The 57671-nt window shown below is 68.5% G+C and carries 50 protein-coding genes (1 of these 50 running past the window's edge); 35 read left to right on the top strand and 15 right to left on the bottom strand.

What is annotated here, in order from left to right; genetic code table 11:
• Window positions 1–1920: the 5' portion of a CaiB/BaiF CoA transferase family protein gene (locus AC2A1K_RS22080; RefSeq protein ID WP_483898481.1), read on the bottom strand. The gene continues 636 nt to the left of window position 1, outside the view; only the first 1920 of its 2556 coding nucleotides appear in the window; its start codon is at window positions 1918–1920; its stop codon lies beyond the left edge, outside the window.
• Window positions 1921–2243: 323 nt separating this feature from the next.
• Here AC2A1K_RS22080 and AC2A1K_RS22075 point away from each other — a divergent pair, with 323 nt between their 5' ends.
• The 12 genes from AC2A1K_RS22075 (at window position 2244) to AC2A1K_RS22020 (ending at window position 17556) form a co-directional block, all read left to right on the top strand.
• Complete coding sequence (locus AC2A1K_RS22075) at window positions 2244–2861, top strand: TetR/AcrR family transcriptional regulator (protein WP_483898480.1); 618 nt, start codon at window positions 2244–2246, stop codon at window positions 2859–2861.
• 387 nt (window positions 2862–3248) lie between these two features.
• Window positions 3249–4664, top strand: a complete 1416-nt coding sequence (locus AC2A1K_RS22070; RefSeq protein WP_483898479.1) for a CoA transferase — start codon at window positions 3249–3251, stop codon at window positions 4662–4664.
• A complete protein-coding gene (locus AC2A1K_RS22065; protein WP_483898528.1) occupies window positions 4610–5848 on the top strand; it encodes a CaiB/BaiF CoA transferase family protein in 1239 nt (412 codons plus the stop codon). Before AC2A1K_RS22070 ends, AC2A1K_RS22065 begins: the two co-directional genes overlap by 55 nt.
• Window positions 5849–6121: 273 nt before the next feature.
• Window positions 6122–7399: an MFS transporter gene (locus AC2A1K_RS22060; protein ID WP_483898478.1), complete on the top strand. Its 1278-nt coding sequence runs from the start codon at window positions 6122–6124 to the stop codon at window positions 7397–7399.
• Window positions 7400–7557: 158 nt separating this feature from the next.
• Window positions 7558–8796, top strand: coding sequence for an MFS transporter (locus AC2A1K_RS22055; RefSeq protein WP_483898477.1), 1239 nt, complete (start codon window positions 7558–7560; stop codon window positions 8794–8796).
• Window positions 8793–9983, top strand: a complete 1191-nt coding sequence (locus AC2A1K_RS22050; protein WP_483898476.1) for a thiolase family protein — start codon at window positions 8793–8795, stop codon at window positions 9981–9983. Before AC2A1K_RS22055 ends, AC2A1K_RS22050 begins: the two co-directional genes overlap by 4 nt.
• Window positions 9984–10065: 82 nt before the next feature.
• Entirely contained in the window at window positions 10066–10476 is a 411-nt protein-coding gene (locus tag AC2A1K_RS22045) for a Zn-ribbon domain-containing OB-fold protein (protein WP_483898475.1), read from the top strand.
• A gap of 172 nt (window positions 10477–10648) precedes the next feature.
• The gene (locus AC2A1K_RS22040) at window positions 10649–13528 is read left to right on the top strand and encodes an FAD-binding and (Fe-S)-binding domain-containing protein (protein WP_483898474.1); all 2880 of its coding nucleotides are present in this window, start codon (window positions 10649–10651) and stop codon (window positions 13526–13528) included.
• A 164-nt stretch (window positions 13529–13692) separates the two neighbouring features.
• A complete protein-coding gene (locus AC2A1K_RS22035; RefSeq protein ID WP_483898473.1) occupies window positions 13693–14826 on the top strand; it encodes an amidohydrolase family protein in 1134 nt (377 codons plus the stop codon).
• A 1-nt stretch (window position 14827) separates the two neighbouring features.
• Window positions 14828–15943: an amidohydrolase family protein gene (locus AC2A1K_RS22030; protein WP_483898472.1), complete on the top strand. Its 1116-nt coding sequence runs from the start codon at window positions 14828–14830 to the stop codon at window positions 15941–15943.
• Entirely contained in the window at window positions 15943–16434 is a 492-nt protein-coding gene (locus AC2A1K_RS22025; RefSeq protein WP_483898471.1) for a Rieske (2Fe-2S) protein, read from the top strand. Before AC2A1K_RS22030 ends, AC2A1K_RS22025 begins: the two co-directional genes overlap by 1 nt.
• A 138-nt stretch (window positions 16435–16572) precedes the next feature.
• Window positions 16573–17556, top strand: coding sequence for a PDR/VanB family oxidoreductase (locus AC2A1K_RS22020; RefSeq protein WP_483898470.1), 984 nt, complete (start codon window positions 16573–16575; stop codon window positions 17554–17556).
• A 44-nt stretch (window positions 17557–17600) separates the two neighbouring features.
• Here AC2A1K_RS22020 and AC2A1K_RS22015 read toward each other — a convergent pair whose 3' ends face one another.
• The gene (locus AC2A1K_RS22015) at window positions 17601–18299 is read right to left on the bottom strand and encodes a GntR family transcriptional regulator (RefSeq protein ID WP_483898469.1); all 699 of its coding nucleotides are present in this window, start codon (window positions 18297–18299) and stop codon (window positions 17601–17603) included.
• A gap of 583 nt (window positions 18300–18882) precedes the next feature.
• On the opposite strand from AC2A1K_RS22015, the gene AC2A1K_RS22010 reads away from it, so the two are divergent.
• From AC2A1K_RS22010 to AC2A1K_RS21950, 13 genes are all read left to right on the top strand, one after another.
• Complete coding sequence (locus AC2A1K_RS22010; protein WP_483898468.1) at window positions 18883–20364, top strand: aldehyde dehydrogenase family protein; 1482 nt, start codon at window positions 18883–18885, stop codon at window positions 20362–20364.
• Window positions 20365–20529: 165 nt separating this feature from the next.
• Window positions 20530–20763: a ferredoxin gene (locus AC2A1K_RS22005; protein WP_483898467.1), complete on the top strand. Its 234-nt coding sequence runs from the start codon at window positions 20530–20532 to the stop codon at window positions 20761–20763.
• Window positions 20760–22028 (top strand): cytochrome P450, encoded by a 1269-nt coding sequence (locus tag AC2A1K_RS22000; RefSeq protein WP_483898466.1) that lies wholly within the window; start codon window positions 20760–20762, stop codon window positions 22026–22028. Before AC2A1K_RS22005 ends, AC2A1K_RS22000 begins: the two co-directional genes overlap by 4 nt.
• Window positions 22025–23140, top strand: coding sequence for an NDMA-dependent alcohol dehydrogenase (locus AC2A1K_RS21995; protein WP_483898465.1), 1116 nt, complete (start codon window positions 22025–22027; stop codon window positions 23138–23140). The genes AC2A1K_RS22000 and AC2A1K_RS21995 overlap by 4 nt, the downstream gene beginning before the upstream one ends.
• A 197-nt stretch (window positions 23141–23337) precedes the next feature.
• Window positions 23338–23685, top strand: a complete 348-nt coding sequence (locus AC2A1K_RS21990) for a hypothetical protein (RefSeq protein WP_483898464.1) — start codon at window positions 23338–23340, stop codon at window positions 23683–23685.
• Between the two features lie 112 nt (window positions 23686–23797).
• Window positions 23798–26407, top strand: a complete 2610-nt coding sequence (locus AC2A1K_RS21985; protein ID WP_483898463.1) for a CaiB/BaiF CoA transferase family protein — start codon at window positions 23798–23800, stop codon at window positions 26405–26407.
• Between the two features lie 88 nt (window positions 26408–26495).
• Entirely contained in the window at window positions 26496–27638 is a 1143-nt protein-coding gene (locus tag AC2A1K_RS21980; RefSeq protein WP_483898462.1) for an amidohydrolase family protein, read from the top strand.
• 70 nt (window positions 27639–27708) lie between these two features.
• Complete coding sequence (locus AC2A1K_RS21975; protein ID WP_483898461.1) at window positions 27709–28767, top strand: amidohydrolase family protein; 1059 nt, start codon at window positions 27709–27711, stop codon at window positions 28765–28767.
• A gap of 5 nt (window positions 28768–28772) precedes the next feature.
• Window positions 28773–29285, top strand: coding sequence for a Rieske (2Fe-2S) protein (locus tag AC2A1K_RS21970; RefSeq protein ID WP_483898460.1), 513 nt, complete (start codon window positions 28773–28775; stop codon window positions 29283–29285).
• An 82-nt stretch (window positions 29286–29367) separates the two neighbouring features.
• Window positions 29368–29886 (top strand): Zn-ribbon domain-containing OB-fold protein, encoded by a 519-nt coding sequence (locus AC2A1K_RS21965; protein ID WP_483898459.1) that lies wholly within the window; start codon window positions 29368–29370, stop codon window positions 29884–29886.
• A 47-nt stretch (window positions 29887–29933) separates the two neighbouring features.
• Window positions 29934–31055, top strand: a complete 1122-nt coding sequence (locus AC2A1K_RS21960) for a thiolase family protein (RefSeq protein ID WP_483898458.1) — start codon at window positions 29934–29936, stop codon at window positions 31053–31055.
• Between the two features lie 165 nt (window positions 31056–31220).
• On the top strand, window positions 31221–32519 hold the full coding sequence (locus tag AC2A1K_RS21955; protein WP_483898457.1) for an MFS transporter: 1299 nt from the start codon (window positions 31221–31223) through the stop codon (window positions 32517–32519).
• A gap of 211 nt (window positions 32520–32730) precedes the next feature.
• Window positions 32731–34050, top strand: coding sequence for an MFS transporter (locus AC2A1K_RS21950; RefSeq protein WP_483898456.1), 1320 nt, complete (start codon window positions 32731–32733; stop codon window positions 34048–34050).
• A 107-nt stretch (window positions 34051–34157) separates the two neighbouring features.
• Here AC2A1K_RS21950 and AC2A1K_RS21945 read toward each other — a convergent pair whose 3' ends face one another.
• The 12 genes from AC2A1K_RS21945 to AC2A1K_RS21890 all read right to left on the bottom strand — a co-directional run bounded on the left by AC2A1K_RS21945 (window position 34158) and on the right by AC2A1K_RS21890 (window position 47002).
• Entirely contained in the window at window positions 34158–34436 is a 279-nt protein-coding gene (locus AC2A1K_RS21945; protein WP_483898455.1) for a hypothetical protein, read from the bottom strand.
• A 240-nt stretch (window positions 34437–34676) separates the two neighbouring features.
• Window positions 34677–35093, bottom strand: a complete 417-nt coding sequence (locus tag AC2A1K_RS21940; RefSeq protein WP_483898454.1) for an MsnO8 family LLM class oxidoreductase — start codon at window positions 35091–35093, stop codon at window positions 34677–34679.
• Between the two features lie 3 nt (window positions 35094–35096).
• Window positions 35097–36167 (bottom strand): IS630 family transposase, encoded by a 1071-nt coding sequence (locus tag AC2A1K_RS21935; RefSeq protein WP_483898527.1) that lies wholly within the window; start codon window positions 36165–36167, stop codon window positions 35097–35099.
• A 440-nt stretch (window positions 36168–36607) separates the two neighbouring features.
• Window positions 36608–38026 carry an FAD-dependent oxidoreductase gene (locus AC2A1K_RS21930; RefSeq protein ID WP_483898453.1) on the bottom strand — a complete coding sequence of 473 codons (1419 nt, stop codon included), beginning with the start codon at window positions 38024–38026 and terminating at the stop codon, window positions 36608–36610.
• A gap of 30 nt (window positions 38027–38056) precedes the next feature.
• Window positions 38057–38455, bottom strand: a complete 399-nt coding sequence (locus AC2A1K_RS21925; RefSeq protein ID WP_483898452.1) for a nuclear transport factor 2 family protein — start codon at window positions 38453–38455, stop codon at window positions 38057–38059.
• Between the two features lie 146 nt (window positions 38456–38601).
• Window positions 38602–39654, bottom strand: a complete 1053-nt coding sequence (locus AC2A1K_RS21920) for a Gfo/Idh/MocA family protein (RefSeq protein WP_483898451.1) — start codon at window positions 39652–39654, stop codon at window positions 38602–38604.
• Window positions 39651–40529 (bottom strand): alpha/beta fold hydrolase, encoded by an 879-nt coding sequence (locus AC2A1K_RS21915; RefSeq protein WP_483898450.1) that lies wholly within the window; start codon window positions 40527–40529, stop codon window positions 39651–39653. The genes AC2A1K_RS21920 and AC2A1K_RS21915 overlap by 4 nt, the downstream gene beginning before the upstream one ends.
• The gene (locus tag AC2A1K_RS21910) at window positions 40526–41479 is read right to left on the bottom strand and encodes a 3-carboxyethylcatechol 2,3-dioxygenase (protein WP_483898449.1); all 954 of its coding nucleotides are present in this window, start codon (window positions 41477–41479) and stop codon (window positions 40526–40528) included. Before AC2A1K_RS21910 ends, AC2A1K_RS21915 begins: the two co-directional genes overlap by 4 nt.
• Before the next feature lie 2 nt (window positions 41480–41481).
• On the bottom strand, window positions 41482–42255 hold the full coding sequence (locus AC2A1K_RS21905; protein ID WP_483898448.1) for an IclR family transcriptional regulator: 774 nt from the start codon (window positions 42253–42255) through the stop codon (window positions 41482–41484).
• Window positions 42256–42259: 4 nt separating this feature from the next.
• Window positions 42260–43942, bottom strand: coding sequence for a bifunctional 3-(3-hydroxy-phenyl)propionate/3-hydroxycinnamic acid hydroxylase (locus AC2A1K_RS21900; protein ID WP_483898447.1), 1683 nt, complete (start codon window positions 43940–43942; stop codon window positions 42260–42262).
• Window positions 43932–45653, bottom strand: coding sequence for a thiamine pyrophosphate-binding protein (locus AC2A1K_RS21895; protein ID WP_483898446.1), 1722 nt, complete (start codon window positions 45651–45653; stop codon window positions 43932–43934). The genes AC2A1K_RS21900 and AC2A1K_RS21895 overlap by 11 nt, the downstream gene beginning before the upstream one ends.
• A complete protein-coding gene (locus AC2A1K_RS21890) occupies window positions 45650–47002 on the bottom strand; it encodes an MFS transporter (RefSeq protein WP_483898445.1) in 1353 nt (450 codons plus the stop codon). Before AC2A1K_RS21890 ends, AC2A1K_RS21895 begins: the two co-directional genes overlap by 4 nt.
• 71 nt (window positions 47003–47073) lie before the next feature.
• On the opposite strand from AC2A1K_RS21890, the gene AC2A1K_RS21885 reads away from it, so the two are divergent.
• The 10 genes from AC2A1K_RS21885 to AC2A1K_RS21840 all read left to right on the top strand — a co-directional run bounded on the left by AC2A1K_RS21885 (window position 47074) and on the right by AC2A1K_RS21840 (window position 57000).
• A complete protein-coding gene (locus AC2A1K_RS21885) occupies window positions 47074–47868 on the top strand; it encodes an IclR family transcriptional regulator (RefSeq protein ID WP_483898444.1) in 795 nt (264 codons plus the stop codon).
• Between the two features lie 184 nt (window positions 47869–48052).
• Window positions 48053–49699: a GMC family oxidoreductase gene (locus AC2A1K_RS21880; RefSeq protein WP_483898443.1), complete on the top strand. Its 1647-nt coding sequence runs from the start codon at window positions 48053–48055 to the stop codon at window positions 49697–49699.
• A 26-nt stretch (window positions 49700–49725) separates the two neighbouring features.
• Window positions 49726–50184, top strand: a complete 459-nt coding sequence (locus AC2A1K_RS21875) for a GlcG/HbpS family heme-binding protein (protein WP_483898442.1) — start codon at window positions 49726–49728, stop codon at window positions 50182–50184.
• Window positions 50181–51827 (top strand): FAD-dependent oxidoreductase, encoded by a 1647-nt coding sequence (locus AC2A1K_RS21870; RefSeq protein WP_483898441.1) that lies wholly within the window; start codon window positions 50181–50183, stop codon window positions 51825–51827. The genes AC2A1K_RS21875 and AC2A1K_RS21870 overlap by 4 nt, the downstream gene beginning before the upstream one ends.
• Window positions 51824–52315: a VOC family protein gene (locus tag AC2A1K_RS21865; RefSeq protein WP_483898440.1), complete on the top strand. Its 492-nt coding sequence runs from the start codon at window positions 51824–51826 to the stop codon at window positions 52313–52315. Before AC2A1K_RS21870 ends, AC2A1K_RS21865 begins: the two co-directional genes overlap by 4 nt.
• A gap of 82 nt (window positions 52316–52397) precedes the next feature.
• The gene (locus AC2A1K_RS21860) at window positions 52398–52787 is read left to right on the top strand and encodes an EthD domain-containing protein (protein WP_483898439.1); all 390 of its coding nucleotides are present in this window, start codon (window positions 52398–52400) and stop codon (window positions 52785–52787) included.
• Between the two features lie 40 nt (window positions 52788–52827).
• Complete coding sequence (locus AC2A1K_RS21855) at window positions 52828–53094, top strand: alcohol dehydrogenase catalytic domain-containing protein (RefSeq protein ID WP_483898438.1); 267 nt, start codon at window positions 52828–52830, stop codon at window positions 53092–53094.
• Window positions 53095–53520: 426 nt separating this feature from the next.
• Window positions 53521–54708 (top strand): LLM class flavin-dependent oxidoreductase, encoded by a 1188-nt coding sequence (locus AC2A1K_RS21850; RefSeq protein WP_483898437.1) that lies wholly within the window; start codon window positions 53521–53523, stop codon window positions 54706–54708.
• Between the two features lie 40 nt (window positions 54709–54748).
• On the top strand, window positions 54749–56503 hold the full coding sequence (locus AC2A1K_RS21845) for an FAD-dependent oxidoreductase (RefSeq protein WP_483898436.1): 1755 nt from the start codon (window positions 54749–54751) through the stop codon (window positions 56501–56503).
• On the top strand, window positions 56500–57000 hold the full coding sequence (locus AC2A1K_RS21840) for a nuclear transport factor 2 family protein (RefSeq protein ID WP_483898435.1): 501 nt from the start codon (window positions 56500–56502) through the stop codon (window positions 56998–57000). The genes AC2A1K_RS21845 and AC2A1K_RS21840 overlap by 4 nt, the downstream gene beginning before the upstream one ends.
• 267 nt (window positions 57001–57267) lie before the next feature.
• On the opposite strand, the gene AC2A1K_RS21835 is transcribed toward AC2A1K_RS21840, so the two are convergent.
• On the bottom strand, window positions 57268–57671 hold a 404-nt coding region (locus AC2A1K_RS21835), incomplete at its 5' end, for a transposase (protein ID WP_483898434.1).

Here is a 57671-nt window from a genome sequence, read left to right as displayed (position 1 = left end):
GCAGCCTTTGCCGGTGACCTGTTGCCGGTAGAGGCCGGCCAGGATGGCGTTGGCCATGTTGTAGGCGCCGAACCAGTCCAGGTACGAGTACCCAATCCCCGCCGGCGGATAGGGCTCGGGCAGCCCGGACATCTCACTGAGGCCGGTGAACGCTTGGGCGGTCGGCCCGTAGCTGCGGAGACGCCCGTAGGTGCCGTGCTGTCCCATCCCCGACTGCTGGACGTACACCAGGCGTGGGTTGATCTCGCGGAGCCGGTCGTAGCCGAACCCCATCCGCTCCATGGTTCCCGGCGAGTAGCCCTCCAGGACGACATCGGCGTCCTTGAGCAGTTCGGTGAGCAGCTCCCGGCCGCGCTCGGACTTCAGGTTCAGCGAGACACTGCGCTTGCCGGCGTTGATCTCCATGAACATCCCAGAGCGATTCGGGCTGTCGGTGGGGGCCACGGTGACCGGCTCGTTGGCGGCGTCGCGTTCGGCGCGTCCACCGTGTGGGGCGAACGCGGTACCGAAGCGCATCGCGTCCCACCGCGACTTGTGCTCGACTTTGATCACCTCGGCGCCCATCGCGGCCAGGTAGCGACTCGATCCCGCGCTGGCCAGTAACCAAGCGAGGTCGATGACCCGAACGCCCTCGAGCGCGTGGAGGGAGTGGACGTCACCACGGGCGACCGCCAGGGTCGGGGGCTCGACGGCGCTCGCGTCGGCGAGGACCTCGGCGGTGTGTTCGCCCAGGTGCGGCGCGCGCGGGCCACGCCGCCACGCCACTTCGGGGCAATACCACTTCGCCCCCACCGACGTGTACGTGGCCCCGAGATCCTCGTGCTCGACGTCGACGAACGTCTCTCGGGCACGCCAGTGCCCATCCGCGGTGTTCTCCTCCGGCTTGCGGCACGGCGCCCAGGTCAGCCCGACCTCCTGGGCTTCGCGCCACAGGTCGCGGCTGTAGGGCAGTCGTTTGATCAGTGCGTCGACGACGGCGTTGATATAGAGGTTCGCGGTGTCACTGAAGCGGACCTGGGGGTCGGCGAACCGATCGCTTTCCAGGTCTTGCTGCAGCCCGTACCGCTTGAGGAGCTCGACGGTGGATCCGAAGGTGTCCCCGAACGCCGGGAGGTAGGTGCGGTACGGCAGCAGCCAGCGCCCGTCCTGGGTGGCAGCGAGCGCGGGCAGGCTGACCGTGGGCATCGAGTGCCGGCAGGTCTGGCGGCGGTGCTCGAGCCGCTGGAACACCCAGTCCGGAACGTCGGACTCGGTGTTCGCACTGACGGCTTGGTGCACCGATGTCGACAACTGTTGACCCTGGCCGGTCCGGTGCCGGTGGATCAAGGCACCGAGTACCGCCATCACCGTCATCTCGCCGGCGATGTGGTAGGCCTGCCACATCTGCGGAGCGATTGGTGGCGTGTTGTAGCTGCCGGCGGGGTCGGGATCGTACCCACAGTTCATCGCGACGCCGCCGAGGGCCAGGTGCACCAGATCGCTGCCGCGGAAGTCGGCCCAGGGTCCGTCGTCCCCGAAGGGCGAGATGCGGGCATACACCAGAGCGGGGTTCAGCCGCCTCAGGGTGGCCACGTCCAGCCCGATGCTGGGCAGGTGATCGCGTGGGCGCGTGTCCAGCAGCACGTCCGCGCCAGACAAAAGCTCCCGTAAGGCGGCGACGCCATCCGGCGCGGTCAGATCGAGGGCGACCGACCGCTTGCCGAAGTTGTAATGCCAGAAGTGCAGACTGCGTTCAGGATCGGGGACGTCGCCGACGAACGGTCCGTAGTCGCGGGTTCCCTCCCCGGTCGGTGATTCGATCTTGATGACATCGGCGCCCACACCAGCGAGCACCTTTCCAGCGTATTCCCCGAGCTCGTCCGCGATCTCGACGACGCGAACACCCGACAGGAACTGGGCCTGGTCCAGAAGCGACGTCATTGTCCTCATCTCACACCGAATCCAGCGTGCACGGGAGTCAGGCCACGAACCATATTCTATCGGCCGCCTGCCTCGTGGACCGCACGACGACGACCGACCGAATCACGAAACCGGCCGCACCAGGGATTCACGACTCAGGACGATGCCGGTCGGGTCACGCACTCTCGTAGCTTTACATGTGTCCGGGCACATGTCAACTACGGATCGACTGGCGTCGGGCTTGAGGAGCCCTCGAGGAGCGGCGGGGTGGCTGTGTCGCGTTGACCGGAGTTGTCCGGGGGTCGCGTGCGGGGCGGGTGGTCGACGACGGGTACGCTCGGGGGATGGCGGAGATCAGTCCGTTCCCCGATTCTTCGATCCCGCAGCTGCCCCCGGACCCGCAGCGGTTGCGGACGATGAACGAGTTCATCGACTCCGCCATCACGGTCTTCGGGCGCGATGGATTCCGGTCCGCGCGCATGGAGGACGTCGCGGACCTCGCCGGGCGCAGTCGGACGACCCTCTATACGTACTTCCGGGGGCGCAGCGAGCTGGTTCTCGCCATCCGCCACCGCATCGCGCCCGCCGCTCGTGAAACGTTCGAGCAGTTGGCGCAACTGGGCGGCGCCGGGCGAGAGCAAGTCCACGCGTGGCTGGTGGGTGTCGCGGCCATGTTCGACGAGCGCCGGGTGGAATTCGCGATCTCCATGGAGGCGATCTCGGACCCGGGGCTGCACGACTCGCTGCGGCGCGAGCTGGGCGTGAGCATCGACCAGGTCATCGCTGCGATCACCGCTGCTCGTCCGGACGGTACCGCCCCTAGCCGGGCTCGCGCGGAGGTCCTGATCGCCCAGTTGCTGTACACGATGCATCTCGTCGTCGTGCATCAGATCTTCGACGACCGCGAGGCGGTCCTCCAGGAGCTCGCCTCGATCTGGCACGCGGAGCTGACCGGGTCCTGACGGCGGCGGGTCGCCGCCCCCGTGCACCTGGTCGCCCTCTCGTGCCGGTGCAGAGTCCGTCGTGACGGCGAGGCTGCGAGATCCAGCGCGTCGCTCCACGGGACGACCCGAATCTGAATCGATCTACGTTGCGTTTCGAGTGCCTTGGGCCACACGACGGTGTCATGCTACTCTCCGGACACCAGTCCGGACATGTGTCCGACCTTCACGCATGGTTGCCGAGAACGACGCCCTAGATGTACGCACGATTGACAAGTATACATTCAGGCGCCACGATGAGTTCTGTTCGCCCGCCCGAATGCGCCGAGTGCCTCGGTAGTCGAGTGCCTCAGTAGCCGCCTCGGCGGTCCGGTTGTCCCCGAGGGACACAAGATCGAGTGGAGATCCATGTCTGAGGTCGCGACTTCACCGGCGTCGTCCTATCTCGCCGGGATTCGGGTCCTCGAGATCGGGGACGAACAGGGGGAGTACTGCGGTCGCGTGCTCGCGGGAATGGGGGCCGACGTGGTTCGGGTCGAGCCGCCGGCCGGTGTCTCCACACGCTCCTACGGCCCCTTCCTTCACGACCGGGAGGACCGGTCTGGCAGCCTCTACTTCTGGCACTACAACCTCGGGAAGCGGTCCGTGGTCATCGATGAGGACGACCTCGGGTCCCGGGAGTCCCTGCACCAGCTTGCCGTCTCGGCGGACGTAGTGATCGACTCGCGGCCACCCTCCGAGGTCGAGGCGCTCGGGGGTGAGTTCGGGTCGTGGTCGACGGAGAACCCCGGCCTCGTGTACGTGAAGATCTCGCCTTTTGGTGAGGACGGACCGTGGGCCGAGCATGCGGGTAGTGATCTGGTGCATCTCGCGCTGGGCGGGATGGTGATGAACTCCGGTTACGATCCTGACCCGTCCGGCCGGTACCGCACCCCGCCGGTGGCCCCGCAGATGTGGCAGGCCTACCACATCACCGGCGAGATGGCTGTTATGTCGATCCTGGCGGCGTTGATCTTCCGTTCGCGCAGCGGGGTGGGCCAGCGGGTCTCGCTCGCGGTTCACGATGCGGTCAGCAAGAACACCGAGACCGACGTCCCGGACTGGGTCGCGCGCGGTCACGATCACTATCGCCGTACCTGCTCGCATTCGATCACCGCTGAGGGTGGGGGATTCTCGGCCGTGTCGTCACTGTCGCGGACGCAGGACGGGCGCTGGTTGCTGCCCTACCGGTCGTACGGCTGGATGAAGGGCTTCGTCGACGGCTGGCCAGGCACGCTGGATCTCGTTCGGGCCTACGGGATGGCTGTCGACCTGGAGGATCCGGCCTACAGCGACCTGGCGTACCGCTCTCGCCCCGAGGTCGCCATGCACATCACCGACGTCGTCGACAATCTGGTCGGACGCCTGCCGTTCGACCAGGACCTGTGGCGAGAGGGCCAGGCGTCGGGCATGCCGTGGGCGCCGATCCGCAAGCCGGAGGAGAACTCGTCCGACGAGCACTGGGTCGTCCGCGGCACCTTCGGTCAGGTCGAGCACCCCGAACTCGGTGCCGCCTACACCTACCCGGTCTCACGATGGGTGGATTCGGCCTCGAGCTGGGCGGTCGGACCCCGTGCCCCGGAGCTCGGCGAACACACGGTCGCGGTGCTCTCGGCGTGGGACGGTCAGCCCTCCACACGGCCGGAGCGCGCGGCGTTCCCGTGGACGGAACGAGTGCGCGACGCACTCCGTTCGCGCTGTCCGGGGTGCGGGTGCTGGACCTGTCGTGGATGTTGGCGAGTGCGGGCGCCGGTCGGTTTCTCGCCGCGTTCGGTGCCGAGGTGATCAAGGTCGAGCACGAGTCGCGGTGGGACGGGATGCGCTTCGGCCTGGGCATTGTGCCCGAGGGCGGCCGAGCCGAACGCGATGCCGCCACAGAGCCCTTACCCCTGCCCGATCCGAGCAGCCCGAACCGGGCGCACGGATTCATGGAGATCAACGCGGGGAAGCTCGGGATCTCCCTGAACCTCAAGGACTCCCAGGGACGGACGATCCTCGAGGATCTGATCCGGGAGTCCGACGTGCTGCTGGAGGGTTTCTCGCCGGGGACGTTGGAACGGATGGGGTTCGGCTACGACCGGCTCCGCGAGATCAATCCTGAGCTGATCTACGTCCAGCAGTCCGGGATGGGACAGCACGGCACCTACGGCGGTGCGCGCAGCTACGGGCCGACCGCCCAAGCGTTCACCGGGCTGTCGGACATGTCCGGGCTGCCCGAGCCATACCAACCGGCGGGGATCGGGTACTCGTACCTGGACTGGTTCGGCGCCTACAACATGGCCAACGCAGTGCTCGCCGCGCTGCACCGCCGGGAGCGTACGGGGCAGGGCTGCTGGATTGACTCGTCCCAGGCCGAGACCGGCCTGTACCTGACCGGCACCGCGATCCTCGACCACTCGGTCAACGGCCGCACCTGGCAGCGCTACGGCAACCACTCCCCCTACAAACTCGCCGCCCCCCACGCCATCTACCCCACCACCGGCGACGACCGCTGGATCGCCATCGCCTGCTTCACCGACGACCACTTCCACGCCCTGGCCACCACCGTGAACCACCCCGAATGGCTCACCGACCCCCGCTTCACCACCCTCGACGACCGCCTCACCCACCAAGACACCCTCGACACCCTCGTCGCCCACGCCACCGCCGACCACGACGGCTACCCCCTCATGACCGCCCTGCAGAACGCCGGAGTCCCCGCCGGCGTCTGCCAAACCGCCCAGGACCGCTGCGACCACGACCCACAACTCGCCCACCTCGACTGGATGGTCGAACTCCCCCAGACCGAGATCGGCACCTGGCCCGTCCGGGAGGTGCCCGGCGAGCTGAGCGTGACACCGGCCGATATCGGAGGGCGCTATCGCCGGTCCGGCCCCAGCTACGGCGAGGACAGCGAGGAGTTCTACGCGCGTGTGCTCGGGATGAGCGGGGAGGAGGTGGCCAAGCTGCGCAGCAAGGGTGTCCTCTGAGCCCAGGGCCCGGGGGGAATCAGGTCAGGACAGGACGGGCGTGCCGCGTCACGGGGGTGCAGCTCGGCCCGACGGGTCGCAACGGCGTGGTCTGGCTGGGGCGCACCTGTTCGGAGGCCCGTCCTGGCGCATCACTGTTCGATGACACCTCCCCGGCCGGCGAGCCGGACCATCAAAGCGATTGGCGACCCGATGTCCACTGTCAACGATGACCTACCGCCCGCCCGCCGAGAGGCCCCTGAATGGGAGTGGCGTGCAGGTGGTCGGTCGGTCGTGTTCTCCGCACTCGGCTATGGCGCCGGCCCGGTCCTGTTCCTCACCACCGCGAGCGTATTCGTCCGGCCCACCATCGAGGCCACCGGTTGGAGCACCAGCCAAGTGCTGTTGTCCCCGGTGATCACGCTGCTGTTCTCGGTGTTCGGACCCATTGTGGGGCGGCTGGTCGACCACCGCGGCGTCCGCGGCACCATCCTGGCGGGTTTGATCCCGTTCGGCGTCCTGCTGATCCTGTTCGCGGTACTCCCGATCAACCGGGTCACGTTCTATCTGCTCGCCGCCGGGATCGGGATCTTCGGGTCTTTCGGCTACCTGGTTCCCTACAACCGGGCGGTCGCCACCTGGTTCGACAAGGGTGCGGGCAAGGCCTTCGGCGTCGTTGGTGCGGGTGGAGCGGCCATGCCGCTGCTCGGTGTGCCGCTGGTGGCGCTCGCCGTCTATGGCATCGGCTGGCAGGCCGGCTACCTGGTGCTGGCCGCGTTCGCGATCGTGTTGGCGATCCCGGCGGCTGCCTTCGGTGTGACCGAGCGTGTCCGGCCCGGTGGTGCGGCCACCGGCTCCCGGGTCGCCGAAGAGGGCACCCAGGCCGACGCGGCCGACCCGGCAGCCGTCTCGTCGGGTCCGTCGGTGCGAGAGGTTCTGCGCACACCTCGCTACTGGGTCTTCGCCCTGTCCGTGCTGCTGGTCAGCGCCGGGGCGTCGGCGTTCCTCGCCAACATGCAGCCGATCCTGCTCGACGGCGGGTTGAGCGTCCCGGTCGCCACGACCGTGACCACGCTGTTCACGGCCGGTGTGATCATCGGCAGGCTCGGCGCGGGCGCGCTGCTCGACGTGTTCGACCGGTACCGGGTGGCGGTGGCGGTGCTCATGCTCTCGGCCCTCGGCGCATTCACCCTGATCAACATCGCTGCGCTGCCTGTGCTGCTGGTCGCCGTCGCTGCCGTGTTCGTCTCGGTCAGCCAAGGTGCCGAGGGGGACTTCGCGGCGTACTTCGTGCTCAAGGAGTACGGCGCCGCGCACTTCGGCACGCTCTTCGCGACGGCGATGGCGCTCGGTGGTGTGGGCGGCTTGTTGTTGCCGTACGTGTTCGGGTTCATGAGGGACTCTCTGGGCAGCTACACCCTCGCCTGCGCGGTCGGGGCGGCCGCCTACACAGCCGGAGCTCTGGCGGTCGCGATGTTCGGGCTGATGGGACGCCGAGGCGCCGCTCCGATCACGCCCCCGCCCCCCGCGCCTGCAGCCTCCTCCGAATCGACCAAGCCGGCGTCGGCGTAGCCACGAGGTGTCGCGTCCGCTGATCGTCCGGAGGACCGTTGAAGGGAGCCCCGTTGGTCACAGCGTCTGAGCCACCCCTGCGATCCAGTGCTCCAGCCGACCAGGTCGCCGGGAAGGATGCCGGCGACGACACCCGGTGGCGCGCAGCAGGTCCTCTGGTGCTCAGCGGTCTCACGGTCGTGGTGGTCGGGTTCAACCTGCGTCCAGCAGTCGCGTCGGTGGGGCCACTGACTGCAGAGCTGACGCTGGCGGGTTTGTCCCCGACCGGAGTGTCGTTGCTGTTGGCGTCGCCGGCCGTGTGCTTCGGGATCGCGGCACCGCTCGGCCCGGTTCTGGTCCGGCGGTTCGCCGTCGAGGCCGTGCTCGCGGGCGCGCTGCTCGTTCTGGCGGTGGGCCTGACTGTGCGGTCGTGGTTCGGGCTGCCGGGCCTTTTCGCCGGCACGATGACGTCGATGTGTGCGATTGCGGTCCTCAACGTTGTGCTCCCGGTGCTCATCAAGCGGGACTTCGACGGTCACGCCGGGCTCATGACGGGGGTCTACGTGACGGTGTACGGCCTGGGAGCGGCGTGCGCGGCTGCGATCACGACGCCGTTGGCGGCGGCCGCTGGTTCGTGGCGGCTGGCGCTCTCGGCGTGGGCACTTCCCGCCGTGATGGCGGCCGTTGTCTGCGCGTGGCTGTCGAGGTCGACCGGCTCGACCGGCTCGACCGGTGTGGCCGGCCTGCGGGCCCGTGGCCCGCACACCGGCACCCACACCCGCGCCGGGGGAGCGGTAGCTGGTGTCGCCGTGGTGCGTGACCGGGTCGCCTGGCTGGTCACGTTGTACGTGGCCATGGCCTCGATCCCGGCCTACGTGTGCCTGGTGTGGTTGCCGGCGATGTTCACGTCCTTCGGGCTCAGCGCCGCGAACGCGGGACTGGCGCTGGCGCTGCTGTCGGTCGTCGGTATCCCGGCGACGCTGCTCGTCCCGACCTTGGCGGCCCGGAGCCGGGACCCGCGAGGTTTCGTCGTCGTGCTCGCCATCGTGTGCGCCGCGGGAGTGATCGGATTGCTCGTTGCGCCGCTCGCCGCGCCCATGCTCTGGCTGACGCTGTTGGGCGTGGGGATGAGTGGGTCGTTCCCGCTCGCGCTGTCGTTCGTGGTGATCCGCTCCCAGGGGGTCGACCACACAGGACGGCTCTCCGGCATGGCGCAGAGCATCGCGTTCTTGGTCGCCGCCGGTGCGGCGTTCGTGACCGGCCAGTTGCACCACCTGACCGGCTCGTGGCAGCCGGCTCTGATCTTCCTGCTCGTGGCACTCGGGGTGCAGCTGCTGGCCGGATGGGGTGCGGGAAGGCCGGGATTCGTCGGTCACGGCCGAGGTCTCTTCCAGTCGAACGAGAGGACGAACGCATGACGACTTCCGTGCGCAGCGCGCCCGCCGATCGCACACCGGTGATCGCCGGGCTCGGCATGACCGACATCGGCAAGGTGTACGGCCGCAGCGCGGGGGACTTCGCCACGGACGCGGTCCGTATCGCGGTCGCCGACGCGGGGCTGACTCTGGGTGACCTCGACGGGCTGCTCGCCGCGCCCGGCGTGACCGGCGGCGTCGGGATCGAGCTGCAACGCGACCTGAACCTGCGGGACCTGTCGCTGGTCGCCGGGGTGTCGACGTGGGGGACCTCCGCCGCGGTCATGATCCAGATGGCGGCCATGGCGATCCAGACCGGCATGGCCACCGCGGTCGCCTGCGTCTTCGCGGACGCACCCCTGCAGGAGCCGGGGCGCCGGGCCGGGGATTCGTTCGGCGAGCACACCGTACCCACCGCCGGCTGGCGGGGCATTCTCGCCGCCACCGGCATCATCGGCGGCAATCCGCTCATGGCCATGAACGCCCGCCGCCACATGAGCGCCTACGGCACGACCAGCGAGCAGTTCGGCCACGTCGCGGTAGCCCAACGGGAATGGGCGCTCCGCAACCCGCAGGCCCAGATGCGCAAGCCGATCACCCTCGATGACCACCAGAACTCTCGATGGATCGTCGAGCCGTTCCACTTGCTCGACTGCTGTCTGGTCAGCAACGGCGGCATCTGCGTGGTCGTCACTAGCGCCGATCGAGCCGAGCACGGGCCGCAACCGCCCGTCCGGATCGCCGGGTGGGGCCAGTGCAACCCGGGCTACTTCGAGCGGCGCGACGAGAACTTCGGCCTGGTCTCGGGCGCGACGCGAGCGGGGCCTGCGGCGATGGACATGGCCGGTGTCGGCGTCGCGGACATCGACGTCGTGGAGATCTACGACTGCTACACCTACACCGTCGTGATCACGCTCGAGGACTACGGCTTCTGCGGCAAGGGCGAGGGCGGCCCCTTCGTCTCCTCCGGCGTGCTCGGCCCGACGGGCTCGTTCGCGCTCAACACGGGCGGCGGACAGCTGTCGAGCTTCTATCTACAGGGCATGACACCGGTCGCCGAGGGCATCATCCAGGCTCGCGGCCACGGCGGAGACCGCCAAGCCCCTCGGCACGAAGTCGTGCTCGTGACGAACAACGGCGGCTCGCTCGACCACCACGCCAATCTCGTGCTCACCGCGGGAGCGGGATGAGCGGCGGCGGCCCATTGGCCGCGGCCCCGCCCGCGATGACGATACGGGTGCCGATCCCGGAGTTGAAGAAGGAGGTCCGTCAATGACCACTGCGACGACCGCACTCGGACCGGTCCGCCGGGACAATCAGACCGAACGGTTCTTCTCCGCCACCGCGGATCACGAGTTCCCGCTGTGCACCTGCGGATCCTGCGGTGCGGTCGGCGGGCCGCAGGAGACTCTCTGCCACGCCTGCGGTTCGACCGATCTGACATGGTCGGCGGCGAGCGGCCGTGCGGTCGTGCGGGCCTGGGTGGTGCTGCATCAACGCCTCACCGACGACAGCAGCGGCCCTCGCCGCACGGTCGTGGCCGTCGGCGAGCTCGCCGAGGGGCCGTGGTGGTGGGCTCAGGTCAGTGGGCTCGACCCCGACGACGTGGTCGAGGGCCTTGATCTGGAGATCGCCTACGAGCAGGCGGGCGAGGAGACGTTGCCCGTCTTCCGACCGGCATGAACGTCGGCACGAGCAGGACGGGTCGACAGGCAGCGACGAATGTCGACCGCACGGCCTGCGGCGCCCGGCCCGGGGGGAGCTCGCGGTGACCGGGCGAGAGAATACCTCGGGCGGGGATGCCTGGGTCGTCTCAGGCGGACCGCCCGGGCCTGCGGGTCCCACCGCCGCGAGCATGCCGTCCTGCGTGGTGACGGCCGAGCGCCCAGCGCTGCGTCACGCGATGGCTCGCGATGCGTCGCACTACCACCTGGTTCCCGCCGACGTCGCGCGGCCCTCCGACGTCGGGGACGTCATGCGGCTACTCGCCCACTGCCGCTCGACGGGCCGACATCTCACCTTTCGCTCGGGCGGTACCAGCCTGAGCGGACAGGCCGTGACCGATGGTCTGCTCGTCGACACCCGACATCACTTCCGCTCCGCCGACGTACTCGACTCCGGTAGGCGGTTGCGCGTCGAACCAGGGGTGACCGTTCGCGCGGCCAACGCCCGGTTGGCCCCCTACCGACGGCGCCTCGGCCCCGACCCGGCCAGCGAGATCGCTTGCACGATCGGTGGTGTCGTCGCGAACAACTCCAGTGGGATGGCGTGCGGAACCGACCACAACACGTACAGCACCCTGGACTCGATGGTGATCGTCCTGGCCAGCGGCACCAGGATCGACACCGCCGCTCCCGACGCCGACCAGCGGCTGCGTACGACCGAGCCGCAGATCCACGCCGGCCTCGTCACGCTCGCCCGGCGCATTCGGGACAACCCGAGGTCCGTCGCGGAGATCCGCCGTCAGTTCGCCGTGAAGAACACCATGGGCTACGGGCTGAACGCCTTCCTGGACTTCGAGCGCCCGGCCGACATGCTGGCCCACCTGCTCGTCGGCAGCGAGGGCACACTGGGTTTCGTCGCCTCGGCAACGTTCCGTACGGTCCCCGCCCACCCGCACACGGCCACCGGTCTGGCCGTCTTCGGCGACATGGAGACGGCCACCAGTGCGGTCCCGGACCTGGCGCAGGCCGGTTTCACCACCATCGAGCTGATGGACGGCCGATCGCTCTCGGTGGCGGCGGGACTGCCCGATGCGCCCGCTGACATCTCCGGTCTCGACATCCGCCAGCATGTCGCGCTCCTGGTCGAGCTGCAGGCCGCCACGGCCGAGGAGCTGGCCGACGCGCGCTCCGTAGCGGCGACGGTGCTGGCCGGGATGCCGCTGGTGAGCGCCGCGGACATCACCACGGAGACGGATCGCCAGAGAGGCCTGTGGCGAGCCCGCAAGGGCCTGTACGCGGCGGTGGCCGGTGCCCGGCCGCCGGGCACCACGGCGCTGTTGGAGGATGTCGCGGTCCCCGTCCCGGCGCTGCGCGCGACCTGCGAAGGCCTCTCACGACTGTTCACCACACACGGGTATCGCGACAGCGTCGTCTTCGGGCACGCCAAGGACGGCAACGTCCATTTCCTGCTCAACGAAGCCTTCGACGATCCAGGACGAGTCGCCGCCTACGAAGCCTTCACCGAGGACATGGTGGATCTCGTGCTGGCCCAGAGCGGGACGCTCAAGGCTGAGCACGGCACCGGCCGGATCATGGCCGGCTACGTGCGCCGACAGTTCGGTGACGAGCTCTACGAAGTGATGTGCGAGGTCAAGCGGCTGCTCGACCCGGACCGGATCCTCAACCCCGGCGCGGTCCTCTCTGATGACCCGCGCTCGGCGGTGCGCCACGTGAAGACGACTCCGGAGATCGGCCTGGGCGCCGACACCTGCGTCGAGTGCGGCTACTGCGAACCGGTCTGCCCGAGCCGGACGCTGACCTTGACGCCCCGCCAGCGCATCGCGCTGCTGCGTGAACGCGGTGAGGCCGAGGCCCGGGGGGACTCCCCGACTCTGAAGCTGATCGACTCCGAATATTCCTACGAGGGCATCGAGACCTGCGCCACCGACGGCATGTGTCAGACCGCGTGCCCAGTGATGATCGACACTGGCGCCCTGGTGCGTCACCTGCGCGAGCAACGTGCCGGCCAGGTCGTGCAGGCAGGTTGGAACACCGCCGCCCGGCACTGGGGGCCGACGGCGGCGGTCGCGGCCACGGCTCTCGGGGCTGCGAAACGGGCGCCGTCCGTGGCAGCGGCGGCGTCGAGGATGGGGCGGCGACTGCTCGGTCCCGACCGCGTTCCGCTCTACACGTCGGACCTGCCTGCCGGTGGAGACCGGCGGGGCGCCCTCGTGACGCCGACGAGCGACGACCCGGTCGACGCGGTGTACTTTCCCGCCTGCATCGGGACGATGTTCGGGTCGGAAGGCGCCGGGGTGTCGGAAGGCGCTGGGGTGCGGTCAGCGGTGCTGCGCCTCGCGGATCGGGCTGGGCGCAGGCTGCGCGTCCCGGACGGCATCGACGGGCTCTGCTGTGGCACCCCGTGGAAGTCCAAGGGCATGACGCGCGGTCACGCCACGGTCGCGCAGAAGGTGCTGCCGGCCCTGTGGCGGGCCAGCGACGAGGGCCGGCTCACGGTGCTCTGCGACTCGTCGTCCTGCGCCGAGGGACTCGACCAGCTCGGTGCCGCCGCCAGCGGGGCGAGGGCCCCGGTCGTGCGCGACGTCCTGGAGTTCGCGGCGAACGAGCTCCTTCCCCGACTGCTGGTGACGCGCCCGTTCGGGTCCGTCGTCGTGCACCCGACCTGCTCGGGCCATCGGGGCGGGCAGAACGCGCTGCTGGAACGCATCGCCCGCGCGATCGCCCACGAGGTGGTGGTGCCCGGGGAGTGGGGTTGCTGCGGATTCGCGGGAGACCGGGGGATGCTGCACCCGGAGCTCACCGCCGCGGCATCCACGGACGAGGCACGCGAGGTGAGAGAAAGGCCGTACGACGCGTACGCCTCGTCCAACCGCACGTGCGAGATCGGGATGTCTCGCGCGACAGGACACCCGTACGTCCATGTGATCGAACTACTCGAACAAGCGACTCGGCCGCCACCGTCGGGTTCCGACCGGCCAGAAGCGTGGGCGGCCGATCCGCCGAGCAGCCCGACGCCCGGAAACAGCGATCGGAATGCCCCGTGCACCTGACCGGACGTCTGTTCAATTGATCATGGAGAATTGATTGACATGTATTCATCATTCTGGAACTGTGATCGGGGTCGGGGAGTTTCTGGCGATCTCGCCCGTCTTCGGGTGGTGGCGGCCGCGCCTCGCTCGCTGAACGAGTCCCGCGAGGAAGGGTCCGCGCAGAAATGATCACACCCACGGTGTCTGATCGCACGACGGGGGAGACGACGGGGCTGGCGACGAAGCCCGCGATCGTGGACTGCGACGTCCACCCGGTGCTTGCCTCCTCCGAGGCCCTGTTGCCCTACCTCGACGACTACTGGGCCGATCAGCTCACCGCGCAGCTGGCCCCTTCCTACGAGCCGAACTATCACCCCCGGGGCTCAGCCATCGCGCAGCGCCCCGGCCTGCGCACGGGCCCGGACGGTCGCGCAGGCCTGACGGTCGCGGACCTCGCCTCGGACGTGTTCGCCGACCGGTTCGCCGACTTCGCGGTCCTCAACTGCCTGTACGCGATACAGCAGATCCACCAACCGCAGCGCGAGATGGCGCACGCGCGGGCGCTGAATGACTGGATCGCCAGGGAGTGGCTCGATCACGACGACCGGTTGCGGGCCTCGATCGTCGTCCCGCAGGGCACGCCGCGGGCCGCCGCCGAGGAGATCGAACGGTGCGCCGCGGACCAGAGGTTCGTCCAGGTGCTGCTGCTGGCGCAGTCCGAGTCGCTCTACGGCCGGGAGATCTACTGGCCGATCTTCGAGGCGGCCGAGCGGGCCGGCCTGCCGATCGCCCTGCACATCGGAGGAGTGTTCCGCCAGGCCCCGACCTCGGTCGGCTGGCCCGCGACCTATCTCGAATGGTATGCCGGTCAGCCGGCGAACATCGAAGCTCAGCTCAGCTCGCTGGTGTCCGAAGGCGTGTTCGCCAAGTTCCCGGGAACGCGTCTCGTCGTGTCCGAGCTCGGCTTCACGTGGGTGGCCCCCTACCTGTGGAAGTTCGACAAGCTCTGGAAGACCTATCGACCCGAGGTCCCCTGGGTCGACCGGCCCCCATCGGAGATCATCCGCGAGCACGTGCGATTCACGACGAGCCCGTCCGACGGCGCTGAGCAGCCGGGCCGCCTCGACGCGGCGGTGGCCCGGATGGGCAGCGATCGCATGCTCGTCTACTCCAGCGACTACCCCCACCGGCACGCCACGGCGCCCCGAGCCCTCGAGGACGGCTCGTCCGACGCCGATCTGATGGAACGAATCTACCGACACAATGCGGCTGATCTCTATGGGCTCGTCGTTTCGGCCGCCACGGAGGAGGAAGACTGACATGACGATCCTCGAGCATGACTCGGAACTGCGCACGATCGAGTCGCCACGGGTCACCACCGGGCTCATCGACGTCGACATCCACCCGACTCCTCGCGACGGTGCGCTGCAGAGCTACCTGCCCCAGCGCTGGCGTGACCATCTCGCCGAGTACGGTGCCCGTTCGACGAACGGACTCCAGTCGATCACCGAGTACCCGCCGATGTACGCCGGAGCGATGCGCGCCGATTCGTGGCCGGACTCCGGGTTTCCCGGCTCCGACCTCTCGCTCATCCAGAAGCAGCTGCTGGACATGTTCGATGTTCAGTTGGGTGTGCTGCAGCCGCTGCTTCCGTCGGCTCAGCTGCTCAATCAGGACCAGGCGGCGGCGATGTGCCGGGCGATCAACGATTGGCAGTTGGAAGAACTTGTCTATCCCGAGCCGAGGCTACGGGCGGCCATTCCGGTCCCTCACGAGACGCCCGAGTACGCGGTCGCGGAGATCGAGCGAGTGGGCGACGATCCGGGTGTGGTCGCGGTGCTCATGGTCAGCAAGTCGCTGCAACCTCTGGGTAGTCGCCGGTACTGGCCGATCTACCAAGCGGCCGTCGACCGTGGCTTGCCCGTCCAGATCCACCTGTCGCAGGGGGGAGGGCACGCGAACACCGGCTCGGGCTGGACCTCCTACCACACCGAGTATCACACCGGGCACACGCAGAGCTTCCAGTCCCAGCTGATCAGTCTCATTCTCTCGGGTACGTTCGACCGGTTCCCCGACCTGAAGATCATTTTCGTGGAGGGTAACGTCGTGCACTTCGGGGCGGTCGCCCAGCGGCTCGACTACCATTGGGCGACGCTGCGTAGCGAGGTGCCGGACCTGCAACGCCGGCCGTCGGAGTATCTGGCCGACCACATCTTCGCCTCCACCCAGCCGATCGACGAACCGGACGACCCGACGCACTTGGTCGAGATGATCGAGGAGTTCGGCACGGGCAACGTGCTGTTCGCCTCGGACTACCCGCACTTCGATTTCGACTCGCCGGCGACCGCGTTCCCGCGCAGTTTTCCCGGCGAGCTTCGCGACATGATCACCAGGACGAACGGGCAGCGCGTGTTCGGCTTGGACAGTCCGAGCTGATGGCGCGCTACGTCGTGGCGGGAGTCGGCGACATTCCACCGGGTGAGCGCAAGATCGTCGAGATCGAGGGCCGTTCGGTCGGAGTGTTCAATCTGGATGGTGAGTTCTTCGCACTGCTCGACCAGTGCCCGCACGCGGGGGCGGCGCTCTGTTCGTACGGCAGCATCTTCGGTGTGGCGACGGCCACGACACCCGACAAGATCGAGTACGAGCGGAACCGATCGCTGCGGTGTCCGTGGCACCAGTGGGAGTTCGACATCCGGACCGGTGAGTCGTGGTACGACCCACGCAACGCCCGCGTGCGTCGCTACCAGGTCGACGTGGTGCCCGGCTCTCCGCAGGCGGAGACCGACCCGGAGGGCGGCCGACAGCGCGGCACCCACGTCATGGAGGGTTACGAGGTGGCCATCGAGGAGGGATTGGTGGTCGTCGACACCAGCCGTCGGCGACCGGGCACGCAGCAGGCGCGCCGTGTGGACTCGGCCCAATAACGATGACCGCATGGCGTGCGGGGTATGCCGGCAGCTGAGGTCCAGCGCCGCCGACGGCTCACTCACCCGCCAGGCCGAACTGTTCTTCGGCCGGCCTGATCCCCCCATGTCGCCCCGGAGGAGCCAGGATTCTGCCTGATGACAGACAACGAGAGCCGTGGCGCGGAGAAGGCCTCGCTCGACGGCGAAATCGACGTGACAGTAGCTGGTATCACGCATGAGGCCGATGGTGTCGTGTCGCTGCGTCTGGAGCCCGCGGACGGAGAGAAGCTGCCGCCGTGGGATCCTGGAGCACACATCGATCTCATGGTCGGGGAAGGGCTGGAGCGGCAATATTCGTTATGCGGCGACCCCGCCGACCGGACGCACTGGCGAGTGGCGGTGCTGCGCGAACCGGACAGCCGCGGGGGTTCCCGTTGGGTACACGAACAGCTGCGAACCGGCGACATCGTGCGGATCCGTGGCCCGCGCAACAACTTCACCCTCGTCGACCGCAGCACGTACCTGTTCATCGCTGGCGGCATCGGGATCACCCCAATGTTGCCGATGGTGGCGCGATGCGCGGTGGTGGGCGTGGACTGGAGCCTCGTCTACGGCGGCCGTGCGCGCGCATCGATGGCCTTCACCGAGGAGCTGGCGGCGTACGGGGACCGAGTGATGCTGTGGCCGCAGGACGAGTGCGGGCTGATCGATCTCGATGGCGTGCTGGCGAACCCTTCCGACACTACCGCCATCTACTGCTGCGGTCCCGAGCCGCTGCTCGCCGCGGTGGAACAGCGCGTCGCACACTGGCCGGCCGGCTCGTTGCATCTCGAGCGGTTCCGTCCGCGTCAGGGTGCGTTCGACGGGCCGGACCTCCCGTTCGAGGTGGAGCTCGACGCCACCGGGATCACGCTGACCGTGGCCGCTGGACAGACCGTGGTCGATGCGCTGGAGTCGGCCGGCGTGCACGTGCCGACGTCTTGCCGTGAGGGCACCTGCGGGACCTGCGAGACCGTGGTTCTGGACGGGGAGCCAGATCACCGCGACTCGTTCCTGACTGCTGAGGAACGAGCCTCGAATGAAGTGATGATGGTGTGCTGCTCACGATCGCGGACGCCACGGGTGGTGCTGGACCTATGACGGGCCAGGATACTGTCGCCCGCATGGCGCAGCGCCGGCGCGGCTTACAGCTCCTGCCCGGCGCCCTCGTACTCCCGGGCCTCTTCGGGTCTGGGCCCGGTCCCGAGTGCGCCGGCCAGTCGCTCGCGGGCACGGTCGAGATGCTGACGCAACAGACTCACCGCGCCGTCCGCGTCACCGCGCGCGATGAGGTCGAGCAGCCGGGCATGCTCGGCGCTGATCGACGCAGCGCTGAGCAACGAGCGGCCTTGCACCTGGCTCATGCACAGCCGCACCTCACCGGCGAGCCTGCGGTACATGGCGCTCACCCGCGGGCTGCCCATCGCATCGACCAGGCAGATGTGAAAGCGCATGTCCGGCTCGACCACACCAAGCTGGCTGTGCCCCCTCATTGCCGCGATCATGTCATTGGCCTCCCGCGCAGGCCCCGGGACCCGCCGGTCCAAGGCCAGCAGGCGCACCGGTTCGCTCTCGAGGCATCTCCGCGAGTCATAGATGTCCCGCACGTCGTCGGGACCGATCTCGGGCACACGCGCGACCTTGTGCGCACCGCGCACCAACAGGCCTTCCGCGACCAGCTTCTCGATCGCCGCCTTCGCCGTAGGACGCGCGATCTCGAAGTCCTCGGACACCCCCATCTCGGTGAGCGACGTGTTCCGACCGATGGAGCCCTCGAACAGCGCCGAGCGCAGGCTCGCCGCGACGGCATCGATGATCGAGACGGACTGCGCTCCTCGGACCATGGGGCGGGCTCCCGAAGGTAGACGTGACGGCATCGGGCCATCCGACAGTGGCACGCCGGCAGCGACCCATGCATACATGGTAGACGAGAACACAGCTCGCGACCGTCGCGGCAGCGGCCGTTGTACCGCTGCGCGTGGCGGCGGGGAACACGTCCCGGCGCTGCGCCATGGTGTCTCTGCTCCCGCATGCGTCGAGGACCCAGCAGCGGTGTAGCCACCGAGGTGTCCAGCGCTGCATCAGCATTGGTATTCGTCGAATTCCTCGAGCTGTCCTTGCCGCACCCTCGCGAGCCGGTGAGCAAGTGGCGCCGAGGTGCGTTGACACGTTCGTGCTCTCAGCAGATCAGTGTCTGGCGGTCTGCCGAGCCCGCTCAAGTCGCTCGCCGTGCACGCTTCCCTGGTGAACGTCGGTCAGCGTGACCATTGACACGTGTCCGGATACATGTACTCTCACTCACAAGTGGCGGATATGGACGAGGTCACAGTTACCGCTTTGCCGGTGGTGGTCGATCCGAATCGTCGAACGATGGTGATCACCGCGAGACCTCGTCGCACCTCATTGTTGAGAGTGGAGAACTGATCAATGACGACGGTATTGAGTCAGGAGCGGAAGTTCTTCATCGGCGGAGACTGGGCGGAGCCGGAAGGGCCCGTGGGCGACATCCACGTTCTCAACCCGGCGACCGAGCAGGCCATCGCCGTGGTCCCGGAGGCGTCCGCGGCTGACGCCGCGAGCGCGATCCGTGCGGCCCGGGTGGCTTTCGACGACGGGCCGTGGCCGCGCCTGTCACCGCGAGAGCGGGGGAGAGCCCTGCTGCGGATGGCCGAGAAGATGGAAGCCCGTAAGCCCGAGATCCTCGATCTGTTGGTGGCCGAGGCAGGCGCGATCCAGATGGCCGTCGAGCCACTGCAGTGGAAGACCTGCTTCGAGCACTTCGTGGACATGGCCGAGCGTGTCGTCGCGGGGCATCAGCCGGTGCGTGGCATCCCACCGGTGGTCGGCGAGCGGGTCGGGCAGGGGGTGGTCGTCGACGACCCCGCCGGGGTGGCGACGCTCATCACCGCGTTCAACTTCCCGTTCCACCTCAACCTGATGAAGATCGGGCCAGCGCTCGGGGCCGGCTGCACCGCAGTGCTGAAGCCGTCGGAGCACACGCCGCTGACCGCGCTCGTCCTCGGGGAGATCGCCAGCGAGGCCGGGCTACCGCCCGGCGTGCTCAACATCGTCACCGGTGGCCCCGAAGCGGGGCGTGAGCTCACGGTGCACCCCGACGTGGACGTCATCAGCTTCACCGGTTCGGCCGCGGTGGGAAAGACGATCGCCCGCCAGGGCGCCGACACCCTCAAGCGGGTCGTGCTCGAGCTGGGGGGAAAGTCGGCGAGCGTCGTCTTCGCCGACGCCGACCTCGACGCCGCCGCTCGGGCTGTCGTGCTGAACATGACACTGCACAGCGGCCAGGCCTGCGTCCTGCACACCCGCACCCTGGTGGAGAGGTCGGCGCACGACGAGCTGGTCGCCAAGGTCGTCGAGCGACTGCAGGCGATACAGCCGGGCGACCCGGCCGACTCCACGACCACCCTGGGTCCGCTGATCAGTGCGGCCCAACGCGCCAAGGTGCTGGGTTACCTCGACGCGGGCCGCGAGCAGGGCGGCACGGTCGCCATCGGTGGCGGAGCGCCCCCACAGCTCGATCGAGGCTTCTACGTGGAACCCACGCTGTTCGTCGGCTGCACCAACGACATGCAGATCGCCCAAGAAGAGATCTTCGGACCCGTCGGCTCCGTCATCCCCTTCGACGGCGCTGCCGAAGCGGTGCGGCTGGCCAACGACACGAAGTACGGTCTCGGCGCCGGTGTCTGGACCCGCGACGGTCGCCGGGCCTACGAGATCGCGCGCCAGATGCGCGCGGGGTTCGTCGAGGTGAACGGAGGGGCGGGCGGCGCTACTCCGTTCGGCCCCTACGGTGGCTACAAGGAGAGCGGCCTCGGTCGTGAGTTCGGGGAGTTCGGGTTCCAGGAGTTCCTCGAGACCAAGACGGTCGGCTGGCCCGCGATCGCGCCATGACCTCCACACCGAGGGCATCACCGACATCGTGGTGGCCGCCTCCGGCGGCGCTGGACCGGACCACCACCCCGGCCTAGGTGTCGTGACCCGCGATCGCCGAACCTTTCCGCCCTGATCTCCTCGCGATAGCACCGGCCAGGCCGCCACCTGCTGTGGCGAGAGGACATGCGCTACCCCACCACGACCGAAGGAGGTGCCGCGATGCGCGTCACCGTCAACTCCGCCCGCTGCCAGGGCCACACGTTGTGTGCTCTCGCCGCGCCCGATGTGTTCGTGCTCGACGACGAGGACGGACATGCCAGCGTCACCGATTCCGACGTCCAGCCAAGTGACGAGAGCGCGGTTCAGATGGCGGCAAGCACCTGTCCCGAGCAGGCCGTGGAGGTGAGCGAGCGATGACCACTGTCTCCGACGCGGACCGGGCCGAGATCGACTTCGACCACCATCGTTCTGAGTACACCGAGCACAAGGAGGAGCTCTGGTCCGAGTTGCGCATCGGCTGTCCGGTCGCCTGGTCGCCGCACCACGGCGGATTCTGGGTGGTCTCGAGTTACGAGGGCCTGCGCGCCGGGCTCCAGGACACCGAACTGTGCTCCAACGAAAAGTTCGACGACCAAGGCAACGCAGTCGGTGGGCTGACCATCCCGGCGTTCGACGGGCCGCGGGAGATCCCCGATGAGGTCGACCCGCCGGAATGGACCTTCTACCGAAAGCTGCTCAGCCGAGCGTTCGCACCGTCAGCGGTCGCCACGATGCACGACACCGTCGTCAGCCTCACCACCGAAGTGATCAACGCGGTTATCGAGGAGGGCGAGGCGGACTTCGTCAACGACATCTCCAGCCCGGTCACAGCGCTGATCACCTTGGACATCCTCGGCCTACCGCTGGAAGACTGGGTGTTCTACGCCGAGCCGATTCATCGGTTCTCGTCCGGGGGCGCGGCGGACGGCGACGAGGTCTACAACCTGATCTACGGTCGTCTTACCGAGGAGCTGGGCCGCCGTCGCGAGGATCCTGGCCCAGGGTTGCTCGGCGACCTGATGACCGTGCGAGTCGATGGCGAGCCCCTGCCGGACGACAAAATTCTGGATACCCTGTGGAACCTGCTCGCCGGGGGGTTCGACACCACCAGCGCGCTGCTCGGTTGGGCCGCCTACTACCTCGACGAGCACCGCGACGTCCACGCAGAACTGCTGTCCGACCAACGGGCCCTCCAGATCGCCACCGAGGAGTTCCTGCGATGGGCGACCCCGGTGAGTGCGCTAGCCCGCACGGCCCGTTGCCCGCGTGCCATCGAAGGCCAGGCCATCGAGCAAGGCGACCGGATGCTGTTCCTGTTCGGCTCGGCCAACCGGGACACCGAGGTGTTCGAGAACCCGGACGACGTCGACCTGAAGCGGTTCCCAAACCGGCACTTCGCCTTCGGGACCGGCATCCATCGCTGTCTCGGGTCCAACCTCGCTCGGCTGGTCTTTCGAGTCGTCTTGACGCAGTTCCTCACTCGGATGCCGGACTTCAGGATCCAGAAGGACTGTGCTCAGCCGTATCCGGTGCGCGCGAGTTCCAACGGCTGGGTGACGCTGCCGGTCCGGTTCACACCCGGTCCTCGGCTGGCGTCGTCCCATGCGTCACTGGCCGAGCACCTCGGAGAGGGAGCAGCATGAAGACGAGAGCGGCGATCCTGCGCAGTCAGCCGGGCAAGTGGGACGTCGTCGAGGTCGATCTCGACGAGCCCAAGCCCGGCGAGGTCTTGATCCGACTCGCACACAGCGGGCTGTGTCACTCGGACGACCACATCGCTCAGAACGACATCGAGGTGCCGTTACCGTTCAACGGCGGGCACGAGGGCAGCGGCGTCGTCGAGGCCATTGGCGACGGCGTCGACGAGCTCGCAGTGGGCGACCATGTCGTGACCTCGTTCGTCCCCTCGTGCGGTCGATGCCGCTGGTGCGCGTCGGGGATGCAGAACCTGTGTGATGCGGGGGCCGCGTTCATGACCGGCGCGATGCCCGACGGCACCTACCGGATGCACGTGCAGGGCGCCGACGTCGCGAAGGGCGGAGCCCTCGGCACCTTCGCTGAGTACAACGTGTTCGCCGTCGAATCGTGCGTCCGGATTTCCCGCGGGATCCCGCTCGACGTCGCCGCGCTGGTCGGTTGCGGGGTTCCCACCGGCTGGGGCTCGGCCGTCCGTGGCGCGGAGGTGCAGCCCGGAGACGTCGTGCTCGTGATGGGCATCGGTGGCATCGGCGCCAACGCCCTCCAAGGCGCGCGGTCCGCGGGCGCCTCCCGAATCATCGCTGTCGACGTGGTGGAGTCCAAGCGGGAGCTGGCAACGACCTTCGGCGCGACCGACTTCTTCACCGACATCGCCGAAGCGATCGACGTCGCCCGCTCGCTCACCAACGGTCAAGGCGCGGACTCCGCGATCATCACGGTGAGCGCGATCAGCGGCGAGGTGATCCGTCAGGGCTTCGATGCCATCCGCAAGGCGGGCACGGTCGTGGTCACCTCTCAAGGCGACGTGACCCTGGAAGGGATCCCGGTCAATCTGTTCGAGCTCTCGATGTACCAGAAGCGGATCCAGGGCGTGCTCTACGGCATGGGTTCCCCACGCCGGGAGATCCAGCGACTGCTGGAGATGTACACGCAGGGCACGCTAAAGCTCGACGAGCTGATCACTGCACGATACACGCTCGAGCAGATCAACGACGGCTACCAGGACACGCTCGACGGCAAGAACATCCGCGGCGTCATCGATTACCCCGCGCCATGAGTGGGGGGAAGCAGGAGGCTCGTCAGGTCCCGCCATCCGGGCGCGGGTTCGCTGCCCGACAGTGGGAACCGGACTGCGCGGACGCGTTGACCGAAGCGGGTTCGCTCATAGGCTCGGCTCTCGGTGGGGAGTCCGTTCCGCCAGGCATGCGCGGGCGTCTGCACGCCTTGAGAGCACAGGTCGAGAACATCAGATCGATGGTGGACGACGGCGATGACGAGCTCGATGCCACCGGCATCCCGAGGAACACGTCGAGCGCGCACGCGGAGGGGCTGGTGGCGCCGCCTCATGTCGCCAGTACGGTGGACGCCGGGGCCCTTCTGTATGTTGCGCGCGCTGTGCTCGCCCGGGCCGAGCGGACGGCGAAGAGAATTCATCATCGTCATCCGGAATCCGGCGCTGCTCCCCTGTTGTCTTTGACGGGATTGTCGTCCGCGCTGGAGGTCGTTCTCCTCGAGATGGAAGAGGCAGAGCCCAGCCTCACCCGGCAGATCGGTGGATGTGGCTGCTCGGCCGATGGTGCCGCGAGGGCGCGAGACCAGTAGGTAACCCTCAGTCCGAACGAACAATTATTCTGCTTGTGTCGGTTCTGTCGCGGTCGGCGGCTCGTCGGGAGCCGGCCGTTTCCCGAGCTCAATCTCGACGAGGAGTGGTTCAGTGAGTGTTGGCGTGACTGGTGACGGGTCTTTTCTTACCGGTGTACGTGTACTCGAGGTCGGCGAGGAGCTGGGAGAATACTGCGGGAAGGTGCTCGCCGGTCTGGGGGCGGACGTGGTTCGGGTGGAGCCGACCGGGGGTTCGACGACGCGATCGTTCGGGCCTTTCCTCGACGACGAGCCAGGGCCCGACCGTTCGCTGTACTTCTGGCATTACAACTTCGGTAAGCGTGCGATGAGCCTGGACCTTGACACCACGACGGGCCAGGACGAGTTCCGGGCGTTGGCGTCCGTCGTCGACGTGGTGCTCGACAGTCGCCCTCGGGGGTGGATGGCTGAACGCGGTCTGGATCATGCGGCCTTGTCGGACCTGAACCCGGCTCTGGTGTACGGACGTATCACGCCTTTCGGTGACGACGGGCCGTGGGCCGACTACGAAGCCTCAGACCTGATCCACCTGGCGCTCGGTGGTGTGATGATGAACTGCGGCTACGACCCGGAACCGGACGGGTCGTACGAGACTCCGCCCATCGCACCGCAGATGTGGCATGCCTACCACGTCGTCGGCGAGATGATGGCGATGTCGATTCAGGCGGCCCTGGTGTACCGCCTGCGGGCGGGGATTGGACAGCTCGTGTCGGCGAACGTGCACGAAGCGGTCGCAATGAACACGGAGACCGATCTTCCGGACTGGGTGTACCTCCGGCAGAAGCACTATCGCCTCACCTGCAAGCATTCCTCGCCGCGCAGCGGTGGCGGGTTCTCGGCTCTGGGGTCGCTGCAACGGACCAAGGACGGCCGATGGGTTCTTCCGTATCTGCAGACCGGTGAGCTGAAGGGTTTCCCAGATGCCTACGACGGTTCGGTCCGCATGCTCAAGCGTCGGGGAATGGAGCTGGATCTGGAGGATCCGAAGTACGCCGATCCCTCCTATCGAACGCGTCCAGAAGTCAAGGCGCATCTCTCGAGTACGGTCGAGAAGCTCGTGGGCGCACTGACCTACGACCGGGACCTGTGGCGGGAGGCGCAAACCGAGGGACTTCCGTGGTCGCCAGTGCGTCGACCGGAAGAGAACGTGGACGACGAGCACTGGCGCGCGCGCGAGACTTTCTTCGAGGTCGAGCATCCGGAGCTGGCTCGCTCCTTCAGCTACGTGGGGGCGAAGTGGCTCGCCCCGGGTCTGCCGTGGCGGCGGGGCCCGCGGCCTCCGTTGCTGGGCGAGCACACACAGCAGATCATGGCCGAATGGGTGGGCCCGTCCGACGCGTTGGCGGCGCTGCCGAGGCCCGGTGCGCCAGGCGACGATGACCGCATCAGTGCCCGAGGAAAGCCATTCGCGCTCGCTGGCCTGCGCGTGGTGGACATGACCTGGCAATTGGCGAGCGCGGGCGCAGGACGTTACCTCGCGGCGTTCGGCGCTGAAGTGATCAAGGTCGAGCACGAGTCCCGCTGGGACGGGATGCGCTTCGGTGTCGCCTCAATTCCCGAGGGTGGGCGGCAGAGCCGGGACACGGCGACCGACGCCCTCGAACCCGGCGCGTGGTCGAGCCCGAACCGCTCGGGCAGCTTCATGGAAATCAACTCCGGGAAGCTGGGGATCTCGCTGAACCTGAAGTCAGCCGAGGGCAAGAAGGTGCTGACCGAGCTCATCGCGGGCGCGGACATGGTCGTCGAAGGATTCTCCCCGGGGACCATGGATCGGATGGGGCTGGGCTACAAGCGTCTCAAGGAGATCAACCCGAGGATCCTGTACATCCAGCAGTCCGGGATGGGCCAACACGGCACGTACGGCGGAATGCGCAGTTTCGGGCCGGTCGCCCAGGCCTTGACCGGCCTGAGCGACATGTCGGGGCTGCCCGATCCGTGGCAGCCCGCGGGGATCGGGTACTCGTACCTGGACTGGTTCGGTGCCTACAACATGGCCAACGCGATGCTGGCCGGCCTGTACCGGCAACAAACCACGGGACAGGGGTGCTGGATCGACTCCTCTCAGGCCGAGACCGGGTTGTATCTGACGGGAACGGCGGTGCTGGATCATTCCGCGAACGGTCGCGGGTGGAGCCGATATGGCAACCGGTCCCCGTACAAGGTCGCCGCTCCCCACGGTGCGTACCCGACATCCGGGCTGGACAGCTGGATCGCTATCGGGGCGTTCACCGACGAGCAGTGGAGTGCTCTGATCGGCGTCCTGGGCGAGCCGGAGTGGGCCCGCGACGAGCGCTTCGCCTCGCTGGCGTCCCGCGTCTCCCACCAGGACGAGCTCGACGCTGCCCTCGGGAACGAGACACGGGCGCGGGAGAGGTTCGAGCTGATGAGCGCGCTGCAGGCGGCAGGAGTCCCAGCTGGTGTCTGTCAGACCGCGGAGGACCGCTACGAGACCGATCCCCAGCTCCAGCATCTCGAGTGGATGGTCGAACTGGAGCAGGAAGAGATCGGAACCTGGCCGGTCAAGGACCACCCGGTCCGGTTGTCGGTGACCCCGGCCCACATCGGCGGCCCGTTCGTCCGTTCCGGCCCCTCCTACGGCCAGGACACCGATCACGTCCTGAGCACCATCCTCAGCTACGGAGCCGACGACATCGCGCAGCTAAGGGAGCAAGGCGCGCTCTGACGGGCGGCCTGTCGACAGCCGGCAGCGCGTGACGGTGAAGGCTCGCAGCCGTGCCAGATACTCATCCACCATGTGTAGGAGTACCTCGATGACAGTGGCCTCCCCAACCACCTCGACCGTTCCCGACGACACGAGAGCGGAAGCCATCGGCGACGGTGCCCGGCCGGCCGTCGTCGACTGTGACGTCCACCCCTCCCTGCCGTCGGTGAAGACGCTCCTGCCCTACTTGAGTGACTACTGGGGAGACCAGATGGCGGGGATGCGATTCCCCTCCTATGAACCCAACTACCATCCGCGCGGGTCGAGTATCGGGCAGCGAGAAGGCCTCCGAGTGGACGACGCCGGACGTGCAGCGACGACCGCGGAGAACCTCACCGCCGACCTGTTCGCCGACGGAACAGCCGACTTCGCGATCTTGAACCCCCTCTACGGGGTACAGATGATCCGGCACCCCCAGCGTGAGGCGGCGTACACCCGGGCCCTGAACCAGTGGATCGCGACCGAATGGCTCGAGGCCGACCGGAGGCTTCGAGCCTCCATCGTCGTCCCGATGGGGACTCCGGAGCTGGCCGCGGAGGAGATCCGGTACTGGTCGAGCGACAAGCGGTTCGTCCAAGTCCTCGTGCTCTCGCAGTCAGAGGTGCTTCTCGGGCGCCAGATCAACTGGCCGATCTGGGAGGCGGCCCACGAGGCCAGCCTGCCAGTCACGATCCACATCGGCGGCATGTTCCGTCAGGCGCCCACGTCCACCGGATGGCAGTCGACCTACCTGGAATGGTACGTCGGGCAGCAGAGCAACTTCGAAGCGCAGCTCGCCTCCCTGTTGTCGGAAGGCGTGTTCCAGAAGTACCCCGGCACGACGGTCGTGCTCGCGGAGAGCGGCTTCAACTGGTTCGCCCCGTTCGCCTGGAAACTCGACAAGCTGTGGAAGAGCTACCGCACGGAGATGCCGTGGGTCGACCGTCCCCCGACCGAAATTCTGCGGCGGCACGTCCGGATGACGACGAGCCCCGCCGACGGGAACCACGTCACGGGCCGGCTCGACCGAACCGTCGCGCGGATGGGCTCAGACGAGATGCTGCTCTATTCGAGTGACTATCCCCACGGTCACACGAGTGCGCCGAGCGACATCACCGAGGGCACGTCGAACACGGATCTCCGGGAGCGAATCTACCGCCTAAACGCCAGCGAGCTCTACGGCCTGTCCACCGATCAGATCATCGAAGGGTGACACAACCATGACCGCAACACTCGAGCCGACGGTGACGTCCCAGTCTCAGACTCGGCGGGTCGGGCCGCCGGTGATCGACACCGGCGTCGTCGACGCCGACGTTCACCCTGTCCCACCGCCAGGGGCGCTCACGCCCTACGTCCCGAAGAAGTGGCAAGCCATCGCGAACGAGTTCGGCCGCCGGGCGCAGAACGGTCTTGCGCAGGGCATCGAGAGCCCCCCGCTGCACGGTGGTCAACGGGCGGACGCCTACCCACCCAGCGGCATACCGGGCTCGGACCTGAGCTGGATCCGCTCGCAGCTGCTGGACAAGTACAACGTCCAGCTCGGCCTGATGGAGACTCTGGAAGGCTCCTCACAGCTCCTGAACCCCGAGCTCGGCGCGGTCTACGTGCGCGCGGTGAATGACTGGCAGCTCGAGAACCTCGTCGAGCCGGAGCCCCGTCTGCGTGCCGCGATGGTGGTGCAGCAGGACTCAGTCGATCTGGCCGTCAAGGAGGTCGAGCGGATCGGGGATGATCCGGGCGTCCTGACCGTCCTGTTCAACAGCCAGTCCCTCGAGCCCTTCGGGAGCCGACGGTATTGGCCGATCTACGAGGCTGCCGTCGAGAGGGGGCTGCCCATCCAGTCCCACGTGTCCCAGGGCGGCGGGCACCCGAACACGGGGACCGGCTGGACATCGTTCTACGCCGAATACCACATCGGTCTCGCCCAGACGTTCCAGGCGCACTTTCTCAGCCTCGTCGTGAACGGCGTCTTCGACCGGTTCCCCACCCTCAAGTTCATGCTCGTCGAGGGCGGCCTGTTGACGTTCCCCGCACTCGCCGAGCGTCTCGACTACCACTGGGAGAACCTCCGTGCCGAGGTGCCGAACCTCGAACGGAGGCCGTCGGAGTACATCCGTGACCACGTCTGGTTGACGACGCAGCCCATCGAGGAGCCGCACCGTCCGGAGTTCCTCGTCCAGATGATCGAGGAGTGGGGCGCCGACAATGTTCTCTTCGCCAGCGACTACCCACACTGGGATTTCGACTCGCCCACGGACTCGCTTCCGCAGGGCCTCCCGGACGAGCTGAAGTCGAAGATCTTCCGGGACAACGCCAAACGCCTGCTGAACCTCGAAGGGTGAGTCGCGTGGCCAAGCACGTCGTCGGTCGTGCCGACGAGCTGGAACCAGGAGACCGCAAGATCGTGGAGATCGAGGGTCGATCGATCGGGATCTTCAACGTCGGCGGAGAGTTCTTCGCGCTGCTGAACCAGTGTCCCCACGCCCGGGCTCCGCTGTGCGAGCACGGGGCACTCTCCGGGATCGTCGAGGCGGCCGAGCCCTCTGTCGAGGCTATCCGCTACACCGGGCGTGGTGAGATGATTCAGTGTCCCTGGCACCGGTGGGAATACAGCCTCAGAACCGGGGAGTCGTGGTTCGATCCGCGTAACAGCCGAGTCCGGAGCTATCCCGTGGAGATCGTGCCCGGCTCGCCGGAGGCGGTGATCGATCCGCAGGACGGACCGCAGAAGGGACCGTATGTCTTGGAGGGGTACGAGGTCACCGTCGACAGCGACGCGATGATCGTGCTCGACACGAGCCGTCGGCGCCGCGGCACGACCTCCTCCGAGGCCGCGCGGGTGGTCCAGTCGAGTCGCTGACAGCACGACTCCACACCCTGGAAACGGTGTGCACGCGCCGACGGCGGGACTCTTTCTGGTGCGTGCTCCGCCCTGTCCTGCGATGTCGATGTCCGAGAACCTTGGGAGGACGACTGTGCCGTATGCTGCGGTGACGCCGCCGAAGCAGTCCGCCGCCGACTTCTCCGGCGGAGGAAAACCCGTACCCGATCAGCACGACCCCCTCACCGCTCCGTTCTGGACGGCGGCGAACAAGCAGCAGCTCGTGGTGCAGCAGTGCCAGGGATGCCGCACCTTCTATCATCCTCCGGTCGGGATCTGCTGGAATTGTCTCACCGTCGATCTCGATTTCGTCGACGTGAGCGGCCGCGGCCACGTCTACAGCTACGTCGTCGTGCGGGATCAGCGGATCCCTGCTTTCGACGACCTGATCCCTTACGTCATCGCCTCCGTGACCCTCGACGACGCGCCGGGAGTGACGTTGGAGACGAATCTTCCGGGGACACCGGTGGACGGCGTCAGGTCGGGGGCTCCCGTGCAAGTGGAGTTCGAGGAGATCAGACCGGGTGTCAGCATCCCGCAGTTCCGGGTCGTGGCTGCTGGAGAGGGTGACCGTGCATGACCAGCCATGCGGCCAAAGTGGCTGTGATCGGGGTCGGGCACTCGAGGGTGTACCGGCGCGCCGACGAACCGCTCGGGAAGCTGGCAGTCGATGCGGCGCGAGCGGCGATCGCGGACGCAGGACTGGCCCCGGCGGACGTCGATGGGGTCACGACCTCGCCCATGCATCCCGCGGCGGCGACCAGTTCCGTGGACGGCATCGACACGGTCGGCACCTACTTCATGATCAGAGCCCTCGGCCTCGATCCGAGCTACTCCGACGAGGGCGCGTTCATGCTCACACAGTCCTTCGTCCAGGCGGTCAACGCCGTGGCCGCCGGGGCGTGTCGGAACGCCCTGGTCTTCCGGGCTCTGCACAACCCTGAGGGCCGTTACGGCCGTACGGGCGAGATTTCGGTGGCCTACGGTTCCGACCAGTGGTACAGCCCCTACGGATCGACCGGGCCGTCGGTGATCGGGCAGCAGTTGCGGCGCTACATGGAGATGCACGGCGGCACGCGGGAGCACCTGGGAACGTTCGTGGTGACCAACCGCGACTATGGGCTGAAAAACGAGAACAGTTTCTGGCGACAGCACCGGCCCCAGCGACTCACTCTAGACGAGTACCTGTCTGCTCGTCCAATCAGCGAGCCGATCGGGATGCACGACTGCGACATCCCGATTCAAGGGGCCGGAGCGTTCGTGCTCACGTCCGCGGAGCGTGCGCCGGACCTCGTGGAACGTCCTGCGTACGTCCTGGGCACGGCGATCTCGCCGGAGTTCTTCTCACCCGTCGGCTACCCGCCCACCGTCGAATCACAGATCGGCGCAGGCCGGCGGATGGCGCATCACCTCTATTCAAACTGTCACGTCTCGGTCGACGAGATCGACGTCGCCAACCTCTACGACGGGTACTCGGCCAATGTTCCGTTCTGGGCGGACTCGATGGGACTCTGCGAGGACGGCCAGGGTCTCCAATGGATCGCGGACCCGACCGTCCCGCTGAACACCTCGGGGGGAAACCTCGGGAACGGCCGCCTGCACGGGGTGCCGCACCTCATGGACGGGGCGACTCAGGTCATGGGGCGCTCGGGTGAGCGGCAGGTCGACGGTGCGGACACCTCGCTCGTGTGCGTGGGCGGCACGCACCACGCCGGTGGTGTCATCTTCTCCGGTACAGCACGCCGATAGGACCGCAAAACGACCAGTCCGTGCTGATTGCCCGCCGAGAAGATGTCGAGAGATCGGTGTGCGTCACCCTGTGCACGCCGAGCGGTTTCGAGACCGAAATGAGGCGCAGCTATGCTTCCTCCGGCGGCAGCTCTTCTTCCCGACCTGTCCCGACGTCGGTGGTACGTGATCATTCCACTCCTGGGCATGTCGATGTTTATGCTCAATCTGGATCGAACAAACGTCTCGTTGATGCTCGAGCCAATTCGAATCGATCTGGGCCTTTCGATAGAGGAAGTCGGGCTGGTCTCGAGTATTCTGTTCATCGGGTCGGTCTGTTTTCAGATCCCGATCGTCATTCTCGTGTCCAAGTACGGAGGGAGGTGGGTTCTCGCTGCTTGTCTGCTCGTGTGGGGAACGGCGTCGGCGCTGTGCGGGCTGGCGACCACTGAACAGCAGCTGCTCATCGCCAGGTTCGTGGTCGGCGTCGGCGAGTCGGCATTCCATCCGATGATGTACGTGCTGATGGCGAAGTGGTTCGTCGAACGGGAGCGCGGCCGGGCGAACAGCCGGTTCTTCATCTTCAGCTTCGCCGCCGCGGTGCTGACCGCGCCGATCACCGGGTTCATGCTCGAGTTCATGACCTGGCGGACAGTGCTTTTCATCCAGGGCCTTCCGGCCGTGGCTCTGGGCGTTCTATGGCTGTTCTTCTACAACGACAGGCCGACGAAGACGTTCTGGATGAAGCCCGGCGAGGCCCGTCAGGTCGAGGAGAGGCTGGCTGAGGAGAAGGCAGCGCTACCCGTCGGAGAGCAGGTGAGCTTCATGCGGGCGCTGGTGAACCGGCCGCTGCTGCTGCTGATGCTGCTGTACGGTCTGATCGGCGGGGCGGGCAGCGCGATCCCGTTGTGGCTCCCCTCCGTCGTCCGCACGTTCGACGCGAACAACGGACCGCTCGTGGTCGGCCTGCTCTCCGGGATCCCGTTCCTCGTCGGCGCAGTCGCGGGCGTCACGCTCGGTAAGGCCGCGGACCGGACCGGTCGATTCCGAGCCTTGATGCTCGTTCCGCTCGCAGTCGGCGCGGTCGGCTTGCTGCTCGGCCCGGCGGCGGTGGGATTCGCAGTGGTCCAAATGATCGTCCTGTGCATTGTCGTGGCCGGGAGCCAAGGCGCGGTCCCGATCTTCTATGCGTTCCCGAGCTGGATGCTCAAGCCGTCCGTGTTCACGGTCGGGATGGGGATAATCAACATGACCGGCACCCTGTTCGCGTTCTTCGCGACCTACCTGGTGGGCTGGGTCTCGGGGTTCACGTCACCGGCGATGGGCTTCGCGACGCTCGGACTCATGCTGTTGATGGCGGCGATCGTCGGAGCGGTCTTCTTGAAGAACCCACCGTCGGCGTCCGAGGCGGGAACCGCGGTGGGCGGAGGTGAGGCGTACCGGCGTGGGAAGGCTGGTGAGACGAAACTGACCGAGGCTTCGTGATCGAGGCATGACTGGTCCTCACGGCTTCCTCTCATGAGGGTCGGTGGCAACGACCGAGCGCGTTGTCACGGTCGACCGTACCCGGAGTTGCTGGAAAACAGGGTCGTTCGCGTGAGCGACCTGAATCCCGCCCATCGTACGTGCGGATGTCAGAGGAGGCATTCGATGTGCCCTCGCTTTCTGATGGTCTCTCTCGACGCGGAGCGAACTGATGGCCGAACCTGAGGTGGTGCAGGAGCCGCCACCGGATTCGGTGGTCTCGCCGGCCACCTCCGGTCAGATCGAGGAGTGGCGACTCGGCTGGAAGCACGCGCTCGCAGCCGCGATCGGCTTCGGCTGCGGCGTGGTGGTCTTCAACAACACCTTCTCGGTGTTCGTGGTGCCCATGATGACGGATACCGGATGGAGCACGACGAAGGTGCTCATCACCCCCATCGTCTTGGCTGTCGCGGCACTATTGAGTCCCTTCGCTGGCAAGCTCGTCGACCGCTTCGGGCCACGACGGATCACACTCTTCGGCCTTAGCGGTATGGTCGCTACTCTCGTGAGCTTCGCATTCGTCCCGACGACGACCGTGACATGGTACACTTTCGGGTTGCTGATGGGGGCCTTCGGTTCGTGTGCCTACATGGTGGGCGTCAACAAAGTCATCGTCAGCTGGTTCTACAAGAGCACCGGCAAGGCGTTCGCACTCACCGGAATCATCGGCGCGGGCGTTCCAGCGCTACTGACGCCGCTCGCTGCGTTCGTCGTGTACACGTACGGGTACAAGGCAGGCTTTCTTGTTCCTGCAGCAGCCATGCTGCTGCTCGCGATACCGTTCGTCGCCTGGGCGCTCACCTTGAATCCCACCGAGCAGGACGCTCGTGATACGAGAATCGCTGCCGAGCCGACGAGCGGGGCCAGGCCGTTCGGCGTACTCGACGCTCTACGTATCCCACGTGTGTGGCTCCTCGGGGGGACCATGAGCGTGGCGATCGCCGGTTTGATCGGCTTCGCGACGAACATGCAACCGATCATGCTGGAGAGCGGTATGGGAGTTCCTGCCGCGACGGCGATCTCCTCGCTGTTTCTACTCGGCGTACTGCTCGGTCGTGTCGTTACCGGCGTCTTTCTCGACCTCGTTTCGCGGTATGTGGTCGGGATTGGCATGTTTCTCGTTGCCACGCTCGGTGCGGTGTTGCTCGCGAACGTTTCGGGTCTTCCATGGGCTCTTGCCCTGCTGGCAGCTTCGATGGTCGCGCTCGGGCAGGGCGCGGAGGCAGACCTGCAAGGCTATCTCGTCGCCGCGGAGTTCGGGCGTGAGAATTACTCGGTGATCTTCGGAGCCACATTGCCGATCATCATGGTCGGCCAGCTCGTCGGCCCGTACGTATTTAGCACCATCCGCGACGCGACGGAGAGCTACGTCGTGGCATGCTATGTCGGCGGCGGCTTCTACGTGCTGGCGATCTTGCTGTTTGGCGTCATGGCACTGACGGGTGGCAGTCCGGCGAGACACAATGTGGGGCTCGCGACGCCGAGGGTCTGAGCGGCCCAGCGCAAGCCCGGCAATCCTGACGCCGATGGCGCTCGGCGCACGGGTGCGGATCCAGGCGTCGCCAAGGCCGTCGTTGCGGGCTGTCACGCCCGCGCGTGTCAGCGGGCGTTCTGGACCTTCGACGCGCGCAGCTCCCAGCTGCGCCACCAGCTCTCCCGACGGGTGTCGGCACCGACGACGATCAGCTCGTCGGCGTCGGTCCGGGCGGCGAAGTCGCCGAGGGAGCGGGCGACCGCGTTCGGTGTCCCGACGGCGCTGTAGCGGGTCATCGACCGGACCTGCTCGCCGGCCGGGCTGTCGAGCACCGCGTCGGCCTCGGCATGGGTGAGCGAGCGCCCACGACGGCCGGAGAGCAGGCGCAGGCGCTCGCGTTGCATCTCTCGGAACCGGGCCTGCGCCTCCTGGTCGGATTCCGCGGCGATGACGTTCGCCCCGGCGAGGAAGCGCGGTTCGGCGAGCTGGCCCGACGGCCTGTTCCAGGGCCTGCGGGGCGAAGTGCGAGGCGAACGCGTAGGGCAGGCCGAGCACCGCGGCGACCTGGGCGCCGTAGAGCGAGGACCCAAGGATCGTCAGCGGCACCCGGGTGCCGTGGCCGGGGTAGGCGTTGACGTGGGGAATCAGGCTGTCGTTTTCGAGGAAGGCCTGAAGTTCCCGGACGTCCTGCGGGAAGCGCTCGGGTCATGCCGTAGGGCACGCACGGTGTCCTGGTCGGTGCCGGGAGCGCGTCCCAGTCCGAGTTCGATGCGCCCGGGGTGGAGTTCAGCGAGGGTGCCGAACTGCTCGGCGACCTGCACGGCGAGTGGTTGGGCAGCATCACCCCCGGAGCCGAGTGTGATCCGCTTGGTGCGCGCGGCGATGTGCGCGATCAGGACGCTGGTCGCCGCCGTGGCGATGCTGGGCATGTTGTGGTGCTCGGCGTACCAGATGCGGCGGAGTCCCCGCTGCTCTGCGCGTTGTGCCAGGCGGGTGCTGTTCTCCAGGGCCTCGGCCACGGTCTCGTCCTTGGCAACGGTGGCGAGATTGAGGATCGACAACGGCTAGTGCCGCGTGATCGAGGAACGTTGACTGCCGGTGGCTCGGGCGACGAGTTCGTCGGCGGGTTTGGTCCAGGCGAACGGGCTGCAGCGGGTGTTCCAGCCGTCGATCCAGGTGCGGATGGCGGTGGTGAGGTCCTCGACGCTGCGGTAGCTGCCCCGGCGGATGGCCTGGCGGGTGATGATCGAGAAGAACACCTCGGTCAGGTTGAGCCAGGACCCCGAGGTCGGGGTGAAGTGCAGCGTCACCCGCGGGTTACGCGCCAGCCAGGCCTTCACCGCGGGGTGCTTGTGGGTGGTGTAGTTGTCGACCACCAGGTGCAGCTTCACCCTCGGGTAGGCCTTCGCGACCTGCTTGAGAAAGCGGAGGAACTCCTGGTGGCGGTGCCGGTCGAAGCAGGCGTCGACGACCTTGCCGGTGGCGACCTCGAGCGCGGCGAACAGCGTGGTCGTGCCGTGGCGGACGTAGTCGTGGGTGGCCTTCTCCGGCAGGCCAGGGCGGATCGGCAGGATCGGCGCTGTCCGCTCCAACGCCTGGACCTGCGACTTCTCGTCAACGCAGAGCACAACGGCTTTGTCGGGCGGGTTGAGGTAGAGCCCGACCACGTCTCTGATCTTGGCTTCGAGCTCGGGATCGGTGGAGAACTTGAAGGTCTCGGACCGCCAGGGCTGTAGCCCCCAGCGCTGCCAGACCTTAGCGACGGTGAAGTTGCTGATCCCCAGCTCCGCGGCCAGCAGCCGGCTCGACCAGTGCGTCACCCCCAGATGCTGCGGTGGCTCATCCAAAGTGCGGGCCACGATCTCGGCCTCGTCAACCTCGCGGGGCCGACCCGGCTTGGCGCGGTCATCGAGGCCCCCGACGCCCTCGGCCTGATACCGCTTCTTCCACCCGATCACCGTGGGCTTCGAGCAGCCCACCCGGCGGACGATCTCGTTGGTCCCGACCCCGTCCGCGGCCAACAGCACGATCCGCGCCCGCTGCGCCGCCCCGGCCCGGATCGAGGGCGACCGCAGCCACGACTCCAGCGCCTCGCGGTCCCGAGGAGGAACGTCCACCGCCACAGTTAACGACATACAGCAAGATCTCATCGACCGATCTCACTGGTCAAGCTAAATGACTAACGAGGCACTAGGGCAGGGACACGGCAGCACCTCTCGTCGCTCAGACCCGGACGTCGCGGTCAACAACGGAGAACGGTTGCGGCTTCCATCACCGACGAGGACGGCGCCGCGCCGAGCCGTCGGCGACGGGCAGGGAGCCTCCCGCGGCCCGGTGGGGTGCTGGACTCGCGAACATGCTCATGATCACCGGGCTTGGCCCAACGTCGGCGACCTTCCCGTCTCGGTCGCTCCACGGCTGCGCGACCGGGTGTGCCCATTCGGGAGAGGCCGGCGTGTGCGATTTCTTGGACACGCTGTTGGAGCAGCGGGGGAGGCGGCAGTCCGGGTGTCCGCGGAGACCGGGAGCGAGCCGGTTCCCGGTTTCAGCGAACATGCATGGTGGCACCTCGGTGTCACGTCGCGACCGTGTCGACAGCGTTGCGGCCGGCGGTGCGCCCGAAGACGAGGCAGTTGCTGTACGAGTTGCCGCTCCCGAGGTAGACCGGCCCCAGTACGCCGCCGACGCATTCGCCCGCGGCGTAGAGGCCCGGTATCGGACGGCTGCATTCGTCGATCACTCTGGCCTGTGCGTCGATGCGTGGGCCGACGGCGGTGACACCCAGTTGGATCAGGCGCAACTCGGTGGCGTAGAAGGGGGGTTCGGCGACCGGACGCATGACCTCGGACTTCTTCGCGAATCTGGAGTCGCCTCCGGCGGCGACGTCGGCGTTGTACTGAGCGAGGGTGCCGGCGAGGGTGTCCGCGGGCACGTTGATGAGTGAAGCCAGTTCGTCGAGCGTGGGGGCCGTGATGACCTTGCCTTTCGTCACCATCTCGTCGATGACGGGCTCCACCCAGTCCTCCCAGGTAAGGCCGGGCACGTCGACCTTCTTGGCGGCGCGGGACATCCGGGGTTGTGCCGAACGCTTGGTTGCGTCGTCGAGCACAGCCCACACCGGGCCGGGCTGGGCGCGGACGATCGGGTCCGCGACGCTGTAGGGTGAGGTTTCGTCGAAGAATCGATTGCCTTCCCCGTTGACGACAACCAGCCAGCCGGGAAGGTAAGCCTCGACCTCGTGGGCGAAGTTGGGGCGAAGGTTCAACTGGGCACGATTGCGGCCCACGATCTGAGCGTTCAGAGGTCTCACGAGGTCGAAGATGTCCCCTCGTGAGGAGTTCGCGCCGATGTACCACATCCAGCCGCCCGCGTGGCGATCGGGTGCCGGCAGGTATCGCTGGCAGAGGGCGGGATTTGCACCGAACCCGCCGGTGGTGAGGATGACCGACCGGGAGCGCACCGTGTCGTCTCCGGCCGCGACGCCGACCACCCGTTCACCCTCGAACATGAGGCGGTCGACGCGTCGACGCAGGGCGATGTCGACTCCGCGCTCTCGGGCCGTCCGGTGGAGGACGTTCACGATTTCGGCGCCCTCTCCGCGTGGCATATGGCCACGCGGCTTCGGTTCGTCGCCGGAGAAGTAGATGTCCTCGAGGAACGTGACGCCGAGGTCACCGAGCCACTCGATGGCCGGGCCGGCTCCGTCGGCGAGTACGCGGACTAGGGATTGCTCGATGTTCCATTGGTTGACGGTGAGGTAGTGAGCGTAGAGCTGGTCGGCCGAGTCGTCGATCCCGACCATGCGCTGATGACGTGTCCCTGCGCCCATGAGCAGGCCGGACGACAGCCGGCTCGAACCACCGACCACGTCCTCGGACTCGACCAGCAGGACGCTTGCACCGGCGTCGGCGGCCTCCAGAGCGGCCGCTAGGCCTGCGGCTCCGGCTCCGACGACCACCACGTCGTAGTCGGGGACGGTCTCGTGATCAGACAACGCTCTTGACTCCCTTCTCCGGTGCCCTCGTCATGTCAGTACCGCCGTTGCCGCGGCGGTGTCGAAGTAGATGGCCGTCAGCGTCGCGACCTTTCCGTTGTGGAAGCTCCAGACCTCCGTCAGCGGCATGGTCACTCTTCCGCCGGTCGTCCTCCCGGTCGCGGAGAACTGTCCGTAGACGATGATGTGGTTCTCGCCGAGGGCGGTATCTAGAATCTGGTAATCGATCTCCAACCAATGGTCGGCCAGGTCTAGTAGCGCCTTCTTGCAGCTCTCAACCCCGCGATAGACTCCGCCGTAGGGAAGGCTCTCGGCTTCGATGAGCTCGGAGCTGTCGTCGAAGGCCTCGAGGAAGCCGTCGATGTCACCGCGCCGGAACGAGGCGTAGGCCCTCTCGACGGTCTGCTTGTTCGTTTCCTGGGTATCCACAGGAGGCTCTTCTCGTCAGGTTTCGCATTGACATCTGTCCAGTGTGGCGACATCACCAGGCTCGCAGACCCGTGCGTGGCGCGAGCACGTTTGCCGCGACCTCAGGGTGATCCGTGTCGGTGCCCAGCACTACGATTTCGGGCCACTCAGTGACCCACCACGTCGTCGAGCTCGACACGGATGGTGCCTCCACCGTCCAGACCTTCGGCGAGGGCTTCGGCGAAGGCCATGTACTGCACCCCCTCCTCGAAGGTGGGCGCGCCTTTGCGGCCCTGTCGGAGGGCTGTCACGAAGTCCCGCTCTACGTTCCAGTCCCGCAGTTCGGCCCGGTCGACGGGCACTGGCTGCGGACCGTCGCCTGTGTCGAGTAGCATCTCCGGTGAATGTGCGTAGGCGTACAGGGTCCCGTCGCTGCCGTGCAGGACCATGTGCTCGGTTCCGCCGCGGACCGCTCCGGTGAACGTGCAGGTCAGGATGGGGCCCGAGGCGAACCGGCCGACCACGCCGACGGAGTCGGGCAGCTCGACCGGCGCTGTCCCGTCGGCGGTGCGTCGTTGCGGGACCCAGGTCGCGTCGACGGCCGAGAGCTCCCGAACGGGCCCGAAGAGCCGGTGGAGGACCTCGATCGTCACGCCGACGTCGAGGACGTTCACGCCCTGGACGGCTCGGACCTGGCGCCAGTGCCGGGGCTGGTCCGGGTCGAGGTAGTTCGCGTTGGGGTGGTCGAGGACGACGTGGCGGACCTCGCCGATCCGACCCTCGGTGAGCAGTCTCCGCACGATGTGCTCGACCGCCATGTAGTGCGGCGGGGGGCAGAGCATGGTCGTGAGGGCGGTCCTGCGGTCGGCGGCGAGCATCGCACGGGCGTCCCGCAGCCCGGTCGCCATCCGGCCTTGGCAGAAGACGTGCTTGCCCGCCTCCAGTGCGGCGAGGGTGATGGTCGCGTGCAGCACCGGTGGGGAGCAGATGAAGACGGCGTCCACCTCGTCGTCCGCGAGCAGGGTCTGCCAGTCCCTGTGTGAGCGCCGGAAGCCGAGCTCGCGGGCGGCGGCCGCGCCGCTGGCGGGGTCGCGGTTGGCCACCGCGACGAGCTCGACGTCGGGCAGCGCCCGCAGCCCGGGGACGTGGCGCAGCCGCGCGATGCCCCCCGCCCCGACCATGCCGATCCGCAGGGGGTCGCGCTCCGACGCGGTGCTCACCGCAGCTTCTCGAGGAAGCCCAGGACTAGGTCGTTGTACCGGCCTGCCTGCTCCCACTGGGGCCAGTGTCCCGCCGCGGTGAGCAGGGCGAAGTCGCTGGCGGGGATGGTGGAGGCCATCTTCTCGCCCACCGACGCGGGCGCGGAGGGATCGTCGCTGGTCCAGACTACGAGCGTCGGGCAGCGGATCGCCGCCAGCTCCGCGTCGGTGATCAGGTTGCGCGACCGGGGCTTCTCGAGCTGGAGGCAGAGGACGTGGCGCATGGATTCGACGAAACCGGGTCGCGAGTAGATCCGACGGCGGATCTCGACGAGCTCGTCGGTCACCGAGGTCGGGTCGGCCATCAGCCACTCCAGCCTGGTCCGGACGTGCGCCGGAGTCGGGTTCTCGACCGCGGCCATGGTGAGTGCGTGGATGCGGCTCATCACGACCGGGTCCGCCCGGCGCCCACCCGGGGTGTTGAGGACGGCGCTCGCGACGCGGTCGACGTGGGCCGGAGCGAACTTGGCCGCGACCCATCCGCCGAGGGACTCACCCATCAGGTGCGCGCGGTCGAGCCCGAGCGTATCGAGCAGGGCAAGCAGGTGGGCGGAGTAGTCGGCGATCTCCAAGTCGGTCTCGGCCAGGGCGGAGAAGCCGTGTCCGGGGAAGTCGTAGGCGATGACGCGGTACCGCTCGGCGAGCGGCCCGACGTTGCGGGAGAACGCCTCCAGATGTCCTCCGGTGCCGTGCATGAGAACCAACGGCTCACCGCGCCCGGCCTCGAGGACTCGGGTCCGGTACCCCGCGATGTCGAGGTGGCGCACGGAGATCGGCACGGTTCCGAGATCGCCCCAGATCGTCCGGACCGTCGGCTCCGTCGACCGCGCGGTCATGTTGCTGACCCTGCGGTCCGTGCGGTCATGACGCCGAATCCGGCGATCCAGGACGGCATGTCCTCGTAGAAGCTGTACTCGGTCGTGTAGGGCCCGGCGGCGGCTAGACCTGCGAACGCGGCGATCCACGTGCGCACCTCTTGGGCTCCGGCGCCGCCGTCGGCCTCGCACCAGTCCGGTGCCCAGTCGGCCACCTGGGTGAGGTCCCCCGACGCCACGAGGCGCTGGAACGCGTGGTCCCAGTCCGGGTTCAGGGGGCGGATCCCGGTAGGGCCGTCGGCTGACAGCGCGTTCGCGGCCGCGATGGCGCCCAGTTCGCGGGTGTCGCGCTCCGCCCGCGTCATCGGGCGGCCTGCAATGATCCGTTCCCGGACCGGCTCGGGGGAGGTCGCGAGGTTCGGCACCGGCGGGTCGTGGGACAGGCCGCCCGAGGCGAGGAGCAGGACCCGCCCGCCGCGGTCGAGGAAGAACCGCCCGACGGCCTCGCCGACCCGGCGGGCCCGCTCCGGCCTGCCCAAGGGCGGCGCGGCGCAGTTGATGAAGAACGGGACGGTCAGCCGGGAGGCCGGGTCCCCAAACAGGATCTCCAGCGGTTGCATGAACGCGTGGTCCAGGTCCATCCGGTGCGACATCGCCACGTCCAGGTCCTGCTTGAGCAACGCCGCGGCCAGGGCCGTCGAGGTGTCCGACGGCACCGACAACGTCGCCGAGGACGTGCCGTAGTCGCCGACCCCGCACGCGGCGGCGCCGACGCAGAAGGCGGGCATCATGCGGTAGTAGACGCCGTTGAAGTGGTCGGGGCCGAAGGCAACGACCAGCTCGGGATCGAAGTCGGCCACGAACCCCTTCGCGACAGCGAACGCCGCGTCGACCCGCGCGGCCTTCGCCGGCTCGACGTCGACGTGTCCGATCAGCGGCGAGTGCGACATGGCGCAGACAGCGAGCGGCACGGTCATTCCCTTTCTGCGAGCTCGGAGTTCGTCGAACCGGGGACCTCGTGGAGGTCGGCCGGTTCCCCGGCGCTGAGGATCGAGGTCAGCTTCATGGCTGCCTCGCGCAGGTGCGGCAGGGCAGCTCGCAGGGTGGTCTGGCTGCGACTGCCGATGTTGAGGCAGAGCTCGGTCCCGACCTGGCCACGATCGAGCGCGATCGCCGCGCCGAAGGCCTGAGGCTGGATCTCGCCGGTGCTCAGGGCGTGCCCACGGCCCCGAGCGGCGGTGACCTCGGCGGGCTCGCCGTGAGCGGGCGGCCGGGCGGCCCGGATCGCGTAGGCGGCCGATCCGCGGTCCATCGGGTGGCGCTGTCCCTCCATGAAGCTCACACGGTAGGGAACGACGCTCGGCTCGACGACGCCGAGCACGACGGCCTCGTCGCCCTCGGCGGTGAACAACATTGCCGTGACCTTGGCGTGATGGGCCAGGTCGGTCAGCACGGGCAGCGCGGCCGATCGGATGCCCAGTCGGGTCTGTTCGGCCAGGTGCAGGTTGAGCGCGCCGAGTCGGTACCGGCTGTCCGGGTCACGCCGCAGGAAGCCGTACTCGACCAACGGACGGATCAGCCGGTACGCGGCGTGGACGTTGATGCCGAGCGCCTCGGCGATCCCGTTGGCGCTCATCCCGTCCACCGACTCGCCGATGGCACGCAGGGCCGTGAGCCCTCGGGCCAGGGTCTGGGAGCCGTTCGGGCCGCGTTCGCTGCGCGACGGTGCTGTGCTCGCGTCGGTCATCCGGTCACTCCTCCCGTCCACGGGAGTGGCTCTCCCCCCGGCGCGCCATGGTGGCAGCCGCCGGTCGACCGAGGCCGAGGACGCAGAGCAGCGAGGCCGAGCGAGCGGGGGCCTGGTGGGTGTGCCCGCTCCCTGCGACGATCCGGTCGGGGCGCAGGATGACGAACGGGTGCGCCGGGTGCGTGTTGAACCAGTGCCGGAGCCTGCCGGTGACGTCGCCGACGAGGACGGTGTCTCCCGGGCCGGGGTCGGGCTCCTTGTCCGGGAGTTGGTTGAGCGGGTGCACGGCGACGAAGCGGGCTCCGAGGGAGCGCCAGCGTGCAACCTGGTCGGGCGGGAGCGCGATGGCGGGGTCGGCGCCCCAGCGCAGCAGCGCGAAGTGGTTGCCGATGACGTCGTCGAGCTTGTGCCGACCGCCGTCGCCGGGCAGCCCGACGTCGGGTTGGATGAACAGCGTCCCCGCCGGCGAACCGGGCGTGCTCACCACGGCCCCGTCCCGGTAGGTGGGCATGGGCTTGAACCGCATTTGGACGAAGTAGTCCCGGACCGGCGGGACCACCCGGGCCGTGCGGGTCACCAGGTCGCGGGCCTTGGCGAGGCCGGGGTGGGTGATGCCGAGGAAGTGACCGGTGAGCCGGGAGAGGTTGACCATGCTCCGTGCGTGGGGCCTGCGTTCCGCGTTGTAGGTGTCGAGCAGTCTCGGGTCGGCCTCGCCGCGCACGATCAGTGCCAGCTTCCAGGCGAGATTGCCGGCGTCGCGGACGCATGAGTTGTAGCCCTGGCCTTGCCAGACCGGCATGAGGTGGGCGGCGTCGCCCGCGATCACGACACGGCCGGAGACGAAGCTGCTCGCCAACCGTGATTGGTGGGTGTACACGCGCGCACGAATGATCTCGGCGGACTCGGCGTCCGGGATGATCGGGTCGAGCAGCCGGCCGACCTCCGCGCGGTTGGTGACGTCGCCCTTCTCGTGGTCGAAGAGCATGAACTCGAACCGGCGCACACCGTGGGGGAGCCCGATCGAGACCCGGGGCCGGCGGGGGTCGCAGACAATGTGCGCGTTCGGGGTCCCGAGCGGGTCGTTGTCGATGTCGACGACGAGCCAGCGGGTCGCGCTGGACAGCCCGTCGAAGGACACCCCCATGGACTTGCGGATGCCGCTGCGCCCGCCGTCCGCCCCGACCAGGTAGGACCCGCGTACCGTCACGGGTTCGCCGTCGGGGCCGGTCATCCGGGCGGTGACCCCGTCGGGGTCGGGGGCCACGGAGTCCACCCTGCTGCCCCAGTGCACCGCGACGTGGGGAAAGCGGTCGAGCCCGCCGAGCAGGACCCGGTCGACGAGCGGTTGGATGAAGCCGTGCTTGCGCGACCAGCCGTAGATTTCTTCGCTGGGGGAGAAGCTGGCCAGCTCGTGGCCGTCGGCGGTGAAGTAGGTCAGGGTCTGGTCCGGCACCGTGTGCGGCAGGATGTCGTCGACGAGCCCGGTGGCCTGCAGCACCCGCACGGTCTCGTCGTCGATCCCGACGCCGCGGGGGAAATCGATCAGTTCGTCTCGCTCGTCCACGAGGAGAACGGACACACCCTCCAGACCGAGCAGGTTCGCGAGGACCAGGCCGGTCGGCCCGGCCCCGACGATCACCACATCGGCGGACCGACCGTCGGGAACGGTGTCGGATTCACTGGGCACGGTGGGACTCTCCTCCATTCTGACGGAACATATCCCGCAGGTAGTCGCGGCAGATGACGTCCGGGTCGACCCGCAGGTCGACGAGGGTGGGGCGGGGGGACCGGCCGAACGCGTCGACCAGCCCGGCGAGCTCGCCGACCCGGGCGACGGTGCGCGCCTCAAGGCCGAGCGCACGGGCGACGCCGGCGAGGTCGGGCGGGCCGAATACCGCCTCGTGCGGGTCGAGGCCCATCGACCGCAGCTTGTGGACCTCGGCGGCGTACTGGCCGTCGTTGCAGACCAGCAGGAGGACCGGCAGCCGATGCCGGGCGAGGGTCTCGAGCTCCTGCAGGTTCATTACCAGGCTGCCGTCGCCTTCGATGCACACCGTCGGCGTGCCCGTGGCGACGACGGAGCCGATCGCGGCACCGAGAGCGTGGCCGATCGCCCCGAAGTCGTAGGTGTAGAGGTAGCGGTCGGGATGGCGACCGCGCAGCCGCTCGAGACTGAAGTGCATGAAGTGCGCGACGCCGAGCACGATCGGCCAGTCGACGGGCACCGCGTCCTGGATCTCGTCCGCGGCGTCGTAGGGATCGAGCACGTCGGTCCGCCCGGAGCGTGGTGGGCGGGGTGGCGGAGTGTCGAGACGGGCGCGCACCTCGGGGGTGCGGTAGCCCGTGGGGGCCGTGTCGGCGTCGAGCCGGTCGAGCAGGGCGCGCAGGCCGAGCCGTGCGTCGGAGCGCATCTCGACGTCGGTGACGTCCACCCCGTCGACGGTGCGGTGCGGGTCCCGGTCGAGGTGGACGACGGTCGCGTTCGTGGTCAGCCTGCCGTCGCTGACGGTGAACCGGCTCAGCCGAGCTCCGACGGCGAGCACCAGGTCCGCTCCGGTCACGAGCTCCTGGGTGAGGGCGGTGCCGAACCCGCCGACGAGCCCGAGGTCCCACGGATGGTCGTCGAACCAGCCGCGAGCGCGCCAGGTCGTGCCGACCAGGGCCCCGACGCGGTCAGCGAGGGCGAGCAGCTCCGCCTGCGCGTGCGCGGTGAGCGCACCGCGGCCCGCCAGCAGGACCGGCCGTCGCGCCTCGGCGAGCAGCTGGGCCACCCGGTCGGCGACCGCGGCCTCGGGTCCTGTGGCGGCGGGGTGCTCGACATGCCGGGTGCGGTAGACCCATGGCGACGATGGGGGCGCGTGCTGCAGGTCGAGTGGAACCGAGAGTACTACCGCGGTCCGCGCGCGCCGAGCGTGCGCGAATGCTTCCGCCACGGCCTCGGCGACGTCGTCGGGCTCGGCCGGGACGAAGGTGGCCCCGGTCGATTCCACGAAGGGCCGCTGGTCGAACCACTGGACGTGGTGAACCGCCCCGGTCGGGGTGTCGCCCGCGAACACCACCAGCGGGGTGCCGTGCCGAACCGCGGTCACCAGCGACGTCCCGACCTGCGTCAGCCCCGGCCCGCACGTCACGCTGGCCACGCCGACCTCGCCGACCTCGCTGCGCCGACGCGCGTAGCCGTCCGCCATGGTCACCGCGGCGGCCTCGTGGCGGGCATGGATCACGCGCGCCCCGGGCCGCCGGCTCATAGCAGTGCACCAGGCCATGTTCGCGTCCCCCAGGAGCGCGAAGACCGTGTCGACCCCTTCGGTGACGAACGCGTCGGCCAGTGACTCGAACAGGGGGCGGTCCACGTCACCGGGCGAGTTGATGAGCGCGCTGTTCTTAAGGCGGGTCACGACGGCAGCACCGCCGCGGTCGGCGCCCGGTGCCGGGCCGAGCGGCACAGCATCACCGCGCAGCAGCTGAGACCGATCACCGACATCACCGCCGTGTACACGGCGACCGGCCAGGTCTGCTCGCCGGTGGCGAGGTAGAGCCCGATCGCGATGGTCGGGGTCAGGCCGCCGCCGATCACCGATCCCATCTGGTAGCCGATGGACAGCCCGGTGTAGCGGATGGCCGGCGGGAACAGGTCCGCGAACAGGCCCGCGATCGGGCCGAAGATGGCGCCCGCGCCGAGGTAGCCGAGGGCCATCGCGAGCACAGTCGTCGCCGTGGCCCCGACCTCCAGGAGCGGGAAGAACAGGAAGGAGTAGACGAACAGGTACCCGAACCCGGCGATCACCACCTTCCCGGCGCCGATCCGGTCGGCGACCACGGCGAGCAGCACGATCGCGCCGGCCTCCACGAGCAGGCCGATCACCGAGGCAGTGAGCACCAGCGAGCGCGGTAGCCCGACCGCTCCGGTCCCGTAGGTGAGCGAGAACGTGAAGAACAGGTAGGCGAACACGCCGTGACCGGTACTCACCCCGACCGCCAGCAGAACCTCGCGCCAGCGACTGCGCACGGTTTCGACGATCGGCGCGCGCACGATCTCGCCGGACCGCCTGCTCGCATCGAACTCCCGGGTCTCACTCAGTCCGACGCGCACGAAGAGCCCGACACCGATCAGCACGACGCTCAACAGGAACGGCAGCCGCCAGCCCCAGGCGGCGAAGGACTCGGGGTCCATCAACGTGAGCAACGCGAACGTCGCGGTGGCCAGCATCGCGCCGAGGATCGCGCCGAGCATGCTCCAACTACCGTAGAGCGTTCGGCGGTCGGTCGGCGCGTTCTCGATCCCGACCAGCGCGGCCCCGCCCCACTCACCGCCCGCGGCGAGCCCCTGCACGAGGCGGAGCACGACAAGCGCGATCGGTGCCCAGACCCCGATCTGGGCGTAGGTGGGCAACAGGCCGACCAGGAAGGTCGCGAGGCCCATCGACAGAAGCGTGACGACCAGCAGGCGCTTGCGACCGACACGGTCGCCGTAGTGGCCGGCCAGCAGGGCACCCAGGGCCCGCGGTAGGAAGCCCGCGCCGAAAGTGACCAGCGCCAGCAGCGTTCCGATGAGCGGGTCGACGACCGGGAAGAAGATCGTGTTGAACACGAGGCTCGCGGCCGTCGCGAAGATCAGGAAGTCGTAGAACTCGATCATCGTGCCGATCGAGGCGACCAGGGCGATGCGGGTGCCGCCAGGACGCGTGGCGCCGGCGGACGCGACCGCGGGCGAGCGGGCGCCGGGTGCTCCCGAATCGGTCTCCACAGTGACACCTCCCTGGGGATCAGACCGATCAGAGCTTGACCGACCGAGGGCGGTATCGCAACTATCGCAGCATGCCTGACGCTATTCGCGACGATGCGCCGCCGTCGGTCATCGGCAGGGTCATGCTCGTGCTGGGCGCGTTCACCGCGGATGACGGTGTGCTCCCTCTGGCGGAGCTCACCCGGCGCAGCGGGCTGCCTAAGCCCACGGTCCGCCGGCTGGCCGGGCAGCTCGAGACCGCGGGGCTGTTGGCGCGGTCGGACCAGGGCTATCGCCCGGCGGTGAGGTTGTTCGAGCTCGGCAACCTCGTCCCGCCGCGCTTCGCCTCGGACCTCGCACGTCCGCACCTGGTCGAGCTGCACCGCCGCGTGGGGGTCACGGTGCATTTCGCCGTGCTGGACGACAACCACATCGTCTATCTGGAGAAGTTCGCTGCCCCGCAGGGACCGGGGCTCCCGTCGCGGATCGGCGCCCGGGGGCCCGCCCATTGCACGGGGCTGGGCAAGGCGCTGGTCGCTCACGCCGGCGAGGCCACGATGAACACGGTCCTCGGTGGACCGTTGCGCCGGTACACGCCACGGACGTCGGTGATGCCGGGGCGGCTGCGCCACGCGTTCGACGTGGTGCGCCGGCGAGGGGTCGCGTTCGACCACGAGGAGGCGGTCCTCGGGGTCTCGTGCGCCGCCGCCCCCGTGCTCGACGACCGGGGGGCGGCGGTGGGTGCGGTGTCGACGAGCGGCTGGGCGACGCGCTTCGACGCCACCCGGGTCGCCGACGAGGTGCAGCGGACGACCGCGGCGATCAGCGCCGAGGTCCGAGCCCGCCACCGGCCCCCGGTCGTGGGTGTCCCCGCGGCGGGTCACTGAGCGGCACGGGCCGCTTGGCGTCGTCTCCGCCCGGTGGCCACAGTGTCGGGTCGCCCTGTTCGCGGTGGCCCACCCGAGCCGCCCGCTCGGCCCGGCGTGACCCGGCGAACGGTGCCAGCCCCACGCAACGCCCAGCAGTCTCCACGCAAGGCCCAGCAGTCTCAAGGCGCAAGGGAGTTCGCCGATGAACGACTACGACGTGATCATCGTGGGATCGGGATCCGCGGGCAGCGTCCTCGCGTCCCGCCTGTCGGAGGATCCGGACCGCCAAGTCCTCGTCCTGGAGTCCGGGCCGGTCTACGCGAGCGCGGAGGGGTTCCCCGAGGAGATCTTGCGGGTGTCCTCGTTGGCGGCGATGGTCCCCGGACACCCCAACAACTGGCCGTTCAAGGGGTTCCTCACGCCTGAGCTGCCCTACAGCGTCCCGCGCGGCAAGATTTTCGGGGGATCCGGGGCCATGAACGGGGCCAATTTCGTGCGTGCCACCCGGGCGGACTTCGACGACTGGGTCGCGTTGGGCAACGATCAGTGGTCCTACGATGCCTGTCTGCCCTTCTACAAGGTGGCCGAGCGCGACCTGGACTTCTCGACCGACGCGCACGGCACTGACGGCCCGCTGCCCGTCCAACGCGCCAAGGGGAACCTGCTCAGCCCACTGTCGGAGTCCTTCCTCGACGCCTGTGTCGCCAACGGCTTCCCCGAGGAGAAGGACAAGAACGGTGGCGAGGCGCCCGGCGCCGGGCTGGTCCCCGGCAACTTCATCGACGGCGTCCGAGTCAACACCGCCATCTCGCACCTGATCCCGCACCTCGGTCGGCCGAATCTCACGGTGCGCGGCAACGCGACCGTGCTGCGGGTCGTGATCGAGAAGGGTCGGGCCGTCGGCGTCGAGGTGCAGGTCGATGGTCGCGAGGAGACCGTCCGGGGCCGCGAGGTCGTGCTCGCCGCCGGCTCGGTGAAGTCGCCGCACCTGCTGCTGCTCTCGGGCATCGGGCCGGCCGCGCAGCTGCGGTCGGTCGGGATCGACGTCGTGGTCGACGCGCCCGGTGTCGGGCGGGACTGGTCGGACCACCCGGACGTCTACGTGGGGTTCAAGGCGAAGCAGGACGTCCCGTTCGACCCGACCATGCTGGTCGCCCAGGCCGCGCTGAACATGGACTCCGGCGACGACCCGGCCGGCGACCTGGAACTGCTGTTGTTCGTGGTCCCGCTGGGTTCGATGATGACCGATCCCGCCGCGGGCAAGCAGGCGTCGCTGCTCAAGGGCGCCGCGGACGTCATGCGCCGTCCGATGGCCACGCTCTCCGCTCTGCGCGGTGTGTCTCTGCGGCGCCTCGCCACGCAGATGATCCGGCAGGGCGACCTGAACATGATGGTCGGCCTGCAGCGCACCGAGAGCCGCGGCGAGATGACGCTGGTCTCGGCCGACCCGCACGTCCACCCCGAGCTGCAGTTCCACTATCTGCGCTCCGGGACGGACATGGCACGGATGCGCACCGGGATCCGCGCCTGCCTCGAGCTGCTCCAGACCGGGCCGATGGCCGCCTGGGTCGACGAGATCACCGCACCGGACCTGCCGAGCGCCGGTGATGACGCCGCGCTGGACCGTTGGGTTCGCAACACGCTGAACTCGAACTTCCATCTCTCGGGCAGTGCGCGAATGGGCCCAGACTCCGACGCGGGTGCCGTCGTCGACCAGTCCCTGCGGGTTCGCGGGGTCGACGGCCTGCGGGTTGTGGACACCTCGGTGCTGCCCGCTGTGCCGCGACGCGGCCCCCACGCGACCGCGGTGATGCTCGGTGAGCGCGGTGCGTCCCTGATCGGTTCTTGAGCAGCAACAGCCAAGGAGGCACGAACATGACCTCAGCAGCGTCCGCCACACGCGGCGTGGCCGCCCTCGACGACACGAGCGCCGCGGCGCTCGTCGACGCCGCCCGCGCGCGTGCGAGCGAGATCGGCGTGGCGGTCAGCGTCGCCGTCGTCGACCCGGGTGGGCACCTCGTCGCGTTCCACCGGTCGAACGGCGCGCCGGTGCTCTCGGTGCAGGCCGCCCTGGACAAGGCCTGGACCGCGGCGTCCTCGGGAACCGCCACCGCGACCTGGTACGACATCGTCACCGGGGACCAGGTCCTGCGCGAAGGGATGGTGCACACCCCCCGGTTCAGCATCCTTCCTGGCGGCGTGCCGCTGTTCGCGGGCGGCCGGCTGGTGGGCGCCGTCGCCGCCGCGGGCGGGCACTACACCCAGGACGACGACATCGCCCAGACCGCCGCCGCCGCCGTGGGACTGACAGCGGCGGAAGGAGACCGGCGATGAGCCGCCCGCAAGGCACGACCCAGCGGGAGACGACCTGGTCGCGATCGACCGACGTCGTGGTGGTCGGTGGCGGCGCGGCCGGCTTCGCCGCGGCGGTCACGGCGGCCGGCGACGGCGCCCGGGTGGTGCTGCTCGAGAAGGCCCCGGACGTGGGCGGCACCACGGTCAAGGCGACCGCGGGAGCGTTCTGGATCCCGAACAACGCCGACATGCGTACCGCCGGGATGACCGACCCACGCGAGGACGCGCTCGACTACATGGCCAGGCTCGCGTACCCACAGCTCTTCGATCCCACGAGCCCGACCCGAGGAATCGCCTCGGATCGTTTCGCGCTGATCGAGGCCTTCTACGACAACGCCGCCCCCGCGGTCGAGGCGTTGCAGGCCCTCGGCGGCGTGCGTCCCGTCGCGGCGATGGACGACCCCGACTACCACCCCGATCTGCCACAGAACAAGGCGCCCTACGGCCGTCAGATGCGCCCCGAGGGAACCGACGTGCTGGCCGAGGACGGCGGCATCCTGCTGATCGCCGGTCTGCGGGAGGCCGCCGAGAAGCTTGGAGTCGAGATCCTCACCGAGCACCGGGTGCGCAGGCTCGTGCAGGACGAGTCCGGTGCCGTGCTCGGCGTCATCGTCGAAACGCCCGACGGCCCGACCCGGATGCGCGCGGAGCGCGGCGTGGTCTTCGGGACCGGCGGCTTCGCCCACAACCCCGAGATGGTCCTGGACAACATCCGGGGACCGGTGTTCGGCGGCTGTGCGTCGTCCACCGCGACCGGCGACTTCGTCGGTATCGCCACCTCGGCCGGAGCGGCGCTGGGCAACATGGCCAACGCCTGGTTCAACCAGATCACCCTCGAGGAGGCGCTGCGCCACCGGGAGACCCACAAGGACATCTGGATCGGCTTCGGCGACAGCATGATCCAGGTCAACCGCCGGGGGCGGCGCGTGGTGAACGAGAAGATGCTCTACAACGAGCGCGCCCAGGTGCACTTCCAATACCGGGCCGACGCCCGTGACTTCCCGAACCTCGTGACGTTCATGATCTACGACGACGTGGTGGCCCGCAGCGAGACCGAGTGGTTCGCCCGACACCCGGTGCCCCTTCCCGGCGGCGACACGAGGGACGTCGTCTCGGGCCAGACCTGGGAGCAGCTCGCGACCAACATCGACGCGAAGCTGCAGCAGCACGCCTCGAAGATCGGCGGGCTGCGCCTCGACGAGGGTTTCGCCGATCGGGTGCGCGAGACCGTGGAGACCTTCAACGACTACGCCCGCGAGGGCGTGGACCGCGATTTTCATCGGGGCGAGTCCGCCATCCAGGTCGCCTGGCACGGCCCGGCGCGGGAGAACCCGTGTCCGAACCCGACCATGCATCCTTTCGCCGAGGAGGGCCCCTACCACGCGGTCCTCCTGGTGGCCGGGATGCTGGACACCAAGGGCGGCCCGAAGACCGACGCGTACGGCCGTGTGCTGGACGTCGACGGCTCGCCGATTCCCGGCCTGTACGGGGCCGGGAACTGCGCGGCGTCGCCGGCAGGCCAGGCCTACTGGGCGGGCGGCGGCACGCTGGGGGTCGCGTTGACCTTCGGGCACCTCGCCGGTGCTCACGCCGCGACCCGAGTCACGGAGAGCGCTCGATGAGCGCCGCGCCACCCGAGACCGCGGCGGCGCTGTTCGGGCTCGGGAGCAAGGTGGACCAGATCTGCTTCGTCGTCCCCGACATCGATCAGGCGATCGCGAACTGGGGGACGCTGCTGGACCTGGGCGCGTTCGACTCCTTCGAGTTCGCGGCCGCGAACGAGCCCTCGTACACCCACCGGGGCGAAAAGGCGACCTGGGACATCCGGCTGGCGCTCAACCACACGACCCCCCAGATCGAGCTCATCCAGCCGGTGCGCGGGGCCAGCGTCTACCAGGAGCTCGTCGACGAGCAGGGCTACGGCCTGCACCACGTCGGGCTCGTCGTCGACGATCTCGACGAGGCCGTGGAACTCATGCGGCGCCGGGGCTTCGAGCAGGTGACCTACGGCCTCAACGCGGCCGGCGGGTTCGCCTACTTCGACACCCGCCAGATCATCGGGTGCTTCTTCGAGACCATCTGGCTGCCAGCAGAGAGCCCGTTCCGGTGAGGCAGGACCGAAGTGCGCCGGAGCATCGGCTGACGTAGAGAAGCATTCTGAGTCACTGACGAAAAAGGATCGAGGAGGACCCATGGTCACCCTGATGCTGGCACTGACCCGCAAGGCGGACATGACCGCCGAGCAGTTCCGGAACTACTATGAGAACACCCACGTCCCGCTGACGGCGAAGTACGTCGGGCACCTGTACTCCGAGTACCGGCGCAACTATCTGGCCGAGTTCCCGACGCTCGCGGACAACCGGCCGCACGCCACCGGGGGCGCGGGAGCCACGGCGAGTCGGGACACGCCCGATGTCCTGACCGAGATCGTCTTCGCCGATGACGCCGATTACGCTGAGTTCGGTCGAATCCTCGATGATCCCGAGGTGCAACGCGCGTTCACCGAAGACGAGAAGAACTTCCTCGACCCGACGCTGAGCAGATCGGGGATCGCGACGACCGCCCGGGGGCTCCCGCGATGACCGGCGTCGTGTCGATGGTCTCTGATCAGGGGGCAGCCCAGTGAGGGCCTGGCAGTTCACCGATACCCACTCCCCGCTGCGATTCGTCGAGCTCGACGACCCGAAGCCGGCTGCGGGAGAGGCTGCGGTGTCCGTCCGGGCTGCCGGCATCTGCCACTCGGACGTGGGCCTGTTCGAGGACGAGGGGTGGATGGCGCTGCTGCGGCCGCCCGTCGTGCCCGGCCACGAGATCGCAGGCGAGATCGCCGAGCTGCGCGCCGAAGTCGAGGGTGGTCGGCAGGTGATGGGGTGGCGATCTAGACGATGAGCCCCGAGCACCACGGCTATCAGCGCGACGGCGGGGTCGGCGAGTCGATCATCGCGAGTCCGGAGTCGCTCGTGCGTGTCCCCATGCCGTCGATGACGCAAACGCCGTCCTCGGCGGGCCCAGTATGACCGCCCACGCCGCGGTCGTCATCGCTGGCCGTCTCCAGCCCAGACCAGCGGACTGCGAGTCCGTCGCCGCGGTTCTGGACTGGCTCGCATCCGGCGAGATCAAACCGTCCATCGTTCGCACCGACTTCGACCGTGTTCCGGATCGCTGGGGAAGTTGCGGTGCGGCGAGGTCGTCGGGCGTGTGGTCGCCATCTACTGATCAAGCGTCCGACGGCCCGGCCGGCCCATTCACCGTGACCGCGGAGCGGAGACACCGCGGTCACCCGGCCCATCCCCTGTCTCCGTACGGAGAGCTTCGATGATGAGTACACAGACCGCGAGCACCGCGACCGCCGATATCACCGTGGACGAGACGGAATACCGGACCGTCGCCGTCACCGAGTCGCCGGTCCTCGGACCGGTCAACGACTTCAAATTGGCGCTGTTCTCCATGAACACCGCCCGCGGGACGAGCTTCTCGCACGCGGACGGCCTGATCCGAGTCACCTGGGACGAGCAGATGAGGCTGGCGACGCAAGCCGATGAGGCTGGCATCGACGCGATCATCCCGATCGCGCACTGGAAGCACTACATCGACGCCGACCCCTACCTGGACCGGATCTACGAGACGTTCACATGGGCCGCGGCCCTGGCCGCGAGAACCGAGCGAACCCAGGTGTTCGCCACGGTCCAGATTCCCCTCTACCACCCGACGATGGTGGCCAAGATGGCCACCACCATCGACCACATCTCGAACGGCAGGGCGGCCCTGAACGTCGTCGCCGGCTGGAACGACCGCGAGTTCGCGATGTTCGGCGTACCGGCGCAGGACCACGATGCGCGTTACGCCCACGCCGAGGAATGGATGCGGCTGCTGCTGCGGGTCTTCGACGAACAGGCCCCGTTCGACTTCGATGGTCACTTCGTGCAGGGCAACGGCATCATCTCCCGGCCCCGCCCGATCCAGCGGCCCCGGCCGGTCATCATGAGCGCCGGGTCGAGCCCCGCCGGTCGTCGATTCGCCGGCCGGTTCGCCGACATGATCTTCTGCTTCTTCCAGGGCATGGACGACCTCGCTCCCGCCGCGGCGCAGGCCCGCGCCGACGCCCACGCTGTGGCCGGGCGGGAGGTCAAGGTCTTCGGCCACGGCTACATCGTGTGCGCCGACACCGAGGCCGAGGCACGCCGCCGATTCGAGCACATCTCGCTCGAGACCATGGACCTCGAGACCATCAGAGCGTTCACCGGCCTCGGGGAAGGCAAGGTGCGCAGCTCCGACATCTTCGAGGACAAAGAGGCCCTCGAGACCGCGCAGAAGTGTGCTGTCGGCCCCTACGCGTTCCCGCTGGTCGGCACCGCCGAGCAGATCGCCGAGCGCATCGTGCGGATCCGCCGGGCGGGCCTCGACGGGATGGCCGTCTCCTTCCCCGACTACGGGGAAGGCCTCGAGACGTACGCACGTGAGATCCGGCCGCTGCTGATCGAGGCCGGCGTGCGCGAGAGCTGACGGGTCGGCGCGGGGTCCAGAGAGGAGCGCGGGTACACACATGCGGGAAGACACCGAGTCAGAGCACGATGTCGTCGTCCTGGGATCCGGGGCAGCGGGACTGGTGGCCGCCGTGGTCGCAGCCGAGAGCGGGGCCGACGTGGTGCTCCTGGAGAAGGCCGCGCTAGTCGGCGGCACCACGGCGTTCTCCGGCGGGATGCTGTGGGCGCCGGGCAACCACCTCATGCCGGGCGTCGGGGTCGAGGACTCCCGGGAGGACGCCCTCGCCTACGTCCGGACCCTGACAGGAGACCGAGACGTCCCGGGCGACCTAGTGGGCACCTATCTCGACACCGCGGCGGGGATGGTCCGGTGGGTGGAGGAGCACACCCGGCTACGGTTCATGGTCACCGAGGCGTTCTCCGACTACTACGCCGACCACACCGGTGGGCGGCCAAGGGGCCGCTCCATCGAGCCGGAGCCTTTCCCCGCGGCAGCAGCGCTCGGGGAGTGGTACGAGCGTGTGCGGGTCAGCCCCCACATGCCGAGGCTGACCCTGCAGGAGATCTCTGGAGCCGGAGCCGCCGCCGACCCGAAGTCCACCAACCCGAACGCGTCGGGTGCCGCGGCTCCGGCACCGCACCTGCCGATCCTCGCGAAGCGGCGCGAGGACGACGGCGTGCACTGCCTGGGGGCGGCGCTGGTGTCGGGCCTGCTGGAGGCGGCGCTGCGGCTGGGCGTGCGGATCCACACCGCGGCCCCAGCGTCGCGGCTGGTCGTCGAGCACGGACGGGTCGCCGGGGTCGTGACAGCGGGCGTCGGAGGCGAGCGCTTCCTGCGGGCGCGCCGCGGCGTGGTCGTCGCGACCGGCGGCTTCGAGTGGAGTCGCGACCTCGTGCTCGCCTTCCTCGGTGTCCCCGAGCTGAAGCCCATGACGCCACCGACCAACGTCGGTGACGGGCTCGTGATGGGCATCGAGACCGGTGCCGCGCTGGCGAACATGACCTCGCACTGGGGCATCCCGGTGATCGCCGACTATCCGTTGGAGATCGAGGATCACCGACTGGCGATCATGGAGACACCCCGCATGGAGGCCGGGGTGGTGTTGGTGAACCGCGAGGGGCGCCGGTTCACCAACGAGGCGGTCGCCTATCACGACATGTCCAAGACCTTCCTACCCTACGATCCGATCACGCGGACCTGGCCGAACGAACCGCCGGTGTGGGCGGTGTTCGACCGGCGGGTCCGCGAGCGCATCACGATCCGTGACCTGGCACCGGGCAGCGCCACCCCGGAGTGGGTCGTCGAGGCCGCCACCCTCGCCGAGCTGGCCCAGACCATCGATGTGGACGAGCAGACGTTCCTCGCCGAGATCCAGCGGTTCAACCAGAACGCCGCCCGAGGAGCCGACCCCGACTTCGGCCGCGGCACCGTGTGGTTCGAGGCCTACACCAGTGGCGGCCCCATCCCGGAGCGCGCGCTGGCCACCATCGCGGAGGGCCCGTTCCACGCCGTGCGGATCCACCACGGATCCGTCGGCACCAACGGTGGGCTGCGCACCGACGGCCGTGGCCGGGTCGTGGGCATGCGCGGCGGCGTCGTCCCGGGGCTGTACGCGGCCGGCAACGTGGCCGCGTCGGCCTGCGGGCCCGCATACCCCGCAGGCGGCATCACCCTGGGCGAGGCGATGACGTTCGGCTTCCTCGCCGGCCGCGACCTCGCCACCCCGGAGAACAACACGGTCGGGAACAGCCTGCACTCGACCCCCCACTCGCTCCAGGGAGGTCCCCGAATGACCCAGGAGGTCCCCGAATGACACTGACGTGGGAGCAGCGGTGGGATGCCCACCGCCAGATCGAGGCGCTGCTCTATACCTACTGCGAGCGCCTCGACGGGGCAGACTTCGACGGCGTCGCAGCGTTGTTCGCGCACGGCGTGTGGCGCAACGGCGGTCCCGACGAGCCCGGGCTCAGCGGAGCCGATCTCTCACGATGGCTGCGGGAGCACGTTCGTACCCACGGCGACTCGCTCGGCACCAGGCACCTCATCCTCAACCCGCTAATCGAGCTGGCCACCGACGACCGCACGGCGACTTCGCGCTCCACGATCCTCCTGTTCCAGGCGGTCGAGGACTTCCCTCTCCAGCCGGTCTACCTGGGCCGCTACCAGGACACGTTCGCCGTCGGTGACGACAAGTGGTACTACACCGAGCGGATCATCCGTCCGGACGGTTTCACCGACCTCAGCAGGCACCTGCTCGGGGAGTTGATTCCCAGGGGAGCGCGCCGGACCACCACGGCCCGTGAGGGGTGACCTCCGCTGCCATCGCCCCAGCATGCGGGAGAGGCTCAGTGGCTGACGAGCTGCTTCAGCCTTTACGGAACCACCGCTCCGCGGTCGTCCACTGGAGCGCCACCACCGCGCTTGCTGCGGTTAGCCCCGGTTATTCATGAGGACGCGGGACCGATCTTCAGCGTCGGTGGTTGATCTTGTTTTGGAGTGTTCCGGTGATGGGCGTGGGTGATCGGCCGGCCTGCCGTTCGCCGGCTGCTCCAGGTCTCGCAGGGTCGTGAACTGGGGTCAGCCTGCAGGGACGGGGAGCGCGTGCAGCCTGGTGAACGCGGCGGCGAGGTCGACCGCCCAGGGCCAGGATCGTTGGATGCGCAGCCAGAGACGCCGTTGTCCGCGGGTCAGGCGGGCGGCGACGTGCAGCAGCCGGTAGCGCAGCGTCTTGGGCTCGGCCTTGGCCAGGTGCCCGTCGAGCAGCAGTGTCTGGGTCCAGGCGATGAGGTCGACCGCGATCATGACCACGTGCAGCCACGCGGCGTTGACCGCGAAGCTCCGGGACGGGAAGTGCTCCAGGCCGGTGTCCTTGGCGGTGCGGATGCGGTCCTCGACCCGGGCGTGGGCGCGGTGGCGGGCGTCGAGAAACGCCAACTGTCCGACACGGGTGTCGGTGGCGAACGCGGTGTAGCGCCATCCGT

It is taken from the genome of Actinomycetospora sp. 2LY8.5 (genome assembly GCF_057180585.1).
Note: the sequence above shows the minus strand (reverse complement) of the source record. Positions and strands in the feature narration are given on the sequence as shown.

What these genes read in the sequence shown, in the direction of transcription:
- AC2A1K_RS22075 (WP_483898480.1), top strand. Translation starts at nt 2,244, where the DNA reads ATGGCGGAGATCAGTCCGTTCCCCGATTCTTCGATCCCGCAGCTGCCC.
- AC2A1K_RS22070 (WP_483898479.1), top strand. Translation starts at nt 3,249, where the DNA reads ATGTCTGAGGTCGCGACTTCACCGGCGTCGTCCTATCTCGCCGGGATT.
- AC2A1K_RS22065 (WP_483898528.1), top strand. Translation starts at nt 4,610, where the DNA reads ATGTTGGCGAGTGCGGGCGCCGGTCGGTTTCTCGCCGCGTTCGGTGCC.
- AC2A1K_RS22050 (WP_483898476.1), top strand. Translation starts at nt 8,793, where the DNA reads ATGACGACTTCCGTGCGCAGCGCGCCCGCCGATCGCACACCGGTGATC.
- AC2A1K_RS22045 (WP_483898475.1), top strand. Translation starts at nt 10,066, where the DNA reads ATGACCACTGCGACGACCGCACTCGGACCGGTCCGCCGGGACAATCAG.
- AC2A1K_RS22040 (WP_483898474.1), top strand. Translation starts at nt 10,649, where the DNA reads ATGCCGTCCTGCGTGGTGACGGCCGAGCGCCCAGCGCTGCGTCACGCG.
- AC2A1K_RS22035 (WP_483898473.1), top strand. Translation starts at nt 13,693, where the DNA reads ATGATCACACCCACGGTGTCTGATCGCACGACGGGGGAGACGACGGGG.
- AC2A1K_RS22030 (WP_483898472.1), top strand. Translation starts at nt 14,828, where the DNA reads ATGACGATCCTCGAGCATGACTCGGAACTGCGCACGATCGAGTCGCCA.
- AC2A1K_RS22025 (WP_483898471.1), top strand. Translation starts at nt 15,943, where the DNA reads ATGGCGCGCTACGTCGTGGCGGGAGTCGGCGACATTCCACCGGGTGAG.
- AC2A1K_RS22020 (WP_483898470.1), top strand. Translation starts at nt 16,573, where the DNA reads ATGACAGACAACGAGAGCCGTGGCGCGGAGAAGGCCTCGCTCGACGGC.
- AC2A1K_RS22015 (WP_483898469.1), bottom strand. Translation starts at nt 18,299, where the DNA reads ATGGTCCGAGGAGCGCAGTCCGTCTCGATCATCGATGCCGTCGCGGCG.
- AC2A1K_RS22010 (WP_483898468.1), top strand. Translation starts at nt 18,883, where the DNA reads ATGACGACGGTATTGAGTCAGGAGCGGAAGTTCTTCATCGGCGGAGAC.
- AC2A1K_RS22005 (WP_483898467.1), top strand. Translation starts at nt 20,530, where the DNA reads ATGCGCTACCCCACCACGACCGAAGGAGGTGCCGCGATGCGCGTCACC.
- AC2A1K_RS22000 (WP_483898466.1), top strand. Translation starts at nt 20,760, where the DNA reads ATGACCACTGTCTCCGACGCGGACCGGGCCGAGATCGACTTCGACCAC.
- AC2A1K_RS21995 (WP_483898465.1), top strand. Translation starts at nt 22,025, where the DNA reads ATGAAGACGAGAGCGGCGATCCTGCGCAGTCAGCCGGGCAAGTGGGAC.
- AC2A1K_RS21990 (WP_483898464.1), top strand. Translation starts at nt 23,338, where the DNA reads ATGGTGGACGACGGCGATGACGAGCTCGATGCCACCGGCATCCCGAGG.
- AC2A1K_RS21980 (WP_483898462.1), top strand. Translation starts at nt 26,496, where the DNA reads ATGACAGTGGCCTCCCCAACCACCTCGACCGTTCCCGACGACACGAGA.
- AC2A1K_RS21965 (WP_483898459.1), top strand. Translation starts at nt 29,368, where the DNA reads ATGTCGATGTCCGAGAACCTTGGGAGGACGACTGTGCCGTATGCTGCG.
- AC2A1K_RS21950 (WP_483898456.1), top strand. Translation starts at nt 32,731, where the DNA reads ATGGCCGAACCTGAGGTGGTGCAGGAGCCGCCACCGGATTCGGTGGTC.
- AC2A1K_RS21945 (WP_483898455.1), bottom strand. Translation starts at nt 34,436, where the DNA reads ATGCAACGCGAGCGCCTGCGCCTGCTCTCCGGCCGTCGTGGGCGCTCG.
- AC2A1K_RS21935 (WP_483898527.1), bottom strand. Translation starts at nt 36,167, where the DNA reads ATGTCGTTAACTGTGGCGGTGGACGTTCCTCCTCGGGACCGCGAGGCG.
- AC2A1K_RS21915 (WP_483898450.1), bottom strand. Translation starts at nt 40,529, where the DNA reads ATGACCGCGCGGTCGACGGAGCCGACGGTCCGGACGATCTGGGGCGAT.
- AC2A1K_RS21905 (WP_483898448.1), bottom strand. Translation starts at nt 42,255, where the DNA reads ATGACCGACGCGAGCACAGCACCGTCGCGCAGCGAACGCGGCCCGAAC.
- AC2A1K_RS21885 (WP_483898444.1), top strand. Translation starts at nt 47,074, where the DNA reads ATGCCTGACGCTATTCGCGACGATGCGCCGCCGTCGGTCATCGGCAGG.
- AC2A1K_RS21880 (WP_483898443.1), top strand. Translation starts at nt 48,053, where the DNA reads ATGAACGACTACGACGTGATCATCGTGGGATCGGGATCCGCGGGCAGC.
- AC2A1K_RS21875 (WP_483898442.1), top strand. Translation starts at nt 49,726, where the DNA reads ATGACCTCAGCAGCGTCCGCCACACGCGGCGTGGCCGCCCTCGACGAC.
- AC2A1K_RS21870 (WP_483898441.1), top strand. Translation starts at nt 50,181, where the DNA reads ATGAGCCGCCCGCAAGGCACGACCCAGCGGGAGACGACCTGGTCGCGA.
- AC2A1K_RS21865 (WP_483898440.1), top strand. Translation starts at nt 51,824, where the DNA reads ATGAGCGCCGCGCCACCCGAGACCGCGGCGGCGCTGTTCGGGCTCGGG.
- AC2A1K_RS21860 (WP_483898439.1), top strand. Translation starts at nt 52,398, where the DNA reads ATGGTCACCCTGATGCTGGCACTGACCCGCAAGGCGGACATGACCGCC.
- AC2A1K_RS21850 (WP_483898437.1), top strand. Translation starts at nt 53,521, where the DNA reads ATGATGAGTACACAGACCGCGAGCACCGCGACCGCCGATATCACCGTG.
- AC2A1K_RS21845 (WP_483898436.1), top strand. Translation starts at nt 54,749, where the DNA reads ATGCGGGAAGACACCGAGTCAGAGCACGATGTCGTCGTCCTGGGATCC.
- AC2A1K_RS21840 (WP_483898435.1), top strand. Translation starts at nt 56,500, where the DNA reads ATGACACTGACGTGGGAGCAGCGGTGGGATGCCCACCGCCAGATCGAG.